This is a genomic window from Streptomyces deserti (assembly GCF_054782695.1).
In genome coordinates this window covers 1-57671 of sequence record NZ_BAAGRZ010000025.1, presented here as the reverse complement: position 1 = coordinate 57671, position 57671 = coordinate 1, and the positions used below count along the sequence as shown (strand labels likewise).

Here is a 57671-nt window from a genome sequence, read left to right as displayed (position 1 = left end):
CAGGCGGGCGCTGCCGTCGTCGCCGAGGACGAACTCGAGATGCAGGGCGTCGTGACCCCAGCGGAAGTTCCGCTGTCCGTTCTCCATGGTGTCCTTTCCAGATCAGTGGCCGCGGGACCGCGGAGCACTCAGGTGGCAGTTCGTGGGCTGTGGGCCGGTGTCTCGGTACAGCCGTGCTCGCCGCCGAACTCGACGGCGAGCACGGTGGTGTGCGGCGCGGTGATGCACAAGGGCAGTGCGGCGTCAGAAGCCCACGGCGCCCCAGGAGTGAGCGTGGGACGGCGGGTGCGGAGCGGGGCGGCCGGGAGCCGAACCTCACTTCGGGTCGCCGTAGATGACTCCGCGTCCGTTCGTCCCGAAGTAGACGCGACCGTAGATCCGGGGGTCTCCGGTCATGGTGTTGCCGGTCCAGGCGTACTGGTGCCGGTCGTCGTTGATGCGGATCCAGGTCCGGCCCGCGTCGTCGGACCGGAAGATGCCGCGCACGCCGTGGATCTTGGAGCTGGTGTAGACGGCGGGGTACGGGGCGCCGGGCGCGGCCCTGCCGAATCCGACGACGTCGCCCTCGTCCACCGCCGTGAACCTGGTGAAGGACGTTCCGGAGTCGGTCGACCGCCACAGCCCGTACGGTGTGGGGGTGGTGGGCTTGTTGGTGCCGCCGGCCAGCCAGATGTCGCCCTCGTGGCCCGGTACCGGCTTGAACCGGACGTTCCCCGCGGTGGGCAGGCCGGTCGCCGCCGTGGCCTCGAAGCTCTTGCCGCCGTCCGTGCTGAGGTAGAAGACGCCGGCGTCGTAGGCGTAGAACTTCGCCGGGTTCACCCGGTCGGAGCGTACGGGGACCCCGGCCGGCAGCCCCTTCGACGCCGTCCAGGTCGCTCCGTGGTCGTCGGACCAGCTGACCGGCGCACCGGCCGGGGACCAGACGATCCGTCTGCCGTCGGCGCTGATGGCGACGGCCTGGTCCTCGACTCCGGGCCCGGTGACGCCGGCCGGCTCACTGCGCGACGGCGTCCAGGTGTCGCCGCTGTCGGTGGAGATGGCGAAGTGCTGCGTCCAGCCGCTGGTGGGGTGGCCGACCCGCACGATCGTGTGGGGCGCCAGCTCCGCGTAGTCCAGGGCCGGGGTGCCGCCGAAGGTCGGGCTGTCGTACATCTTTGGCGCCTTGCGGAAATCCGTGTGCCGGAAGCCGCCGACGTCGCCGACGCCGGAGAAGAGGTGCGCCGCGCCGATGGGCGGGCTGATCACACACATGACGGCGGTTTCCTCCAGGCCCTGGGCCCGCACGGACAGGTGCACCGTGCCGCCGCCGTCCCAGTCGGTCAGGTTGTCCGCGCCGTAGATCGTCGCGCCAGTGCCGTACATGAAGTGGTCGGAGTCGAAGGGGTCGATCTGAACGGACTCCATCATCCAGCCCAGCTTGGGGGCCATCTCGGGCAGCGACGGCGAGGCGTTCCAGGTCAGCCACGGGGCGGCGGAGATGTCGATGTCGTAACGCAGGGTGCGCTCGGAGTTCGGGCCCAGGTCCCACGCGCGGGTCCAGCTCGCGCCGCCGTCGGTGGAGCGGAAGAGGATGCAGTCGGGCCACCACTTGACCTGGGTGGACACCATCAGGGTGTCCGGGTTCTGCCGGTCGATGGTCAGGCCGCTGTAACCGTACTGGTTGTCGTCGCTGGTGGACGGGACCGGGCTGATGCGGGTCCAGGTGCCGGTGGCGGTGTCCAGCTTCCACACGTCGCCCTTGGACCCGTCGTAGGGGCCGGCGGTGTCGCTGGTCGCCAGGTACAGGTAGCCGCCGACGTGGTCGAAGACAGCGTGGTGCGGGATGAAGCCGGTGGGCTGCCCGGGAACGCGTTCCCAGGTCCTTCCCGCGTCGGTCGACCGGTACAGGATGTTGTCCTTGTCGGCGACGGTGACGTAGAGGGTCCGGGTGGCCTTCCCCGCCCTGCCGGTGCGCTTGTCGAAGACGACTTGCAGCACGCCCAGGTTGTCGCCGTTGTAGCCGTCGGGGTCGGTGGGGTCGGGCACGAAGTTGCCGACGTTGGGGAAGCTGGTCACCTTCGCGAAGGTCTTGCCGTGGTCGGTACTGCGCCACAGCCCGTGGCCCCCGCGCACTCCCAGGTAGAGGATCCTGTTGCGGTTGGGGTCGATCACCAGCCGCTCGCCGATGCCCCGGCCGGGCATGTTGCCGCCCAGCCGGAACGGCAGGGGCGTGGTCTTCCAGGTGCGGCCGCGGTCGGTCGAGCGCAGGATCGCCGCCATGCCCGGGTCCCAGTCGGGGAGGGTGTAGGTGCCCGCCGCCAGGTAGACGCGGTCGGGGTCGACCTCGTCGGTGGCGATGCTGATGATGCCGGTGTGTCCGTACTCGTCCCAGCCGATCCAGTCGGTGAGGGGGATCCACCGCCGGGACGCCGTGTCGAGGCGGTAGGCGCCGCCGATGTCGGTGCGCGCGTACACCAGTCCGGGCTCGCGCTGGTTGAAGACGATGCCGGTGACGAAGCCGCCGCCGACTATCTCGGCGTTGCGGAAGGTGTAGGGCGTGTGCCGGACCTTCTCGGCCACGCGGGCGGATGTGGCGGATGCGACGGGCGCGGCGGAGGCACCGGAGGGGGCGAGCAGGGGGAGTGCGGCCGTGGCCGCGCCTGCGGCCAGCAGGCCTCGGCGGGAGAGGTGCGGGGCATGGGTCATGACGGGTCCTTGCCTTTCGGGTGCGGGTCCGTACGGCGCCTGCGCACAAGCCGCGGTCCGGCCGGCCGGCTCCAGAGGGCGATTCCGCAGGCCTCGTCCGGGGCGCCGAGGGTGCCGGACGTGCCGTAGGTGTTCCCGCTGGCGGGCCGCATGCTGATCGTGGTGCCCGGCGCCCGGGACACGGCCTGGTAGTCCTCGTTGCCGGCGGGCGGCAGCGGTGAGAGGGAGGCGGCGCCCGCCAGGCCGGCGGCTGTTCGCAGGACGACTCGGCGGTTCATCTCACTGCTCATGTCGTTGCGGCCCTTCGTTTGCGTCGATCCGACCGGCGGGCGGGCAGACGCTGCGTCGTCCGGTGGTCTCATGTCCGGAGGGCGGCAGCCAACCGAGTCGACGCGCTTCGACGTTTCGGTGAGACTAAGGCCGTATTTCCGTGAGCGACAACGGGTCGACAAGGTCACTTTTCGATAACAGGCACGGTCGGGCGTGAGAGCACGCGCCGCCCTCCATGCGGCTTTGCACCATGTGATCTGGGCTTCTAGGTGGACTTTCCAAGAGGAACGCCGACGCCGGAAGAACGGCTTCCGACGGCTGGGCCACCTGTGATTGACACACGACTCAGCGTCATGGCAACGTCGAAGCGCTTCGACTCGACGACCTGCGATCGACAAAAGCCGTACGCCGCCCGGCTCCGCAGTCGCCCACGCTTCCCGCGCCTTCTCCGTCGACCTCCTGCAAGGGACTTCTCAGGTGAGTACCGCCGCCACATCCCCCGAGCCGCCCACCACCGACCTGCCGTTCCGTGACCCCGCGCTACCCCTCGCCCGGCGAGTCGACGACCTGATCTCCCGGCTGACGCTCGACGAGCGCATCGAGCTGCTCTACCAGTACTCACCAGGAGTCCCGCGCCTCGGACTGGCCCCCTTCAAGACCGGTACCGAAGGGCTGCACGGCGTGGCCTGGCTGGGGCCGGCCACCGTGTTCCCGCAGGCGGTAGGCCTGGGAGCCACCTGGGACGAGGAGCTGCTGCACGAGGTCGCCACGGCCGTCGGCACCGAGGCCCGCGCCTTCCACCAGCGCCCCGCCGCCGACGGCCGCCGGCACAGCCTCCAGGTCTGGGCCCCCGTGGTGAACCTGCTGCGCGACCCCCGCTGGGGCCGCAACGAGGAGGGGTACGCGGAGGATCCGCTGCTCACCGGCCGGCTCTCCGTCAGCTTCTGCCGCGGGCTGGCCGGGGACCACCCGGTCTATCTGCGCACTGCACCGCTCCTGAAGCACTTCCTCGCCTACAACAACGAGGACGAGCGCGACATCACCTCCTCCGTGGTACCGCCCAGGGTGCTGCACGAATACGACCTCGCCGCCTTCCGCCCGGCGATCGCGTCCGGCGCCGCCACCGGCGTCATGCCGGCTTACAACCTCATCAACGGCCGCCCCTGCCATGTCAGTCCACTGCTCGAGACCGAGGTACGGCGCTGGGCCGAGCCCACCGGCCACGAGCTGTTCGTCTGCAGCGACGCCGGAGCGGTGACCAACCTCGCCGAATCGGAGCACTACTTCGACGACCACCCCACCTCCCACGCGGCGGCGGTACGTGCCGGCGTCGACAGCATCACCGAACTGGACGAGGACGGCAGCATCACCCTCGACCGGCTCCGCACGGCGGTCGACCGCGGGCTGCTCACCGAGGACGACATCGACCGCGCCGCGCGACGCCACCTGTCGATACGCTTCCGCCTCGGCGAGTTCGATCCGGACCTCGACCCCTACGCCGGCATCCGCGACGACGTCGTGGACAGCCCCGCCCACCGGGCGCTCGCCTTGCGCGCCGCCACGGAGTCGGTGGTGCTGCTGAAGAACGACGGCGCACTGCCGCTGTCACCGGCCCCCGGCGGGCGCGTCGCGCTCGTCGGTCCGTTGGCGGACACCCTCTTCGAGGACTGGTACAGCGGCACCATGCCGTACCGGATCACCATTGCCGCCGGCCTGGAGGCGGCCCTTAAGGAGCGCGGCGTCGAAGCGGTCCGCGCGGAGGGGGTCGACCGGATCACGCTGCGCGCCGCCTCCACCGGAGGCCTCCTGCGCGTGCCGGCGCTCGACCCCGGCGGGCCCATGGTGGCCGGTGCTCACTCGGACGAGCAGGAAGCGGGCGACAGCGCCTGCCACGACCTGTTCGACTGGGGTGAAGGTGTGCTGACCCTCCGCAACGCCTGCACGGAACGCTACGTCACCCTCAAGGACGGCGACCTCACTCTCGCCGCCGACCAGACGCAGCCGAACGGCTGGTTCGTCCACGAGACCTTCCGGCTGGAACCCCAGCCGGACGGCACGGAACTGCTGCGCAACATCAGCAACGGCCGCTACGCCGCCGTGGACCCCGCCACCGGCCGCGTCACCCTCTCCGCCCAAGCCCCCGAGCAGGCGGAACGCTGGACCCGAACTGTCGTCAGGGACGGAATCGCCGAAGCCGTCGCGGCCGCCGCCTCGGCGGACGTCGCCGTGGTCGTCCTCGGAAACGACCCACACATCAACGGCCGCGAGACCGAGGACCGTGCGGGCATCTCACTGCCGCCCGCGCAGGAGGCCCTGCTGTGCGCCGTCGCCACCGAGCGTCCCGAGTCGGTACTGGTCGTGATGAGCAGCTACCCGTACGCCGTCGACTGGGCGGACGAGCACCTGCCCGCCGTGGTGTGGACCTCCCACGGCGGGCAGGAGACGGGCCGGGCACTCGCCGCGATCCTGCTCGGCGAGGCCGAACCCTCCGGACGGCTCCCGCAGACCTGGTACCGCGGCGACGACCCGCTGCCCGGCCGCCTCGACTACGACATCATCAGCGCCGGCTGGACCTACCAGTACCACGACGCCGCACCGCTGTACCCCTTCGGGCACGGCCTGTCCTACACCAGCTTCGCCTACTCCGGCCTGCGGCTGTCCGCCCGGGAAGCGGCGCAGGACGACACCCTGGTCGTGAGCGTCGAGCTCACCAACACCGGGCCGCGCACGGGCACCGAGACCGTGCAGCTCTACACCCGCGCGCTCGCCGCCCGCCACCGCGCGCCCAGGCGCAGACTGACGGACTTCCGCAAGGTCTCCCTCGCCCCCGGTGAACGGCGGCGGCTGGAGTTCGACCTGCCCGTCGCGGCCCTGGCCCACTGGTCCGTCTCGGCCGGCGCCCTCGCCGTGGACCCCGGGCCGTACGAGATCCTGATCGGGCACTCGGCCGAAGCCATCGCCCTGACAGCGCCCCTCACCGTGACGGGGCCGGCGCTCCCTGCCCGCACTCTCCTCGGCGGACGACTGGAGGCCGTCGACTTCGACGAGTGCGAGGGCGGCACGCTCGTCGACGCCACCCGGGAGAAGGGGGAGGCGGTCACCCCGGCGACCGGTGACATCCACTGCGCACTGCGCTACGGCTCAGTCGACCTGGGCAGCCCGGCAGACGGGCCGCGGGTCATCACGGCCGAGGTGTCGTGCGCGACGGAGGGGGACGCGACCGTCGAGATCTACGCCGACGGCCCTCCCGGTGCCGGAACCTTGCTCGCCACCCTCCGTGTCCCCACCGGCACCGACGGCCGGTACGACTGGCGCACGGTCAGCGCGCGGATGCCGGAGGAGGTGACCGGGGTGCACGATCTGCATCTCGTTCTGCGGGGCGGTGTCCACCTGGCAGCGATCGCCGGCGGGACGTGGTGATGAGCGGCGGGATGCGGTGAGGAGCGGCGGGATGCGGTAAGGAGCGGTGGGGCGCGGCAAGAAGACAGTCCGCCGCCTCGTTCCACACTCTCCGACCATTGACGCACGCGGCCCGCGCGGATCTATCCTCTGCCTGAACAGGGGGCGCCCGGGCTCCGGCCGCGTCGTCGTACCGCCGGACGGTGTGGGGGATCGGGGTCCGTACCGGAGGAGGGCCGGGGCGGGTATGCGACAGACCGCACGCCATGACGTCGTCTTCGTCGCCGGCACCGCCGGAGAGCATGAACTGACCTGGTCGCAGAAGGCCCATGAACGCGAAGGATGCCACCCCCATCTCCACGGGCCCCGCAACAGGAACGTACGGATGGGGCGGGCACTGGACGGCCGGCCCGACATGTCCGCGGTGCTGCATGCCTTCGCCGCGGTCATGGCTCACTTCGAGGCGCTGCGCACGTTCTATCCACGTGACGCGGACGGGCACCCGCACGCGGTCGTCGTGGCTTCCGGCGTGCTCCAGATCGACGAGTACGCCTCCGACGCCCCGCCGACCAACGACGAGCTGAGCGCCTTCACGCTCCGACTGGCCGAGCCCGGATTCGCCCCGGACGACCTGCCGTTGCGGGCCGCCGTCATCACCGTGGACGGCAGACCCATCCACATCGCGCTGTCCTTGCACCACTTCTCGGCGGACACGACGAGCGCTCGGATCGCGGCCGAACACATAGCCCGACTGGCCGCCGATCCGGGCGCCGACCTCGGCTCGGGGTGGCAGCCGCGGCAGATCGCGAGCTTCGAAGCCAGTCCCTCGGGGCTGCGGCACGCCCATCGTGTCGACACCCATGACCGGGCCATGCTCCGTCGGTCCGCCATGCCCGAACTCCAGGCGCCCCCGGGCCACAGGGCCGCCGTCTACAACTTCGTATGCCTCGACTCGGCGGCGGTCGCCCTCGCGGCAGCCGGTCTGGCGAAGCAGTACCGCACATCCGTGGCCGCAGTCCTGCAAGCCGCGTACGCGCGCACGCTCGCCGAGCACCTCGGCATCGGCACCTGCGTGTTCAACACCGTGATGCCCAACCGGCACACCACCTTCGCCCGCGAGGCGGTGGCCCATGTCGCCGGCAGGGCCCTCGTCCCGGTCGACACGTCCCTGGGCAGCGACCGGTTCCCGGCGCTGTGCCGAGCCGTCGACGCGGCACTCGTCAGATCCTCCTCCGTCAGCCTGCGCGAGCCCGACCGCTACGCCAGATCCCTGGACGAGGTCTCCGCCGAACAGGGCCGCTCCGCACACAACCCGTACGTGGTCAACATCCGCCCCATAGCGCCCCGCACGCTGATCCGGGCTCGCGCGGACAGGGCACTGCAGGACCTCGACCGAGCCATGGCATCCAGCCGTTACCGACGATTCCCCAAACCCGTCGACGCGTACTCCGGAAACCTCTCCTTCGATGTGTGGGGCATGTTCGAGACGGCCGGAATCAGTCTCGGGACGGATGCGACGTCCTTCGACGCGACGGATCTCGAACAGATACTGCGGTCCTTCGAGAGCCGGCTGGTCGGAGCCGCGATCAGCGGTCACGCCGCAAGGAGCGGCTCCTTCGCCGGCGCATAGAGCGCGGCGGAGCGCGGACGGTCGGCGTCGAGATCACTCACGACACCGAGTGTGCTGCCTGATGCGAGCGGCCTGCCTCTCTGACTGAGCATGTGGTGCGGTTTTCCGGGCAACGGTGCCGCCGTCGGTGCAACGCGTCCCGCTTTCGGATGGTCGGAGTCCGGCCTGGCGGCGGGGGTGGTCCCGCTGGTCGGGGGAGTGAGCGGCTTCGGGCGCCGCGATGGGATGGAGGGTGCAGGTCAAGGCCGAGAGGAGCGGGTGAATGACTACAGTCGGGCCCAAGACGGCGCCTGCGTTGGCGAGAGCCCTGGCAGTAGTCTCCGGCACGGTGCCGGCCGCCGACACCCGGGGCGTACGGGCGGACATTCGCGCCGATGTGAACCAGGACGGGGCGGTCGACGTCACCGGGGATTCCGATGTCGCGGGCAAGGCGGCGTGGAACAGCGGGCGAGGTGCGATCTTCCTACCCAACCTCGGTGACACGCACCGGCGTTGCAGGAGCACGCCTTGCACGCCGGCATGAACCAGTCGGCGATGCTCGCCCGCTTCCTGCGCGAGACGGCCGCCGACGTGGTGATGCTGGCCGGGCGCTACACACTCCTGGACCAGTCGGCGCTGGACGACGTCCTGCCCGCCGCATGAGAACTGGGCAAGAGCGTGGTGGCGGTGGGGGTCTTCAACTCGGAACTGCTCTCCTGGGACCGGCCCGCCGAGGGCATGAAGTACGACTACCGCGACGCACCGCCGGCCCTGGTCGACCGCGCTCGGGCGATCGCCGAGGTCTGCGAGGCGCACGGGACCACCCTGCCCGCCGCCGCGATCGCCTTCCCGTACACGCACCCCAGTATCATCAACGTCACCCTCGGCACGCGGACTGCGGAACAGGTCGGACGAAACGTGCAACTCCATGGTCAGCCCGTCCCTCACGGCCTCTGGGACGATCTCCGCGCGCAGGGGCTGATCAGGTCGGATGTGCTCGCGGGGCACGGTGGGGGGAGGGATGCGCGGTGTCTCTGACGGACAAGGCCATCGAGCAGATCCGTGAGCTGATCCGGACCGGTGCGCTGCCGCCCGGCTCGAGGCTCCCGCCGGAGCCGGACCTGGCCGCCCAGCTGGGACTGTCCCGCAACCTCGCCCGGGAAGCGGTCAAGGCCCTGGCCGTCGCGCGGGTCCTGGAGGTCCGGCGCGGCGACGGCACCTATGTGACCAGCCTGCAGCCGAGCCTGCTCCTGGAGGGACTCGGGGGTGCGGTGGAGCTGCTGCAGGGTGACTCGGTCGCCCTGCAGGACCTCATGGAGGTACGGCGGCTCCTCGAACCGATGGCCACGGCCCTTGCCGCTACCCGGATCTCCGACGCCCAACTGGCCGAAGTGAAACGGCACCTGGACGCCATGCGCGAGGCCCGCGGCAACGTGGAACAGCTCAACGCCCACGACGCCGCCTTCCACTACGCCGTCGTCTCGGCCACGGGCAACGAGACCCTCCTCACCCTCCTGGAAGGCATCTCCGGCCGCACCCTGCGCGCCCGCATCTGGCGCGGTCTGGTCGACGACAAGGCCGCCGGCCGCACTCTGGCCGAGCACGAGGCGATCTTCAAGGCGCTGTCCACCCGGGATGCCGCCCTCAGCCAGGCCGCCGCACTGCTGCACGTGAGCAACACCGAGCAGTGGCTGAGGGAACACCTGCGCTCGGGCGAACCCCTCCCCTTCGGGACGACAGCGCCGAAGTGACGGGCGGGCGCTGCCTGCTCACTGGGTGTAGAAGGTGGCGTCGGCCCGGTCGGTCGTCGTGCTGAGAGCCTGGACGTACAGCAGGTAGTTGTAGTGGCGGATGTAGCGGCCCGGGAGGTTGTACGACTCGTACGAGACTCCGGCGGAGTCCGCGAGGCCGGCCCGGGCGGTGTAGGAGGCGTCGGACGCGAACTGCGCCGTCCCGTCGTTCTTGTCCACCCACACCTCGGAGTTCTTGTGGCGCAGGAAGTAGCCGGGGAAGTTCGCCGACTCCAGGGAGACGGTGCCCGTTCCGGCGAGACCGGTGACTACACGGAACTGCGAGTCGGCCAGCGGGGAGACGTTCGGCTCGATCTTGGCGCGGTACTCCCAGTGCCGGATGAACCGGTCGGGGAAGTTGTAGGAGGAGAGCCGGATCGGGGTGAGTCCGTCGGCGACCGGGATGCCGAAGTCGGGCGTGCCGTCGGCCTTCCAGTAGATCTTCTGCACGCGGGTGCGGCGGTTGGGGTCGTTGAGCGGGGAACCGCTGATGTCCTTGTAACTACGGTCGTGGTAGACGAGGATGTCCGACTTGCCGTCCTCGGAGACCGTGAATTGGTTGTGCCCGGGGCCGTACTGGCTGGTGGCAGCGAAGCTGGCGAAGACCGGGCCGGCGCTCTTGGACCACGACGAGGCGCTGAGCAGGTCGGCCGAGGCGGACGCGGTCAGCATGCCCATGCAGTAGTTGGCGTCGGTGGCACTGGCCGAGAAGGTCATGAAGACCTTGCCGCCCCGCTGGATCACGGCCGGGCCCTCATTGACCGTCTCCCCTCCGGCGGTCTCCCACGAGGCGGTCGGCCGGCTGATCATGACCGGTGTGCCGGTGATGGTCCACGGGCTGGACATCCGCGCCACGTAGATGTTGGTGCCGCGGCCGACGGCCGGGTCGTTCTGCGCCCAGGCGAGGTAGCGGGTGCCGTTGACGACGAAGGTCGTCGCGTCCAGGGAGAAAGTGTCCAGCGGCAGGGCGATACGGCCCTTCTCCGTCCAGGTGCCGGTGATCGGGTTCGCGGCCGTGCACTCCAGGACGTAGGGCCGGATCCGCCAGATGTCGTTGGCGGCGCCGGCGGCGAAGTAGATGTACCACTTGCCGTCGATGAAGTGGATCTCCGGAGCCCAGATGTGGGCGCCCATCTCACCGGTGGAGTGCTTCGTCCAGATGGTCGTCTCGGCGGCCGACGTGAGCCCCTGGATCGTGGTGGCCCGGCGCAGCACGATCCGGTCGTACGCCGGAACCGTGGCGGTGAAGTAGTAGAACCCGTCGGTGTGCTTGAAGATGTGCGGGTCGGCCCGCTGCTCGGCGATGGTGTTCGTGTACGTCACACCGGGGGAGGTGGGCACGGCGGCGTGGGCGGTACCGGTCGAGACGCCGGTGACGGTGGCGGCGGCCGAGCCGGCGATCATGCCGAGGACCGTTCGACGGGTGAGCGCAGGTCTCACGGAGTACTCCCTCTGGTGCTGGGCTGGTGCTCGTGCTGGTGGGTGCTGGTGGGTGCTGGTGGTGCGGCGGACGCCTCTTCCCACCGGGTCGATATATCGAACATCGTTCGTAAGCTCGGCCAGAAGATAAGTTCTGCATCTCTCTCCGTCAACACTTGTCACACAAGTATCCGGAGCGTCTTCCCGCCGTCGAGAAGAGAGGCTCGCGCTGCTCCTTGTCGGATGTATTGACGCGCCCTGTTTGCCTCCCTAGTGTCTGCCCACTCATCGGGGAGGGGGCGACCAACCAGCAGATGTACCTGTCCCACAGCACAGACGGTCTGCACTGGAACGACCTCAATGGCGGCGGCATGGTCCTGCGCTCCACGGTCGGTACGAAGGGGGTGCGCGACCCCGCATTCGTGAGATCCCCCGACGGCAGCAGCTCAAGGGAGCCCCGTGTCTCTACCTCACCGCGGGCAGCGGATGCCGGCGCTCTCGCCGAGGCGCCGGCGTCCCTGTCGGTGCGGGTCAGTTCGTCACGCGGAAGGTGGCGTCGCCGCGTCCTGTCGCGGTGGTGATCGGGTCGAGGCGGAGTTGGTAGGCGTAGTGGCGGATATAACGGTCGGGGTGGTTGTACGACTGGAAGGACGACCAGCTCGCGTCGGCGAGTCCGGCGACCTGCCGGAAGGTGGCGTCTGCGGCGAACTGGGCGGTGCCGTCGTTGCGGACCAGCTGGAAGTCGTATCCGGAGTGCCGCAGGAAGTACCCGCGGTAGTTCACCGATTCGAAGGAGACGGTGCCGGTGCCCGCCAGGCCGGGCCGCAGCCGGAACTGGGCGTCCGGGCCGGTGATGTTCTGGTCGATGCGCACGTCGAAGTTGGCGTGCCGCACGTACCGGTCCTGGAAGTTGTACGACTGGAGCCGGTTGGCCGGGATGTCGCTCCAGCGTGCGAGCACGCGGGACTCCTCGGCGGCCGTGAGGTTCAGGATCGAGCCGTGGCGCTTCTTCGTGACGCCCATGGAGTAGGTTCCCGACGCCGGAATCCGGTAGGTGCCGGGGGTGTAGGGGTGGGTCGTCGTGACCGGCATGTACCCGCGTCCGGAGGAGTACTGGTCGAGGTAGAGCGCCCACTCGTTGCGGTCGCGGAACTTCATCCACATCGGGCCCTCGACCTGGGCACCGGTCAGACCGATGCCGGAGAGGTTGCCGAGATTGGTCCAGGTTCCGAGGATCGAGTTGCTGCCTTCGAGGGTGATCTGCCCGTCGCCGGAGGCCCGCACATAGCGGTAGTTGCCGGCGCCGGCCGGCATCTCGACGATCTGGGTGTCGATGATTTCCTGCATGCCGGGGCGCTCGATGTAGATCTGCGGGGTGGTGATGGAACGGAAGTCGCTGGTGTGGGCGTAGTAGATGCGGTGCTTCTTTACGCCGTCGACCGGCTTGTTCGTCGCCCAGTACAGGACGTAGTCGTTGGAGGCCGGGTCCCAGATCGCTTCCGGCGCCCAGGCGTTGCGTCCGTCGGGGATCGCGCCGGCGACGTTGAGCAGCCACGGCTCCGACCAGGTGATCAGATCCGTCGACTCCCACACCACGAGGTTGCGGCTGCCGTTGTACACGGCGGCCTCCCAGTTCTGCCCGCAGCTGATGCACAGGTCGGTCGCGATGATCCAGTACTTGTCACCGTTCGGGGATCTCACCAGTGCGGGGTCGCGCACCCCCTTCGTGCCGACCGTGGAGCGAAGGGCAATTCCGCCGCCGTTGAGCTCAGTCCAGTTCAGGCCGTCCGTGCTGTACGAGAAGTAGATCTGCTGACCGTTCGACCCCTCCCCGATGAAGTGCGTCATCAGGTAGCCCGGGTCGGCGGCGGCCGCCCGGTCCGGTGTGATCAAGGCTTGACCTGTGAAGAGCAGGCACGCGGCGAGCAGTATCGCCGACAGCCGGGCGCGAAGCGCGGACATGTATGTCTCCTGTCGTTCTGCAAAGGCCACCACCGGGCACGCGGAAGGGGCCGACTGATTCCGGTGATTCCGGGTGACGCATGTCTCCCGTGTGCGGTGTGCTTCGCCGTGGTGACGGCACGCCTGTCACCCGAGTGGGGCGGTCGGGGTGCGGGGGCCGACCGAGCGGTTGTCGATGCGAGCGGGGTCTCGGTCCCCACTGCCGGGGAGGTTGAGCCTCCGCCGTAGCGTGGGGTTCGTACGGATCCGGGCCGACGCGGCCACCGGCGGGTACGCCAACATGGGCGGCGTCAGGATCGGAGGCCGGACGGCCAAGCCGACCCTGGGCTCCACCACGCTGCCCGGCGACGGCACCGTCTACCGACCTTCACCGACACCGGCGGCGATGGCTACTACAAGATCAAGGGTGTGGGCAGCGGCAAGCTGCTGGAGGTCGCGGTGCAGACCGTGGAGATGCCCGCTTCCTCCACGGTCTGCCGTTCGCGCTCGAAGTCCCGGTCCCGGTGCAGGAGGAGCAGTCCCCGCAGTCTGATCCGCTGTCGTGGGACTGCCCTCTTCCGGCCGGACGTCTGCCTGTTACGGGAGCGCGGTCCACTTCTGGTTGTTCTGGCCGTTGCAGGTCCACAGGATGACCGGGGTCCCGTTGGCGGTCCCGGCCCCGTTGACGTCGAGGCACAGCCCGGCACGGACGTTGCGGATCGAGCCGTCGGAACCGACGGTCCACTTCTGGTTGTTCTGGCCGTTGCAGGGCCAGATGATGACCGGCGTGCCGTTGGTGGTGCCCTGGTTGGAGGCGTCCAGGCACTTGTCGCCGTAGACGCGGATCTCGCCGCCGGCCCAGGTGGTCCACAGCTGGTTGGCGGCCGTGTGGCAGTCCCAGATCAGCGTCTTGGTCCCGGCCGCCGTGGTGGCACCGTCCACGTCCAGGCAGCGGCCGGACCCGGTACCGCGCAGGCGTGCGGTGGTGGAGGCCAGGGGGCTGCCGCCGGTCACCTTGAACACGGCGACACCGTGCGCGGGGATGCTGGCCGAAATCTGCCCGGAGGTAGTCGACGTGCCGCCGGTCCACAGGTCGGTGAGGGTGAACGGGCCGCCTGACAGGCCGACTTGTGCGGCCGTGGTGGTGACGGTCGCGGTGTTGCTGCCTCGGTTGAACAGGCCGACCGCGACGGAGCCGTCGGACAGGGGCTTGGCGAACACCTCGGTGTCGCCGTCGTCGCGGACCCGGCGTCCGCCCGCGCCCAGCGAGTCCTGGTTGACCGCGAGCAGGCGCGGGTTGCGCAGGATGGCGCTCACGTCGGCGGACATGGTGCGGATGTCGTTGCCGGCCATGAGCGGGGCACTCATGAGTGCCCACAGGGCGAAGTGGGAGCGTGACTCGGTCAGGGACAGGCCGGGGCGGCCGACGACCAGCATGTCGGGGTCGTTCCAGTGTCCGGGACCCGACTGCGCGGCGAGCGGGGCGCTGACGTCGAGGACGTTGCCGACGCCCATCGGGTAGCTGTTGGTGTTGTTGTTCTGCCAGATGTCGAGCAGGTCCTCGGTCGTGCGCCACAGGTCGGCGACCTCGCCCCAGTTGTACGTGGCGCCGGTGGGGGCGTGGAAGCTGTTGGGGTTGATGCTGTAGACGATCGGACGGCCGGTGGCGCGCAGGGCGTCACGCATGAGGGTGAACTGTGCGATCTGCTCGCTGAGGGTGCCGCTGCCGGAGCACCAGTCGTACTTGAGGTAGTCCACGCCCCAGGAGGCGAACGTGGCGGCGTCCTGCCTCTCGTGGCCCTTGCTGCCCGTGGAGCCGGGGTAGGTGCCCACGCCCTGGGCGCACGTCTTCTCATTGGGGGCCTGGTAGATACCGAACTTCAGGCCCTTGCTGTGGATGTAGTCACCGAGCGCCTTCATGCCGCTGGGGAACTTGGTGGGGTTGGCCCGCAGGTTGCCGGCCGCGTCACGCTGCGGGTCGAACCAGCAGTCGTCGACCACCACGTACCGGTATCCGGCGTCCCGCATACCCGAGGACACCATCGCGTCGGCGGCCTCGCGGACCTGCGCCTCGGTGATCCCGCACCCGAAGCTGTTCCAGCTGTTCCAACCCAGCGGAGGGGTGAGCGCGGGGCTGCCCGGCGCGGCCTCGGCGGTCGTGCCGACGGAGGCGGTGACGGTGGCGGTGAGCGTCAGTGCGGTGGCTGTGAGGAGACGCAGCAGTCGTCTGTGCAGGGGAACCATGGGAGGTCCTTCCTGGGAGGCAAAGCGGAAGCTGCTTCGCCTCCCGCAAGGGGCAAGGTCACGATCTGGTGATCATGTGCGCGCAGGTCAGCGCTGCAGGGTGAGCAGGCCCGGTCGGTACGGCAGCTTCAGGTAGTCGGTGCCGTTCGACTTGGGGTCCCTGCCCTGGTAGAGGAACTGCAGGTTGCAGGGGTCGATGGTCATGGTCTGGTCGGGGTTGGTGCGGACCAGGTCACCGTGGCTGATGTCGTCGGTCCAGGTGGCACCGCTGTTGGCCTTGCCCGCGAAGGGGTTGCTCTCGGTGGCGGCCTGCGGGGTCCACGGACCGTTCAGGCTGGAGGCCGTGAACGAGCGGAAGAAGCGCTGCTCAGTCGCCCCTCGAGCCTCAACGATCATGAGGTACTGGTTCTGGCCTTGGACCTTGTAGACCTCCGGCGCCTCGAACAGGTTCTTCTCCGTGTCGCTCATGACCGTCTCGTACGACGAGCCGAAGCTGCTCGGGAAGTTCCCGATCGGCATGGTCGACTTGAAGATGCCGCCCTTGTCGTTGGCGAAGAACAGGTACATGTTCTGGTCGTCGGCGATCACGGTGGGGTCGATCGGGCCGCCTGTGGGGAGGCTGCCGGTGAACAGCTCCTGCGGCGCGGACCAGCCGTTGGGGTTGGTGGGGTCGCTGGACGTGCGGTAGGTGAAGGGCCAGGCGGTGCCCCACCCGTTCGAGACCAGCACCCATATCTTCTTGGGCGCGAAGTAGAAGAGCTTGGGCGCCACCGCGGACCCGCTGATCCTGGTCTGGCCGGCCGAGGCCATGTCCGACCAGTTCGTGAAGGGCCGGAACGTCATCGCGCCCCACGATGATCCGTCAGAGGTGGTCGCGTAGACCAGGTGCTGGCCGTTGTAGGTAACGGTGGTGAAGTCCTTGAGCGCCACCGAGCCGTTCGCCGGCTGCGCCAGCGGACCGGTCGACGTCCACCGGTATGTCGACGGAAGAGGACACGAGTTGGGCGTCCCGGACAGGCCGGCCCACTTCTGGTTGCTGCCGCCGTTGCAGTTCCAGAGCTGCACCGCCGTGCCGTTGGCCGTGGCGCCGCCGCTGACGTCCAGGCACAGCCCGGACTCCACGGCGACGATCGTGCCGTCGGAGTTCACCCGCCACTGCTGGTTCGTACCACCGTTGCAGGACCAGATCACCGGCCGGGTACCGGCCGCGGTGGTGTGGCCCGGAACATCCAGGCACTTGCTGCCGTACACGGTCAGCTGGTTGTTGTCCGTCAGCGTCCACTGCTGGTTGGTCCCGCCGTGGCAGTCCCAGATCTGCAGGTTCGTGCCGTCGGTCTGGGCGGCGCCCGGTACATCGAGACACCGGTTGGAACCGACACCGCGCACGGCGCCGGTGGTGGCCGCCTGAGCCGGACCGGCGACGAGCGTCGCGGCCGACGCGACCAGGGCCGCGAGCACGACGGACAGATGTCTGCGGCTGAAACGTAGTCTGCGCAATGCGGGCCTCATTCGTTGAGTGAGCGTTTCCGGTTCGGCCCCGTCAGAGGCTGTTCGGAGTGTCGATGTGCTGCGCCTCGACCTCTGTTGTTCTCGATATCGAACGAAGGTCGGAAGGCCGAGCGCGGTGGAGGATGGAGACCGACCAGGATGTGCTTCCTCGGCGGCTTAGTTCCTCACGATGCGCCACCGGTTGTCGGCGGTGCCGTCGTCCGAGTCCTGGACCGCGAACGCGCCGACGGCGGTGGAGTTGTCCGCGATGGCGAGCAACTTGCCGCTGTTCTCGTTGCGGATCTTGTAGGTCCCGTCCCCCTGGTCGAGCAGCGTCCATCTGTGGTCGGCGGTGCCGTTGTCCGCCCACTGCAGGACGGTCGCGTCGTCCGCCGTGGACATGCCCTGAACGCCGAGCACCTTGCCGCTGTGGGCGTTGCGGAAGCGGAACGCGGTTCCATCGGCGATCATGTACCAGTCGTGGTCGGCGGTGCCGTTGTCCGACCACTGCAGGGCGCGGCCGCCGTCGGCCGTGGACATGTTCTGGATGCCCAGCAGGAGACCGCTGGCCACGTTGACGAGACGGACGCTGCCGCTGGCGTTCCAGTAGACGGTGTAGTTGTGGCCGTGCGCGTCGTGGAACGGGCCCAGGTTGACGGTGGAGCCGTTGGCGGTGGCGGTGAAGGCGAGCGAACTGCTGCTGGTCCGTGTGATCGAGGACGTGTTCAGCGTCGGGAGGGAGCTGAGCGAGGAGTCACCGTAGTTGCCGGACAGGACCACCGGGCCGTAGGTGATCGCGGAGACGTTCCTGTTGTCGTTGGCCGCTCGCATGACGATCCGCATGGGCAGGCGGACGGTGACCGTGTCGCCGGAGGCCCACGAGCGGCTCAGGGTGGCGTAGCTGCCGGGGTTGGTGGCGATGTTCTGCGTGACGCCGTTGACGCTGATGGTGGCCCCGGTGGTCCAGCTCGGGATGCGGATGCGCATGGCCCAGGTTCCGCTGACGTTGCCGGTGACCTGCAAGGTCGTGGTGTCGCTGACGGGGTACGACGTGGTCTGGGTGACCGTGATCCCGCGCTCCGACCAGTTGAGCACCGAGGGCACGAACAGGTTCACGATCAGCGTGTTGTCACTGCGGAAGTAGATGGAGTCCATCAGCCTGGTGTGCATCTCCAGGCCCGTGCCCTGGCAGCACCAGAAGGTGCCGTAGTCGGTGCTCCAGGTGCCGCCGCCCCAGGCCGGGCCCACACCGCGTCGGCCTCCCGGGTTGAGCGGGGTGAAGTAGGTGACGTGGCCGTGGTTGTCGGCCGGGTTCTGCTGGCCGATCATCTGGTTGAGCCACGCCCGCTCATAGTAGTCGAACAGCGCGACCCGGTTCGGATCGAGCGCGAACAGCTCCCGGGTGAGGAGGAGCATGTTGAAGGTGTTGCAGCTTTCGCACGTGTCCTTGTTCAGGTAGCCGGCGATGGCGTTCGGGGCGCGGAAATGCTCCGCCTGGCTGTTGCCGCCGATGGCGTAGGTGTGCGCGTTGACGGTGAAGTTCCAGGCGTTGGTGGCGATGTCCCGGTACCGGGTCGTGCCGGTGGCCTTGTACTCCCGGGCGGCCCCGATCCACTTGGGCACCTGGGTGTTGGCGTGCAGTCCGTTGAGCTGGTCCTGGCCCGAGGCCAGGGGGCCGAACACGGCGGCGTGGTCGAACCGCTGGGCGACGGTGAGCCACCGCGCGTCGCCTGTCTGCTGGTAGAGGTCGGTCAGCACAGTGTTCATGCCGCCGAACTCGGTCTGCAGCATGGCCTGCATTTGCTGGCCGCTCAGCCTGCCGGTGCGCCAGTCGACCCATCCGGCCAGGGCGAGCAGCACGTCACGGGCCTGTGTGCTGCCGATGTGGCGCCATACGTCCAGCAGGCCGGCGAGGGTCTTGTGGATGGTGTAGTACGGCACGTTGCCGTTGCTCAGGGTCCGCTGCTCCAGCGCGGTGAAGTCGGACTCGGGGTAGCCGGAGAGGTACCCGGCGTTGAAACCGGCGGCGCCGTTGTTGGCCTGGCACTTGGCCAGCTCCGCGACCATGTAAGTGGCCTTGTCCCGGCAGACGGTGTCCCCGGTCACGGCGTACAGCTGTGCCCAGGCCGTGAGGAAGTGCCCTTGGACGTGGGTGCGGAAGGGGAAGTTCGGTGCGTCCCAGCCGCCGGTGGCGGCGGCGCCGTTGGTGGAGAGCCGGTGGTTGGCGCGGAAGTTGTACAGCAGCCGGTCGACATCGACGAAACGCAGATAGTTCTGCGTTCGGTTCTGGTTGTCCAGCCACCGGCTTGCGGTGAGCCGGACCTGGCCGAGTTCGAAGGGGTGCGCCAAGACCCCTATGTCGGCCCTTGCGGGAGGAACGGCCGCCTGCGCGGGAGATGCGCCCATGAAGGAGCCCGTGGCAGATGCGGCGACCGTGGCCCCGGCTGCTTGCAGCAGGCGCCGTCTGCTGACGAAGGAAGACATCTTGCACCTTTCGGTGACGAGAGAGCGATTGCTTGGTCGTTGACACCCGGCGAGACTTCCGCCTCCACCCCTCACGGTCCCTAGTGCTGTGACCGGAAAGGTTCACCGGCTCGCGACGCCCGGCACGGCACCTCGCCGCGTTGTCGCATCACCCGAGTACATCCAGTACGCGGGCGATGCTCCGCCTTGCGATGCACCGCACCGGACGCCGCGCGCTTCCGGCAAACCTTTCCGGTCACAGCACTAGCCGGTGACGCGATGGAAGATCCCGATCCGGGTGACATCGCCGACCGCGCCGCCGAGCGTGCGGCAGTTGACCAGGTCCTTCGAGTGCAGGACGGCCATGCCGGGCGAGTACCCGAACCTGCTGGGGATGCCGTAGCAGTCGGAGTCGGCCCGGATGCGGTCCCAGTCGCTGAAGCCCCCCGGGAGGATGGGATCGACGTAGGCGCCGTCGCCTTGGTCGCCCCACGTGCCGGCCGGAGGTACGGCTGCCGCCGTCCTGCTCGGGGGCAGCAGGCCCGGCAGCACGAGCGCTCCGGCGCCGACCGCGGCGAGCCGGCCGAGCTGTCGTCCGGTGATGTCCAAGACCCGTCCTTTTTCAGAAGTCATTGCGTGGACGGGCGGTTTTCCCAGCGAAACACCGCCTGGATCTCAAGGGCGTCGAAGTCCGGTGTCCAGGCGGTGGGGTAGGGGAAGGGCTAGCGCCTGGAAAGCGCGCGGTTGGGGGCATGGGGGGTGGGTTCCTTCCGGAGACGGGACCGCTCTCGCACCGCGAATGGCCGATATTCCGAACGTGGGTCGAATTGCCGGACGGGGTTGGCGCCGAACGTAAAGGGTTTCCCGTACGGAAGTCAACGAGTGTGACAGTGCGGCTTCTTCGGTATCCGGGCGGCGCGAAATGCGCCGAACGGTACTCGTCGGAAACATTGACGGAACCACGGCCCAAACCTATCTTCTGCTCGAAGTTCCGCACGCTGTTCGTTATTTCGAACAGTCGCATCCCTCGTCACGGCGATCGGCCCAGCGGACTGGCCGAGCCCGGAGGAAGAGTTGAACAGAACCGTAAGAAAGCTGCTCGCTCTGCTGGGCCCGCTGCTGCTGGTCCTGCTGAGCGGCGCCGTCTTTGAGGGCACCGCCTCCGCCGCCGCCCCGCCGGCCGGGCAGGCCACGCGGTACACGATGACCGCGTTCACCAACAGCAGTGAGTCGAACCTATATGTGTACGACTCGCCGGACGCCACCGGATTCACCCTGCAGAAAGGCCCCGCCTACACCCCGCCGTCCGCGCTGATCCGGGACCCCAGCATCTTCAAGCACACCGACGGCTACTACTACCTCACTTACACCACCAACTGGACGGGGAACACGATCGGTTTCGCCCGGAGCACCGACCGGGTGAACTGGACGTTCCTGTACAACTACACGATCCCGATCAGCGGGCTGACCCGCACCTGGGCACCTGAGTGGTTCATCGACACCGACGGCAGCGTCAACGTCATCGTGTCCCTGACGGCGGCGAGCACCGCCACCCACTTCACCGCCTACAAGATCACGGCGACCAATACAGCGCTGACCACCTGGTCCGCGCCCACCCAGCTGTCCGGTATCGGCCCGAACTACATCGACACCTTCATCGTCAAGGTCGGCTCCACCTACCACGCGTTCACCAAGAACGAGACGACGAAGTACATCGAGTACGCCACCGCCTCCAGCCTCACCGGCCCCTACAGCCTGCGTAGGACGGGCGACTGGGCCGGCTTCGGCGACTGGGTCGAGGGTCCGGCCCTGGTCCAGCTCGACAACGGCGGCTGGCGCATCTACTACGACGGCTACCGTGCCGGGAAGTACTGGTACAGCGACAGCTACGACGACTTCGCCACCTGGTCCGCGCCCACCGAGGTGCCCGGGCTGTCCGGCTTCATCCGCCACGCCACCGTGCTGAAGGAGACAGTCCCCGGCGGTGTCACCCTGCCCACCAACGCCACCAGGTCGCTGCGGTCGGTCAACTACCCCGACCGGTACGCCGTGGAACGCCCCGACAGTCTCGGCTACATCGACCCGGTGAGCACCTCCAGCAGCACTGCCGTCAAGCAGAGCGCCACCTTCACCGTCGTACCCGGCCTCGCCGACGCCAACTGCTACTCCTTCCGCGACTCCTCCGGCCGCTATCTCCGCCACTGGGACTTCCGGGTCCGCTTCGACAGCAGCAATGGGACCGACACCTTCAAGAAGGACGCCACCTACTGCGCCCGCCCGGGCAGCGCCTCCGGCTCCGTCCGCCTGGAGTCGTACAACTACCCCGGCCGCTACATCCGCCACTACAACTACGCGCTGCGCGTGGACCCCTACCAGAACACCGACACGTTCCGCGCCGACAGCTCCTTCACGGTGGTCAGCCCCTGGGCCTGACCTGTCCGCGATGTTCTCCCGGGATGTGAGCCTGACAGGCCCAGATCCCGGGCTCGGGGTTCATCCGGCGCTCAGGGTGGTCCACTTCTGGTTGGAGCCGCCGTTGCAGTCCCACAGCACCAGCTGTGTGCCGTTGGCCGTGGAGGAGCCCGGAACATCGAGGCACCGGCCGGAGGCGGGGTTGCGGTAACCGCCGTTGTAAGGCTGCCAGACCTGGTTGGCACCGCCGTGGCAGGCCCAGAGCTGTACCTTGGTGCCGTTGGCGGTGGCCCCGCCGGCGGCGTCGAGGCACTTGCCCAGGGAGCGCAGGGTGCCGTCGGTGTAGGCGGACCAGTACTGGTTGGCACCCTCGCCGCAGCTCCACGTCTGGACGGCGGTCCCGTCGGCGGTGCCGGCACCGTTGACGTCCATGCACTTGCCGGCGATGCCGGACTGCACGCGGGCGGGCGCGGGGGCGGGGTTCTTCAGCCACCCGGCGCTGTCCGCGGACCGGACACCACGGTGGAAGGCGTCGGCCATCTTCTGGTAGCCCGCGTCGTTGGGATGCAGGGTGTCGATCAGGTCGGCCGGGGTCAGGCTGCTCATGTCGACGTAGGCGACGCGCTTGCCCGCGGACTGTGCGTCCCGCACGATCTGGGGGATCGCCTGGTTGTAGGCGGCTCGGTACTGCTCCTCGGAGCCGCTGGTGGACACGACCAGGGAGGCCACGAGGACGGTTGCGTCGGGAGCTGCAGCGGTGATCTGGTTGACCAGCGATTTCAGCCGGTCGGTGGCGGTGGAGACCTGGTAGCTCTCGTTGAGGTCGTTGGTGCCGATATGCAGCGTCACGACGTTGGGCCGGTAGCGCGTCAGCGAGGCGTCGGTGAGGGCGGCGATCTGGTGGATCTTGTACCCGGAGTGGCCTTCGTTGTCGGGGTCGGACATCGAACCGCCCCGCACCGTGCCCACGAAGTCCAGCGGATGTCCGTCCGCCGCAAGCTTGTCCCACAACGGCTTCCGGTAACCGTTGCCGTTGCTGCTTCCCACACCCCAGGTTATGGAGTCGCCCAACGGCATGACCCGCAACGGCGTGTTCGAGGCGGCGGCGGCCGGGGCGGCCCCCGCGGTCGTCACCCCGAACGTGGCGGCTACCAGGGTGATCAGGGGAAGGATCCAGGATCTTCTCATGCAGACGTCCTCTTCTGCGACTGGGCGCTGAATCAGCGGGGGTGATCGCCGTTCGTGTCAGCAGCTCGGCCGCAACGCCTTCCCTTCGGCGCCTGCGGCCGCCTGACCTACTGGCAGAACGGTCGGGTGGGGGAAACGCATACCGAGCGGGTCGGCCTGAACACGCCGCACAAGCGCACCCGTATAGATACCACGATCCCGGCTGGGACATCCCATGAATCGTCCCGCCTCTGGACCCTCGGCGTCGGCGAGGGGCCGTACCGCGGGGCGCAGGCGGCCCATGCAACTGCACCGCCGGCTCTCGCGTCCTGGTCCACCACAGCATCGCTGAGGAGATGCTGGACCGGTTAGCCGATCAACGTAGGGGCGTACGCCCCGGGGCGTGTGTCGATGGCATTCCGCTCCCTGCCCGACAGGCGGGCCATCATGCAACTCTCCCTGGTAAACGGCCAGTTCAACCAGGAGATGCATGATGGCCCTGTACCGGCATGACTTACGTCGGCGGACCCGCGGCCGTGGCGGCCTGCGAGGCCGTGAACCGGGCGGGTGAGCCCTCCCTCCGCGAAGGCGTGTGCTTCGAACCCTTCCGTCCGGGCTGGACGTCGCCGGAGTGGAGCCAGGATCATCCTGGCTCCACTCCGTGGTGCGGGCGGGTCACTGGAACTGTGCGAAGAACCTCCAGATCTCTGCCTTGGTCCAGGTGGTGACGCCGCTTTCGTTGGGGGACCCGTCGACCGGACCGGGTATGTGGCCTCCGTCGAACGCGGCCCACTGGACCGGGTACCCGGCACGGCAGCCCGAGTAGGTGGTGGTGATGTGCGTTCGGCTGCCCGGCGCCGGCTCGCGCGGGCTCTGGGGGGTGCAGCCGTTGTTGCTGACGAATTTGTCGCGCAGGGACCGTCCTTGCCCGATGTTGAGGACGTTGTCGCTGATGCCGTGGATTCCGAAGTAGGCGATGGGCTGGGTGCCGCCGCTGCACCCGCTGATCTGAGCACCGGAGATGACCGCGACGGCCCTGAAGACGTTCGCCCGGCTGCATGCGAGTGCGTAGCTCATACCGCCGCCCCAGCTGAATCCCGTGGCGAAACGCTGTGCCGGGTTGACACAGAGGCCGGCCTCGATGCGCCGGATCATGTCGTCGACGAAGGTGACGTCCTCACCGCCCGCATTGGCCCAGCCGTTGCCGAGGCCCTGGGGGGCGACGAGGATCGCGCTGTTGTTCGACTGTTCTTGTTGGCCGTAGTAGGACCAGGCGCTCCCGCTCGTGCCGCCCGAGGCGACGTCATTGGCGGTTCCGCCCCGCCAGTGGAACGCGAAGATCAACCGGTAGGGGCGGCTGTTGTCGTAGTTGGCGGGAACCCTGAGGATGAAGCTGCGGGTCTTGCCGCCGCTCTGAATCGTGTGCGTACCGCTCGTCAGAGTCGGAGCGCTGCCGCATCCGCCGCCGCCACCGGACGACAGCTTGATCATCTGCCATTGCTGGTTGGCGCCGCCCCAGTCGGTGTACTGGACGACGTTGCCGCCGTCGGCGGTGGAGGAGCCCTGCACCTCCACCGCCTTGCCGCTGGTGCGGTTGATCAGCCGGACGTGGCCCGCGTCGGAGTCGGCCAGGCGGAACTGCTGGTTGGCCCCGTTGTGGTCGGCCCACTGCTGGATCGCGGCACCGTCCGCGGTCGAAGCGCCGGACACGTCGAGAACCTTGCCCGAATGCCGGGCCTTGAGGCGGTAGAAGCCGTCGCCGGAGGCCACGAACTGCCACTGCTGGTTGGCGCCGTCGTTGCGCGTCCACTGGCTGATCCGCGTGCCGTCGGTGGTGGACGCGCCGGCCACGTCCAGCGCCTTGCCGCTGTTGCGATTGACCAGGACGTACCAGGCATTGGTGTCCACCGTCGCCGCCTCGGCGGGCGCCGGATTCACCGCGGCGAGCATGCCGATCGCGAGGGCCGCCGCCACCACGGCGGCGACCCGGGACCACCAGCGTCGTCTTGGTGGAGGGGCGGGAGAAACCGCACCGTAGGTCTTCATCGATTCACCCCTTCGTCTGTGGCAGGTCCCCTCAGGTGCGGGTCCAGCGTTGGTTGCTGCCGTTCGAGCAGGAGTAGAGCTGGATCAGGGTGCCGTTGGCGGTGCCGCCCGCGACGGCGTCGAGGCAGAGGCCGGACTGGACGCCGACGATGGATCCGTCGGAGTTGAGGCGCCACTTCTGGTTGTCGCCGCCCCAGCAGCTGTAGATCTGGACTCTGGCGCCGTTGCCGGTGCCGCCGGCGTCCAGGCACTTGTTGCCGTAGACCCTGAGCTCACCGGCGGCGGTGTACGTCCACTGCTGGTTGGTGCCGTTGTGGCAGTCCCACAGGTGGAGCTGGGTGCCGTCGGCGGTGCTGGCACTGGGTACGTCCAGGCAGCGGCCCGACCCGACGCCCTTGATCTGTCCGGAACCGGGCGGGGGCGTGGAGGTGCCGCCGTTGAGTGCGTTGAGGACGGCGTTGTAGGCGGGCTTCTTGCTGCCGTCGCCGTTGAACAGCAGCGGCGTGTGCTGCGGTCGCCACGAGTCGGTGTCGCGCACGCCCCAGACGGTGATGCCGAGGCAGCGCGGGACGGCCAGGCAGTCGTTGGTCACGGCGGCGTAGGTCGAGGCCGGGGCGCCCTGGATGTCGAGTTCGGTGATGGCCACGTCGACGCCGAGGGCGGCGAAGCTCTGCAGGGTGGTGCGGAAGTTGCTGTTGTAGGGGCTGTCGTTGTTGAAGTGCGCCTGGAAGCCGACGCAGTCGATCGGTACGCCGCGCTGCTTGAAGTCCCGGACCATGGCGTACATGGCCTGGGTCTTGGCCCAGGTCCAGTTCTCGACGTTGTAGTCGTTGTAGCAGAGCTTGGCGGCCGGGTCGGCGGCGCGCGCGGTGCGGAAGGCGACCTCGATCCAGTCGTTGCCGGTGCGCTGCAGGTTGGAGTCGCGGCGGGCTCCCGAACTGCCGTCGGCGAAGGCCTCGTTCACGACGTCCCACTGGACGATCTTGCCCTTGTAGTGGGCCATCACGCCCCTGATGTGGTCGATCATCGCCTGGCGCAGCGCGCTGCCGCTGAGGGCCTGCATCCAGCCGGGCTGCTGGGAGTGCCAGGCAAGGGTGTGACCGCGCACCTGCTTGCCGTTCTGCACCGCCCAGTTGTAGACGCGGTCAGCGGCGGTGAAGTTGAACTGGCCGCGCTGCGGTTCGGTGGCGTCGATCTTCATCTCGTTCTCGGCCGTCACCGAGTTGAACTCACGGCTCGCGATCGTCGTGTACGCCGGGTCGCCCAGCCTGCCCGAGGCGATGGCGGTGCCGAAGTAGCGGCCGCTCTGCGCCGCCGCGGCGCCGAGCGTGCTCTCGGCGGCGTGTGCGGTCGGCGGCGCGCCCAGTGCGGCGACCACACCGAGGACGCCGACGACCAGCGCCAACAGCAGGCTGCGGATCTTTTGGCGGATAGCCGGTCTGGGAAGGGCATATGAGCCCATGACTGTGCCTCCAAGGTAGACATCACGGAAGGACTGAAGCGCAGGGGAATGCGTCGCCCGGCTCCCATTCGGCAGACGGACGGGGCGGGCCGGAACCGGGCAGCACGGAATCACCGGACACCGCGGTCATGGGACCGGGACGATCTCAACCGGCACGGACGGCACCCGGTCGGCCGTCGGGTGACGTACGGCGGGCGGCGGCGGTGCTTCGACACAGGCATGGGGGCACTCCATCGCGGCTCAGCCGGGGGACCACCGCGCGGCGTTGCGTACCTCTCCAACTGCGCGAGAGCCAGGATGCGCTGGTGCGAACCTCACCGGAACGTGACGGGGTGGCGCAGGTGCTTTGGTGCGTTGCGCGATCTGTCGTGCAGCTGTGCGTGGGATCTGCCGTGCAGCACGCATGTGCTCAGGGCCAATATGGTTCGACATCTCGAACTGTGGCCGCTTCTCAAGCAGGGATGATTGAGGTATTGACGATGGGTCGTCAATACTCCCCGCAGAAAAAGTTTCCGTTCCTCGTCCGAAACATTCGGAATCCCGATGAGTCGGACGGCACGCGGGGCCTGCTCGCTGGTCTGAAGGGTCGTCAGATGCAGACAGGTGTGTGCGTGGGTGAGCCCAGTCGCGGTCGTCCGCCGAGATCTCCGGGCGCCCGGGGACTCCTTCCTCGAGGCCTGGAGTGAGGTCGGAATTCCTGACGCCGTTCCGGAGGGCGGTGTCACGGACGCTGGAGACCCGGGGGTCGGGTGCCCGCGCCGTCCGCGAGATCACTCCGCTCCGGCGCCAAGTGGTGGCGGGGTGCAGCCATTGATGGTGTGACGTGCGTCGCTTCGTGCCCAGCTCGACGAAACATTTCGGCATTAGTGGCGACTCTTGCGAGATCTATTGACGCCGTTCACCGGTTCCCTATCATTCAGGTTGCCCGACATTCCGACGCCTGTTCGGTGTCGCGAACGCTGGGGTTGCTCCATCGCACAGCAGGGCATCTCCGGGGTGCACCCCCGAACGCCGAGCGCAAGGAGCCGCGTCGCGTGCATGTGTCATGGTCTCGTCAATCCTTCCCGCGCCGCCACACGCCGGTGACCCCACCGGCTTCGCTGCCGAGAACACCGGGCAGTACATCCCGAAGTCGTCGGGCGGCCCCTTCGGTCCGTACACGAGGCGGCAGGTGCTCCTCGACCTGCGCGGGCCTGTCCCCGACGGAGGCGTCCCGCACCAGGGCGGCCTGGTCAAGACGCGCAACGGCGCCTGGTACTACCGCGTATTCGTCGACACCTGCCCCGGCGGCCGGGTGCCCGCGTGGCCCCGGTCGCATGGACCTGGGAGGGGTGGCACGTCGTCCAATCGGTGAACGGAGCATGGGGCACCTCCCGTCCCAGCCCGGCCATGCCGCCGCCCCGCCAGGTCACCCCCATGACCGGCGTCGACACGTTCGACGGCACGACCCTCGCACGTCTCCACCCCGGGCGCCCATGCCGTCCGAAGGCGCCGGACGTCACCGGTCTTTCGGGAGGTGGCGAAGAACCGGGATGTCACAAGCGGTCTGCCGTGGTGTTCGCAGGCCGCCGCACACCGCACTGCACCGACAGTCCGGACAACCTCTGACGAGGCCGACCGGAACCGCCTACTCAAGGGTGAGGAAGTCCCCATGCCCAGAGCAAGTTTCAGCCGCAGGCATCCGTCTGCGGTGCTCGCCGCCGCGGTTGCGGTCCTGGCCGCGTTGGCGGCGATGCTCGTCGCCACCCCGGCTCAGGCGGCTACCAGCGGCGCCTTGCGCGGTGTTGGTTCGAACCGGTGTCTCGATGTGCCGGGCGCCAGCCAGACCGACGGCACGTATCTGCAGATCTGGGACTGCTGGGGCGGGACCAACCAGCACTGGACGTTGACCGACAGCAATCAGCTGACCGTGTACGGCAATAAGTGCCTGGATGTTCCGGGTCACGCCACCGCGGCCGGTACCCGGGTGCAGATCTGGACGTGTTCCGGTGGTGCGAACCAGCAGTGGCGGGTCAACTCCGACGGCACGGTCGTCGGCGTGGAGTCCGGGCTGTGCCTGGAGGTTGCGGGCGCCGGTACGGCCAACGGCACAGCGGTGCAGATCGGGAGGTGCAACGGCGGCAGCAACCAGAAGTGGACCGGCCTGTCCGCGCCGCCGGGCGGCACGTGTTCTCTTCCGTCGACGTACCGGTGGACATCGACGGGTGCGCTGGCGCAGCCGGCGAACGGGTGGGCCTCCCTGAAGGACTTCACCACTGTGACGCACAACGGCAAGCACCTGGTCTACGCGTCGAACTTCTCGGGATCGGCGTACGGCTCGATGATGTTCAGTCCCTTCACGAACTGGTCGGACATGGCGTCGGCCGGTCAGACCGGCATGAACCAGGCCGCGGTGGCCCCCACACTGTTCTACTTCGCACCCAAGAACATCTGGGTGCTGGCCTACCAGTGGGGTGCCTGGCCCTTCATCTACCGCACGTCGAGCGACCCCACCAACCCCAACGGCTGGTCCGCGCCGCAGCCGCTGTTCACCGGGAGCATCTCCGGGTCCGACACCGGCCCGATCGACCAGACACTGATCGCCGACGGCCAGAACATGTACCTGTTCTTCGCCGGTGACAACGGCAAGATCTACCGCGCTAGCATGCCGATCGGGAGCTTCCCGGGCAACTTCGGCTCGTCGTACACGACGATCATGAGCGACACGAAGGCCAACCTCTTCGAGGGCGTACAGGTCTACAAGGTTCAGGGCCAGAACCAGTACCTCATGATCGTCGAGGCGATGGGCGCGAACGGGCGCTACTTCCGCTCCTTCACGGCCTCCAGCCTGAACGGCTCGTGGACCCCGCAGGCCGCCAGCGAGAGCAACCCCTTCGCGGGCAAGGCCAACAGCGGTGCCACCTGGACCAACGACATCAGCCACGGTGACCTGGTCCGCAACAACCCCGACCAGACCATGACCATCGACCCCTGCAACCTGCAGTTCCTCTACCAGGGCAAGTCCCCCACCGCGGGCGGCGACTACAACCGACTGCCGTGGCGGCCGGGTGTCCTCACCCTGCAACGCTGACCTTTCCGATTTCACGGTGATCGTGATGTGGTGCGGTCTGCGGGCGCGTGGGCGAGCGGTTCACGGCGTGGTCGACTGCACCCGCTGACCGGCACTCGCCGCCTCGAGGAACCCCAGCCGTGCGGCGGCCGGGGTTCCTGACCTGGCCTTGTCCGTGATTCGCACAGGCCGACATCTTTCCCATGACCTCGCACGTGGAGTGCGTGGCGATTCTGGAGCGTACGCGTAGGGCCCGGCCGTCACCGACGGCCGGGCCCTACGAAGGGGTTGCGCCTGCGGGGTCAGGTCACCATCGGTACCAGCGGCCGCGTCCACCGCCGGCAGTGGTGGAGCGCATGACGAAGCCGAGCAGCCACAGCACCAGAACGGCGAGGGCCACCCACCACAGAAGCTTGACGGCGAAGCCGGCGCCGAAAAGGATCACAGCCAGCAGCAGAACAAGAAGCAGGGGAACCATAGATGTTTACCTCCTGGCCTTCGTCTGCCCTTCCACTTCACCTTCACTCCCCACCGGTGCCTTGTTTGTGAAGGGAAAGCCGGGGCACGTGCGGGCTACCGCGACAGCGGTACCAAGCTTTGCGGAGGCGTGTTCCATGACTGCTGGCGAGAAGGCCGAGGGTAAGGCCGAGGAAGCCCTGTGAAGTGCCGTCGCAACGAGCCGCATGGCCGCTGAGGGGCGGGCGAAAAAGAGCACGGGCGACGCCCGGGCGGCCGGGGAAAAGGCCAAGGACGCCTTCCAGCACTGACGTCTTACGTGTACCAGCCCGGCTACGAGTTCCTCGGTCCCTCCATGGCGCCCCGCGCGGTGCCAAAGACACCACCGCGGGTGCGCATCGGCGGCCGTATGGGAAATACACCGGGTACTTCGGCCGCAGGACCGAGGACGGCGATTTCGACGCGGCTGAGTTCGCCGACAAGGCCGCGCACGATCATGTCAGGTGGGTCTCCCTGAAACTCTCGCAGAGAGCCATGCCCGGTATCGGCGGTGTGGACGGTCGTCTCTCCGCCGTACCACCGGGTGTTTTCCACCCCGCGTGCACTCGGCCTTGCCTGCTCCGGACTCGTCGCTCCGGGCGCCACGGTCGAGGCATGCATGCCGTCTCGCGGGGTAGGCGCCCGCATGCCGGTCGATGGGTCGGCATGGACGAGGCGATCGAGTGGGAGGGGCGCAGCATGTCGACGACGACCGTGCCGGCTGTTGAGCGGACCGTGGATGTTCCGGAGATAGCGGATCCGTCCAAGGTGGCGCCGAAGGACGCGCGGGAGCTGTCGAAGGTGTTCTTCGATCAGCTCTCGGTGCTGGAGGAGGGGACGCCCGAGTACCAGTACGCCCGCAACACGCTTATTGAGATGAACATGTCCCTGGTCCGCTACGCCGCCGGCCGCTTCCGCAGCCGCGGACCGGAGGAGATGGAGGACATCGTCCAGGTCGGCATGATCGGCCTGATCAAGGCCATCGACCGGTTCGAGCTGTCCCGCGAGGTCGAGTTCACCTCCTTCGCCGTGCCGTACATCGTGGGGGAGATCAAGCGTTTCTTCCGTGACACCTCCTGGGCCGTGCATGTGCCGCGACGGCTGCAGGAAGCCCGCGTCCAACTGGCCCGCGCCAACGAGGAACTGCGCACCCGGCTGGGCCGGACACCGACCACCAAGGAACTGTCCGAGCTGATGAGCCTGCCCGAGGAGGAGGTCGTGGAGGCCCAACTGGCCTCCAACGGCTACACCTCGGCCTCCCTGGACGCGGCGATCAGCGGCAGCGAGGACGGCGAGGCCGCGCTCGCGGACTTCATCGGCGACGAGGACGCCGCCCTCGGTCTGGTCGAGGACTACCACGCCCTCGCGCCCATGATCGCCGAACTCGACGATCGCGACCGCAAGATCATCCACTGGCGCTTCGTCGAGGAACTGACCCAAAAGGAGATCGGCGAACGTCTGGGTGTCTCCCAGATGCAGATCTCCCGCCTGATCACCCGCCTGCTGACCCGCCTGCGGGAAGGAATGCTCAGCACTCAGTGAGTGCATGTCCGGCTCAGCCGGCATCGGCCGGCAGGACATGCAGACCTGATCCGCATCATCCTTCTCCCCGGCCACCACACTGGCCAGCGTGCCTGTCAGCTGATCGGCAGCACCCTGTCCCTGACCGTCCCTCCGGGCCGCCGAAATCGACGCGGCTGGGAAGTGCGCGGAGGCGCGGTACATGGCGGGCCGGCTGCCCCGGACGCGGGGGGTGGTGCGGCCGGGGTGACGGTGAACTCGCCGACGTCGCCGCCGCGGGCGCAGGTGCGTCCGCGGGCGAGGCGTCCGTTCGCGGAGCGGGCACGGCAAGACGGGGGACGCTTGATGCGGCCTCAGGTCATCGTTCGTACTGCGGGGTCCACTGGGCCCGTGCGACCGCCGCCCGCAGTTCCTCCTCGGTCGCATGCGGTGCGACGCCGTCTTCGACGGCCGCCACCGCCGCGGCCACGGCGATTTCCCGGGCAGCGTCGCGCATGTCCCGCAGCGGTGGCAGCAGCGGCGCGGGGCCGGCGTCGTCCGTCGCGGATCGTGCGGCGCACCGGCCCACGGCTCGGGCGGCGGCGACCATCATCCGGTCGGTGACCCTGGTCGCCCGGGCGGCTTTCACCGCCAGGCCGATGGCCGGGAAGACGTACACGTTGTTCGCCTGCGCCACCGGCACCTCGCGGCCGTCGATCCTCAGGGGCGGGAACGGCGAGCCGGTGGCGACCAGAACCCTGCCGTCCGTCCAGCGGGCGAGGTCGGCGGGGTCGGCCTCGGCGTGCGAGGTGGGGTTGGACAGCGGGAAGATCACCGGCCGCTCGCACACGGACGCCATCTGCCGGACGATCTCCTCGGTGAAGGCGTCCTTCGCGGTCGACAGGCCGATCAGCACGGTCGGCTCCACCCGGCGGACCACCTCGGCAAGGCCGTACGACTCCTGCTCGTCACCGCGGGCGTAGACGCGCTGCTCCGCGCTGAGCCCGTCGCGCGAGGCCACCAGCAGCCCGTCGACGTCCACGAACCAGAAGCGTGAGCGGGCCTCGTCCTGCGACAGGCCCTCGTCCGTCATCGCCGTACGGATCATGTCGGCCACCCCGACCGCCGCGGAGCCCGCACCGAGGACCACGATCCGCTGGTCGGTCAGGCGGGTGCCCGCGACCGTGGTCGCCGTGGTCAGCGCCCCGAGAACGACGGCGGCCGTGCCCTGGATGTCGTCATTGAAGGTCAGCAGCCGATCCTGGTAACGGGTGAGGATCGGGCGGGCGTGGGCGGTCGCGAAGTCCTCCCACTGCAGGAGCGCGCCGGGCAGTTCAGCTTCAACCGCCGACACCAGCGACTCCACCAGCTCGTCGTACGCGGCGCCCGTGACGCGGTGCTCCCGGCGGCCCAGGTAGTGCGGGTCGGCCAACAGCTCCTCGTTGTCGGTCCCGGCGTCCAGCAGGATCGGCAGCGTACGGGCCGGGTGGATGCCGCCGATGGCGGTGTAGAGGCTGAGCTTGCCGATCGGGATGCCCATGCCGCCGACACCCTGGTCACCCAGTCCCAGGACGCGCTGACCGTCGGTGACGACGATGACGTCCACGTCCGGGTGCGGGCGGTTGCGCAGGATCTCCCGGAAGCGGTGCCGGTCCTCATAGGACAGGAACAATCCGCGCGGACGGCGGTAGATCTCACTGAAGCGCCGGCATGCCTCGCCGACGGTCGGCGTGTAGACGACGGGCAGCATCTCCTCCAGGTGCCCGGTGACCAAGCGGTGGAAGAGGATCTCGTTGGTGTCCTGCAGCTGGCGCAGATAGATGTGCCGGTTCAGCGGCTTGTCGTAGCCGAGGAACGCCTCGTACGCGCGGTCGGCCTGTTCGTCGAGCGTTTCCACGGCGGGCGGAAGCAGCCCGTCGAGACCGTACTCGGCCCGCTCCTCGGGGCTGAAGGCGGTGCCCTTGTTGCGCAGGGGATCTGCGAGCAGGGTCGTGCCGCGGGGGGATTCGTTCGCTGTCATGGTGGTTCGTCTTCCCGGGATACCTGCGTACGGACGTAAAACCGCCGGCAAGGAACGGTCATCACTTCGTCGAGCCGATTCAGGGAAGTGCCGCGGTCACCAACGCGCAAAACCCGACGCACCTCCACCGACCTCCAGCACTGCACCACCCAGCGGGCCACTTCATGGCCGAGGAGGCTCCGGAGGACATCGTCACCCTGATCCTCGACCTGGTGAAGCGATGATCGCCCCGGAAGGGCCGGTACCGGCCGAACTCACCGGAGGCCCTGACGCGCTCCCTGTGGTGGAGCCGTGGCGACCCCGTCCGACACCACGCACGAGGGTGGAAGGACTGACCGCCTCCGCGCTCCGCGTCCCACGGCACCGCGACCACCGGCGGTGCTCACCGAGGCCCCTGCCGGGCGGGTGCCGTGGGACGCCGGACGGCTCAGCCGAACAGCGCGCTGTGCACGTCGCTCTGCCAGTAGGTGACGTAAGCGGAACTGTTGAAGTACACGCCCCCGTTGGGCAGCTGCAGCGTCTCGCGGTTCCCGATCGAGCCGTTCAGCTTCTCGTTCGAGAACGACACGCCCAGGGTCTTGGCGGTGTGGCCCTCGTAGCCGTCGGGCGTGTACGTCCCGATGCCGGCGTAGGCGGACTCTCCGGGAGCCAGTGTCACCACGGCCTGGGGCTTGCTGGACTCATGCCACGGGACGACGGCCTGGGCGCCGGCGCCGGCGGCCAGGAAGGGCGCGCCGTGGGCGTTGCAGGGCTTGGTGCCGGTGTTGGTGGCCGTGAGCAAAAGGTGGTTGATGGGGCGGGGGACATCTTTGACCGTCAGCTTCGTGTTCTGCGTGGTGCAGTCGACGACCGAGGCGGCCCTCTTCGGGGTGGCGGCGGACGCGCCCGCGGCCTGGACAGCGACGAGCGAGAGGGCCGCGGCCACGACCATGGAGGAGGCGGTCGCACGAGCGCTGAAGCGGTTGGTGATACGCATGGAATGCCTGCTTTTCTCTGTTGTTTCGGAAGGTGATCTTCTGGTCCTGGCCGGCGGTGGGGTCCTGCCTCGGAGTGCCGTGTCGACCGGTCGTGCCGCTGCCCGGCCGGATGCCGGGACGCTGCCGTGCGACGGCCTGACTCGAGGCCAATCCGCGTCGGATCAAGACGAGTTCGAAGCACCGTCACCGCTTTGGGCGGGGTGGGGTGCTTGGATGCCCAAAGCCTGTGCCACGCTCCGTCCCATCCGCCATCCCAAGCGGGCTTTTCGGGACGCTGGAACGTTGGAACCGGCTGTGACCTGGGGGAATGGACCCTTCGTGGGACGCCGAACGGAATGGGGGACTTGGTGGGGGGCTGAGGACGCAGCTGATTTCGTGGCGCTGCTGTGCGAGTTGAAGCAGCGTTCCGGGCTGAGCCACGAAGCTCTGGCGAAGCGGGCGCACATGAGTACGTCGATCTCGCACCGCTACTGCACGGGGGAAGGGTGCCGACCGACCACGCGTCCCTCTTGCGCTTCGCGCGGGTGTGCAGGGCGACCCCGGAGGAACTGGTCGAGCTGCACCGGCGCTGCCCGGCCTCCCATGGTCGCGGACCTGGGCGGCCTTCGCGGCTGACCACAGCAGGTAAGGAGGACCAGTTATGCGCGGTGTCGTGATGCGCGCCCCCGGAGATGTCCGGGTGGAACAACGTGAGGACCCGAAGATCGTCGAGCCGACGGACGCGGTGATCCGCCTTTCGGCGAGCTGCGTCACAGCGAGCCGTTGGCGGAGTGCCAGAGCGAGCCGCAGCAGCAGGCCGGTGACGAGGGCGAGTCCGATGAGGGTCTCCGCGCTGCCCAGTTGTCCAGATCAGCCTCGGTGTCGTCGTGATCGCCGTCGTCCTGCCCTGTTCAACGCCTACGCCCTCGGTATCGGCCGCATCCGATGGCGTACCGCGTTCCTCGCGTTCTTCCTCGGGGTCAACGTCCTGCCGCAGGAAGGGCTGGTCCATCCCATCTACTACCTGTTCAAGGAACTGGGCCTCTACGACGGCAAACTCGGCTACACCATCCTGGTCGGCATCACCTACAGCGCCTTCGGCACCTACCTGCTCTCCTCCGTCTTCTCCGGCTTGCCCCGCGAACTCATCGAAGCCGCCTCCCTCGACGGCGCGGGCCGCTGGACCATCCTCTGGCGCGTCGTCCTGCCCATGAGCTGGCCCACCCTGTCGGTGATGTGCGTGTTCTTCTTCGTATGGAGCTGGAACGAATTCCTCTACCCGCTCGTCCTGCTCATCTCCAACGACAACCAGACCGTCCCCCTCGGCCTGTCCGTCATGCAGGGCCAGTACACCAGCGACCCCACCGCCCTGAGCGCGGCCGCCCTCCTCGGCGTCGTGCCGATGATCGTCTTCTTCCTCCTCTTCCAGCGCTCCCTCACCCGCGGCCTGACCGCAGGAGCCGTGAAGTAACCCCCGCGAAGGGCCCATGCCGCCCCGGATCCGGACCTACCGCCCCGCACCCGGATATGGGGTACAGCCATCCCCACCGACCGAACCGTGCCCCGGCGGCAACGCCCCACTATCAGCGGCCAGCACCTCTTCCAGCCTCGGCACTCGGCGACCGGCCACGACGGGCGGGGTGTCACAGACGCGCCTTGGGCGCCCCGGGACCCACGGGGCGCCCCAGGCGCGTTGTGCCGGTCCGGCTGACGGTCAGTGGTAGGCGTGGACGACGGCGTGGCCCTTGCCGCGGCCGATCATCCACTTGTTGACCGGGGTGGTGATCAGGAAGGCGACCGCGAAGCCGCCGAGCAGGGCGGACCAGAACAGTCCGTCGGAGAGGTGCGCGTCCATGGCGCCCGGGGTGAGGGCGATGATGGCGTTGTCGACGAACTCCATCACGGCGATGGAGACGGTGTCGGCGGCGAGCGCGACCTTGATCGCGGTCTTGAGGCTCAGGCCGGCCCGGATGACCGCGAACAGCGTGAAGGAGTAGCCGAAGAGGAACGCCAGCGTGATCGCCAGGACCATGGTGGGCACGTTGCCCCACAGCAGGGCGGTGCCGATGACCATGCCGAGGATCTCGCCGATGGCGCAGCCGGTCAGGCAGTGCAGCGTCGCCTTCACAGCCGTTCCCCAGGACGCCCCAGTGTGCCCGCCGTGCTCGGCATGACCGTGGTGGCCCTCGTGGGTGGCGTGGTCGTGTGCGGTGCCGGTGTGGTGAGCGCTGTGGTCCATGACCTCTTCCCCATGTTCGTCCGGAGTGGTGTGGCCGGGGCACCCGAGCCCCACAGCTCTGAACGATATACCCCCCGGGGGTATTCCGCCAGGTGTGTAACGCGTGGGCGGGCGGCCGGGTGGAGGGCGGTCCGGGCGGGGATGCGTCAGTGCACGTGCGGGCCTCCGGCCGGCCGCGGCTTGCCGCGCGGTACGAGTCCCAGGGCCACCGCGGCGCTCGCGGCCGCCGCGAGGAGGCAAACGGTGAAGGCGTCCGTGAAGCCGCCGGCGGAGGCGGACTCGATGCCCGAGGCGGCGACCGTGGAGACGACGGCCACGCCGATCGAACCGCCCACCTCGTGGAAGGTGTTGACGACCCCGGAGGCGAGGCCCGCCTCGTGGTGGTCGATCATGCCCAGCGCGGTGGTGGTGGCGGTGACGAAGACCGTGCCGAGGCCGAAAGAGGCCACGACGAAGCCGGGCAGCAGAGCTCCGTACACGCTGCCGTCGGCGGACAGCCGGGTCAGCGGTACGGATCCGGCCGCGGCGATGGCCATGCCGCCGACGGCGACGGCACGGCTGCCGATCCGGCCGACGACCCGGGAGGCGAGGTGGGCGCCGAGGCCGGTGGCCACGGCCACGGGCAGGAACACCAGGCCGGTCTCGAGCGGACTGAAGCCACGGACGTGCTGGAGGTAGACCGAGCCGAGGAAGAAGTACGCGATCAGCAGGGCGGTGGCGATCAGCATCAGGAACGCGCCCGCGAGGACCGGGCGCCGGGTGAACATCCGCAGGTCCATCAGCGGGGCCCGGCTCGCCCGTTCGACCGCGGCGAACCCTGCGTACAGCCCCACCGCGGCGGCCAGCGGCAGCAGCGTGGCCGGGTCGGACCAGCCGGCGTCACCCGCCTCCGTCAGGCCGTAGATGAGCAGGCCCGTGCCGGCGGTGACCAGGAGCGCGCCGGGAATGTCGAGCCGGGCCGGCCGCGGGGCGCGGGCGGGGACGAGCGCCGGCAGGGCCGCGAGGACGGCGAGGCCGATGGGCACGTTGATGTAGAAGACCCACTGCCAGCCGGGTCCGTCGGTCAGCGCGCCGCCGATCAGGACGCCGGCCGCCGCGCCCGAGCCGCCGATCGCGGCCCACACGCCCAGGGCCTTGGTGCGCTCGGTGCCGTGGAACGTGGTGGTGACGATCGACAGCGCCGCGGGGGAGAGCAGGGCGGCTCCGACGCCCTGGGCGATCCGCCCGCCCACCAGCACGGCCGCGCCCTGGGCGAGTCCGGTGACCAGGGAGGCGGCGGTGAAGACCGCGAGCCCCGCGAGGAGCGTGCGGCGGGCGCCGAGGGCGTCGGCGAGGCGGCCGCCGAGCAGCATCAGACCGCCGAAGCACAGGGTGTACGCGGTGACCGCCCAGGTCAGCGTCGCCCGGTCCAGGTGGAGGTCGGAGGCCATGTCGGGCAGCGCGACGTTCACCACCGTGACGTCGAGGATCAGCATGAACTGCGCGACGCAGATGAGGGCCAGAGCTGCCCAGCGGCGCGGGTCGGCCGGCGGCCGGTGATGTTCCGGCGCGTGGTGTGTGCCGGTCGCGGGATGAGTCATGAGGCGTCCTTGTCGCGAGAGACGGAAGCAGTACGGGAGGGTGCGAAGACGAGCGCCGTGACGATGCCGAGCGCGGTGACGCCGACCCCGGTGGCCATCGCCGGGCCCAGGCCGTCGACGAACGCCCGGCGAGCGGTGTCGGCGAAGGCCGTCCCGGCCTCGGCGGGCAGGTGGCGGGCGACGGTGAGCGCCGTACCCAGGGACTCCTGGGCGGAGGCGAGCAGGTCGGACGGCAGGGCGGTGCTGTGCGGATCCGCGGCGAGGCCGCTCCGGTAGCGGTCGGAGAGCAGGCTGCCGCTGACGGCGACGCCGGCCGCCGCACCGAGCTGGATCGATGCGGTGTTGGTGGCCGAGCCGACGCCGAGATCGGCGTCCGGCAGAGAGCCGACGATCGCGTCGCTGGTGGAGGTGATGACGAACCCGGCGCCTGCCCCGAGCAGCAGCAGCGCCACGAGGATCCGCCCATATCCGTCGCCGGCGCCGGTGGTGCCCAGGACCGCGGCGGAGGCGAGCAGCAGAGCGAGCCCGGCCGCCGACACCGCCCGCAGCCCGGCACGCGGCAGCAGTACGCCCGCCAGTGGCCCGGTGACCAGCAGGGCGAGCGCCGCCGGGCCCAGCCGCAGCCCGGTCTGGCCGGCGCTGTGACCGAGGACGAACTGCAGGTACTGCACGACCACGAACAGCGTGCCGATGAGCGTGAACGCCCCCGCCAGGATGAGCACGTCACCGACCGCCAGAGCCCGGTGCCGGAAGATGCGCGGCGGCAGCATCGGGGCAGCGCCGCGCCGCTGCCAGGCGAGAAACGCGCCGAGCAGCAGTGCGCCGGCCGCGAAGGCGCAGAGCACGGCGGGACTGCTCCAGCCCCGGTCCGGTCCCTCGATCACCGCCCACAGCACGCTCGCGACGGCCACCACGGACAGCACAGCGCCCGCCCAGTCCAGCCGCCGGGCCTCCGGCGCCCGCGAGTTCGGCACCAGGAAGGCGGCCGCGACCAGGCCGGCGAGCCCGATCGGCAGGTTGATCAGGAACACCGAGCCCCACCAGAAGCCGCTGAGCAGCCAGCCGCCGACCATCGGCCCGATCACGGTGCCCACGCCCACCGCCGCCGACCAGATCCCGATCGCCTTGGTGCGCTCGGCGCCGCGCGGGAAGACGTTCCCGATGATCGCGAGTGTGGCGGGCATGATCAGCGCCTCGCCGACCCCCATCGCCCCGCGTGCCACGATCAGCGCGGTCACGGAGCCCGCGTACGCGGCGGCGACGGAGGCGGCCGTGAACAGGGCCAGACCGGCCATGAAGACCCACTTGCGGCCCAGCCGGTCGGCGACCGCACCGCAGAACAGCACCAGGCTGCCGGACATCAGCAGATAGCTGTCGACAATCCACTGCAACTCACTGGTGGACGCGCCCAGTTCACCCACCAGGGTCGGCAGGGCGACATTCAGCACGGTGGTGTCCAGCCCCACCAGCAGCAGGCTCACGCCGAGCACGGCCAGGGTGAGCCACCGCCTCGAGGCGCCAGGCGGAGCCCCGGAGCTTGGCGGCGCGGTGAGCGGATGAGCGGTCGAGGACACGGGATCTCCTCCCGGCATGGGGGCGGACGCGGTCTGCCTCCGCCACAACTGAACTGTACGGAACAGTACATATGAACAGTTCAGTTCAGTCAATTGCTAGGATCGGTGCATGAGCGTGGACAGCGTCAAACAGCCCCCCAGCGGCCCCCGCGCCCAACTCAAGCGGCAGGCCATCGTCCGAGCGGCGCGCGAGCTCTTCCTGCGCGACGGCTTCGGCGTCGGCATGGACGCCATCGCCGCCGAGGCGGGCGTGTCCAAGGTGACCGTCTACAACCACTTCGGGAGCAAGGAGGCGCTGTTCACCGCGGTCATCACGAGCGCGCTGGACGAGCCCCTCGGTCATGCCTCATCGGCCGCGCTGGAAGGGCTGGCCGAGGCCGAGGACCTGCGTACGGCCCTCATCGACGCCGCCCGCGCCTGGGTGCACGCCGTCCGGACGAACAAGGATGTCATCGCCCTGCGCAACCTCGTCGCCGCCGAACAGCACCGCTTCCCCGAGCTCGGCCGCGCCTGGCACGGCCATGGTCCGGAGGGCCATCACCCGGCCGTCGCCGGCGCCCTGCGCACGCTCGCGGACCAGGGACGGCTGGTCGTCCCCGACCTGGAGGCGGCGATCATCCAGCTGTACGCGCTGCTGGTCTTCCCCCACATGGTCTTCAGCACGTACGGCACCCACATCGACGACGACCTCACCGACCGCCTCATCGTCAGCGGCGTCGACATGTTCCTGGGGTACTACGGTCCGCGACACCAGGCAGGCGGCCAGATGTGAGGGGGCGGTCCGGTCCGCGCAGGGCCTGACCGGCGACCTCGCTCCTCAACCCGCCGAGGGCTGTCCGGACCTCGCTCCTCAACCCGCCGAGGGCGGTCCGTGGGTGGAGTGGTGGCCGTGCTGGTGCGACGGGTGTGCGGAGTCGGCGGCGTCCTCGGCGTGCCGGGAGTCTTCCGAGGTGCCGGCGGGGCCGGGGCGTACGCCGGCGAGGGTGACCGTGACGAGCCGGTGGACCGCGGCCTTGGACGGCAGGCCGCCCGCCGCGGTGAGGGCGTGGAGGCAGTAGCTCGCGAGCTCGCCGGGCGCGATGTCGTCGCGGACGTCACCGGCCCGCGCGCCGTCGGCCAGCAACTCCTCGACCATGCCGTGGAGTCGCCGCTGTGCCTGGGTGACCTGCCGATCCTGGTGCAGGAACGCGGCGAGGTCGCTGTCGTGGTGCCCTCGGGAGGCGTGGGAGATGAGGGCGAACGCGCGCAGTACGGCCTCCAGCCGCCGACCGGCGCCCTCGGTCCGGTCCCGGACCTCGGCGAGCCGGTCGAGGTGGTGGTTGATCTGCCGCTCGTGCCAGGTGAGCAGGATCGACTCGACGTCCGGGAAGTACTTGTACAGCGTCGCGCGGCCGATCCCCGAGTCCTTGGCGATCCGCGACATCGTCACCGACGTCAGCCCGTGCTCGGCGACCAGCGCCGCGGTGGTGTCCAGGACCGCGGCGCGTACGGCGGCGCGGTGGGCGTCGATCGTCTCGTTCCACAGCTTGGGCACGGCCCCAGCATACGGTCCGGCGTCACCGTGACACTGTGCATTGACATAGACAGTGTGTCTCGATAAAGCTGGGCCTGTCACGGGCATCGGGACGATCAGGCCCGACGGGGGTGCGGCCATGGCCGGCGCGCTGCCCGCGCGGACCCAACCAGGTGCGCCCCAGGGCGCCCGTCCGTCCTGCGGGCGGATGTGACCTGCGGGCGGATGTGAAAGGAACGCCATGCCGACCGCCGAAGCCCGCGTCGAGACCGAGCGCCCCAGCCGGTACCTCGTCCAGCTCTGCAAACACTTCTCCACCAAGGGCCGCCACCTCGGTCACCGGCCACGCGCCCACATGGGCGGTGACGCGCAAGCGCTCCGTGACATGCGGGCCGTCGCGGAACAGGCGCAGGTCGAATGGACCGACACCGAGGGGCACGTCGGCCTCCCTTGGGGCCGGATCATCCTGCGGGCCGCCTCGGGCGCGCTGACGCTGCGGGTCGAAGCCGTCGACGAGGAGGACCTGAGGCGGCTGCAGGACCTTGCCGGCGGGCATGTCGAGAGGTTCGGCCGACGCGACGGGCTGCAGGTGCGCTGGCAACGACCGGAGTCTCCTGCGGTTCCCGCAGAGGCCGTCGACACCGCCGGGGTGCCGGGCCGGGGAGCCGTGCCGCGCCGCAGGCACCTCAGGGTGACGGGCATCGTGGCCCTCGTCGCGCTCGTTCTCGCCGTACACCTGGGATGGGGCGGGGTCGTCCTGGCGAACTGGCAGTGGATCGGCTGGGCCGTCGGCGGCGTCCTGGCAGTCGTCCTCGGGAAGGCCGCGCTCCTGGGCGGGTTCGCCCTGCGCCGCGGCCGAGCCACGAAGAGCCGCTGAACGGCTGCGAGGCCGCGCACTCGCAGTGGCCGCAGGTCATGCCGGACACCTTGTAGATCGTGTTCAGGTGAGCTTCGACAGGCCCCTCTCGAGGTCCTCGTTGTTCATGACCGGGAAGATCTCGACCTTGGCGCCGAGCTCTGTGAAGAACGGCTCAGCTGTGGGCGGAAGCTCGGAGCTGTCCTTCATGTCGACGACGAAGAAGCAGGTTCGCCGGCCTTCCTCGGGCCCGTAGTAGGCGGCCTCTGGCTTGAGCCGGTCCAGGGTCTGCTTCATCAGCTCCGGCATCCTGCCGCTGCGGATGGCTTCGGAGCCCTTCTCGGTGTCGAGCATCACCTTGACCATGACGCGCATCGCGGTCACCAACCTCTGGTTGCCGTGTGGAGTGGGCACGTACGGAGTTGCACGGCCTCAGGCTATGGGCGCTATGCGCCCTTTGCCCGTTCACTACTCCATCGGAAGCAGACACCGTTCAGGGAGCGGTCTGCCGCGCACGACGGACTGGTTCGAGGCTTAGCTGGGCGGCCATGGGGCGCCACGCCGAACCGGGGTACTGAACCCCGCACGGCACGGTGACGCGGCGTCAGCTCCAGCCGTCGAAAGGCCAGGATGATCCCCGGCGGCCTTCGAGCTGCCCCGCACACACCCGGCCCTTGCGGCCGGGCGTCGTTGCTGGTCGCCCCGGCGTGGGACATCTGATGACCAGCGCCGCAGTCCTCGCGCACGTGGAGGCCGAAGAGGCTCACCGCGCCACGGACACGGAGGTTCCGTCCCGGCCCGCCGCGATGAGCGAGTTGGAAGCCCCCGGTCCCGTCGGCCTCTCCGTCAGATGTCCGTTCGTGGTGCGCGCATGCGGTACTCGTTCGGGCTGACGCCGTGTTCCCTCTTGAACGCGGCGCTGAGCGCGAAGGCGTTGGCGAAGCCGGCGCGGGCGGCCACCGCGGAGAGAGTGGCGTCGCCTTCGTGCAGCAGGTCGGCGGCCAGGGCGAGGCGGCGCTGTCGTAGACAGGTCATCGGTGGCTGCCCGACCAGGGCGCTGAAACGCCGCGCCAGGTTCGCCCGGGACACGCCGGTCTTCGCCGCGAGCGCCGGCAGGGTCCACGGGTGGGCCGGGTGGGCGTGCAGCAGGCGCAGGGCGGGGCCGACGACGGGGTCGCTGTGGGCCCGGTACCAGGCGGGGACCGCCGCGCCGGGGCGGGTGAACCAGGCGCGCAGGGCGGTGATGAGCATCAGGTCCAGCGTCCGGTCGAGCAGGATCTGCTGCCCGGGTTCCTCGCGGGTGATCTCCTCGAAGGCCGTCCGGCTGCCCGGGCAGGTGCCCACGTCCGCCTCGATCACGGCGAGCGGCGGCAGGGCCGCGAGCAGCCGGGCCGGTACGCCGCCGTCCACGGTGTACAGACCGCTGAGCAGCAGGGTGCTGTCCGGATCCGCCGGGTCCCAGGGATCCGTGCCCGGAATCCGGGCGCCGACCTGGTCCTCGCCCTGCGCCGTCGTACAGCGGCCCCCGGCACGGATCACCACCTCCGGCTCGGTGGCCGGATCGTCCGCGATGACGTACGGCGCGCCCCCCCCGCCAGGACTGCGACGTCACCGGCACCGAGCCGTACCGGGTCACCGTCCTGCGGGACGACCCGGACCGAGCCGTGCAGGAGCACCGCGAGGGCCAACGGTGACCTTCCCTGACCGCCGGGGAACAGGCCCGCTCCTGATCCGGGCGGCGCATTCTCTGACCTCCTCCCGTGCCCTGGCCCGTTGGCGGCCCTGACCGTCACCGCCGGCCTGCACCTGTGGCGCCGCAACGCCCTGCTGAGCGTCCTCGGCGGCACGGCCGTCCACCGTGCACGTCGAGCGCGTCGACGGGCCTACGGGAAAGACAGGGGTCGTATCTCGCGGCGAGGCTGTGTAGGTTCGCCCGCGAGGCGACCCGCGCGCGGGATCCCTCGTTTGTAGTGGTGTTGTCGCTGGAGGTGTTGGGCTGTGTTGATGACTGGCAAGGTGCTGCGTTTCGACGAGGTCCGTGGGTACGGATTCATCGCACCGGCGGAGCCGGGCGAAGACGTCTTCATGCACGCGAACGACCTGCTCGACGAAAAGTACCTGTATCACGAGGGAAGCGAAGTCGAGTTCTTCATGGAGATGGGGGAGAAGGGCCCGAAGGCCTCGCAGATCCGGCTGATCTACCAGCCGTCCGCGAACCGGATCCCCCACCGTCCCGCCGTGGCGGGCGAATCGGCCGAGGACCGGACGGGCGAGAGCGGCGATGCCGCGGGCGACACCGCACAGTTCCGCGCCGATCTGACGGAAGCACTGGTCGAGTCCGTCGATTCGCTGACTGCCGCGCAGATCAAGCAGATTCGAGGCCGCGTGATCGAACTGGCCCGGTCCAGGGGCTGGCTGACCTCCTGATAAGGGCTCGGTAGGGGTATTCGCGCAATGCCCTCCCATGACTAACCTGGATTGCTGAACGGACGTCCGGCGCCTGGTATTTCACGTGTCGTTCGTCTTTCCCGGCAGTGGGTGTCCGGAACGGCGGACCGTTTGCACGGTGCGTCGTTCCGGACGGCCCGGAAGGGGTCGACCTCGCGCCGGGGCCGGGCACGTCGACCTGTGCCACGGAACCAGGGAATGAGGAATGCATCATGGGCGATCTCGAGTTCTGGGAGGAATTGCGTCCCGGAACGACCGGAGAGCTGGTTCTCGCGATCGACATCCCGTCCGGACAGAACGAGGCGGGCTTCCGGGAACTGGTCCCCCTGCTGGACACCGGGCACACCGTGTGGCGTGCCCGGGAGCAGACCGACGTCTCGGTGGTCGGTGACGGTCTCGCCGCCTACCTCGAGCCCTGGGCGGAGGCGGTGCGGTCCGCCGGGCTGCGGGTGCGCGCGGTGCTGGGCCACCGGGTGGGGTCCGTCCTCGCCGGGGCGCTGACCGAGATGCTCGGCGACGCCGCGGGACCGGTCCCGTGCGTGCTGTTCGATCCGGAACTGGTCGACACCGAGCGGGTGGTGGCCGAGTGCCGGCGCCTGCTGGCCGACGACCCGGGGCTGCTGACCGCGTCCGCGGCCGGTGGCCTCGAACGGGACCTGGACCGTGCGGCGCAGACCTGGCCCGACGATCCCGCGGCGGTGGCCGCGCGCTTCCGGTCGGTCTTCCTGCGGGCCGCCGCACAGCCGGAGGTGCGGGACCGGGCGACGTTGCACGGTCTTCACCGGGCCGCGCACCGGCTGTCCGTCCTGGCCCTGACCGAGACCTACGACGTGCTCCCCGTGTGGGCCCGCTGCACCGCGCTGAGTTCGTCGGACCCCGGCCACGGGCTCAGCCGGACCCGGGCCGCCCTGGTGCTGCCCGAGGCGCGGTTCGTCGCCCGGGAGATCACCCTCGGGCACGGCCCCGTCGAGATGCTCACCAGCCCCGCCGTCGCCCGGACGGCATCGGAACTGCTCAGCCGTCCGCGGTAGGCCACGGACCGCTGAGCAGCGCGTCGGCGGCCCGGCCGGGACGGGTTCCCGGCCGGGCCGCCGACGCGCTGCTCACAGGACGGTTTCCTCGCGGCGTGCCGCGGGTGCGTCCTGCTGCCCCGTCCGGCCGGGCCATGGGAGGTAGACCAGCACCTCCGTCGCGAGGAACCGCAGGACGAACGTCGTCAGCAGGGCGAGGGCCGTGGCGGGCAGCACCGCCATGTGCGCGCCGCCGACGAGCAGGGCGATCAGAGGGACCCGCAGGACGAGATCGGCGTTGGACAGCAGGGCGAAGCGGCCCAGGCGGTTCGCCCAGTGCCGGCCCGTCCGCCGGTCGCGGAACAGCAGCAGGTCGATGAGGGTGAAGTTCCACAGCACCCCGAACTGGTTGGCCACGATCTCGGCCGGTACGTAGTGCATGCCGAGGGCCGTCAGGACGGCGAGGCAGGCCAGGTTCGGCACGAACCCGCTCAGCCCGATCAGACCGAAGGCGACCAGGCGCGCCATGTGCGTCGCCGTACGCAGCGAGACGAGATGGGCGAGGTAGCGCAGGCCTTCGCGGACGGTGGACTTCGACTCGCCGGCGAACCGTTCCCGGAAGGAGAACGGCACTTCGGCGACGGTCCGCGGGCGGCACCGGACCGCGAGCTCCAGGAGGATCTTGTAGCCGAGCGGCCGGAGGATCTCGGCGCGGGAGTGCACCAGGCTGCGGCGGATCGTGAAGAAGCCGCTCATCGGGTCGCTGATGCCCCGCAACGCCGACGGGAACAGGGACTTGGCCAGGAGCGTCGAGCCGCGTGACACGACGACGCGGTAGCCGCCGGAGAGCCCGGAGTTGCTGCCGCCCTCGGCGTACCGGCTGGCGACGACGAGGTCGGCCCCGGTCCGGATGCCCGTGCGGACCAACTCCGGTACCAGGGACGGCGGGTGCTGAAGATCGGCGTCCATCACCACGATCCAGTCGGTCGTGGCGGCCTTCATGCCCTCGACGACGGCGCCGCCCAGCCCGCCGGTGGGGTGCTCCCGGTGGATGACCGAGACCGGGAACGGGAAGTCGGCGGCGGCCTGCTCGATGACCTGTGGGGTGTCATCGGTGCTGTCGTCGACGAACAGGACCTCGTAGGAGTGCTCCGCGGGCAGGCCGGCGGCGAGCTGGGTCAGCAGTTCGCGTATGTTGCCGGCCTCGTTGAAGGTCGGGATGACGACGGTCGTGTCGCCGCCCCCGGTCTCGGGGACGGGGGTGTGCGGTGACGGGACGCGGGCGTCCCCGGTGGGCCGTCTCGGCATGGTCTTCCTCTGCGGTCTGCGCGCGGGGATGCCCGCGGACGGAGGTGGTCAGGACGTGCCGGCCGCCCGGAGAGGAGGGGGAGGGGCCCCAGGGGAGCACGGCACGGTCCGCCGCCGCGTCAGGAATGCGTCACGGCTTCGGTGATGACTCGTCGGGGAATCCGGGGCCGACGGCTGCCGCGGCAGTCGTTCGTCTCCGGACGCTATCGGCGGCGCGGTTTCATCTCCACCCCTAGCCTTCCCCTAAAGGTTTTCGCGGGGCCTGTCGTGGCTCGCTCGGCCGACCGGAGGCGGGCGGACCTCGGGTATTCAATGGTTCGCCGTTCCCGAGGTCCGGGATCGTTCGTCGTAAATGCTCTTCTTGACGGCGGGGGCCGCTTCGGCTCATCCCCTGATACGCCCCCTTCCGGGCCGCCGCGGGGAAGCGTGACCCACGTCGCAGGGAGAATGATCACGGGGCTGTGATTTCGATCGCTCGGGGTTGCCGGGAGTGAATCCCGGCCGCTTGCCGGGGCACTTTCCCTGGGAGGACGGACCGGTTGCTCTGGGTAGCCGTGGTGCGAGAGCATCTGCGCACCGCACGGGCGGGGCGCCGGTGCGGGCCCGAGCGGCGACCGTGCGGCGTCCGGACCCTGTCCGGGGCCGCTGCCACGGGTTTCGCACCGGTGAACCGCCGGCCTCCCGCTTTTGTACGTGCCTGAAACCGTGGCAGCGGCAGCTCACCGTTACAAGCGGAATTGTTTACTCACTGTTTGCGGTGCCGGTGTGGCCTATATAGCACAGGTCGGTGCCCGGACGGTAGACCTGAATGGCGGGTAGGTCGATGCATTTGGTCGGTACCGGGGCTTCTTTCGGGTCTACCTTGTCCGCCGGATTCGGTCATAGTTGATGTTGGCCCTTGCGGCTTGAGGGATCTCTGTGGGGAAACTGTCCGGGCCGCCTTGGTCTGGTGAAAACGGGTTTGAGTCAGTTTTCGTTGAGCCGGTTTTCGCCATTCGGACACCATTAGATTTGCCGGGGCGTGCTCATACGGGGAGGTAATTGAGCGATGAGGTTGGTCGAGCGGACTGATGAATTCGCTCTGCTGGAGGAGATACTGTCGGGCATCGACGGCGCCCAGTCCCGGGTGGTCGCCGTCACGGGTCCGGTGGCGTCGGGGAAGAGTGAGCTGCTGAACTTCGTCGTCGACCGGGCGGAGTCGGCAGGTTGCACGGTCCTGAAGGCGACCGGGCTTCGGGCGGAGCAACGCACGCCGGCGGCCGTGCTCGGCCAGCTGCTGCTGGAGAGCGGACTGCCGCCGGAGCACCTGGAGCGGGTCGAGAAACTACTCGACGACGCCCGTTTCTCCGCGATGCTGCGCGACCCCGATTCCGAGCAGGACGAACACATCCGGCCTCACACCCTGCGGGCGCTGACCACGCCGCTGGTGAACCTGGCCCAGGAACGTCCTGTCGTCGTGGCGGTGGACGACGTCCAGTACGCGGACATCCCGTCCCTGCAATTCCTGCAGTACGCCCTGCACGAACTGCGGACGAAGCCGGTGGTCTTCGTCCTGGCCTGGCGGACCGGACCGCACCGGATGCGTCCCCTGTTCGGCGCCGAGCTGCTGCGCCACCCGGGACTGATCCGCGTACCGCTCGCCCTGCTCGGCCGGCGGGGCGTGGAGGAGCTGCTGGACGAGTGTCTGGACGAGGACGGCGCGCAGTGGCTGGGCGCGGAGATCCACCGCCTCAGCGGCGGCAACCCGCTGCTGGTGCGGGCCCTGGTCCACGACCTCCTCTTCGAAGGGGCGCACGGTGGCCGCAGACGGCGTCCCCCCGCCGCGCCGGTGACCGGCGACGCCTTCCAGCAGGCCGTGCTCAGCTGCCTGTACCGAGCGGAGTCCACCGTGCTCGCCGTCGCCCGGGGCCTGGCGCTGCTGGGCGAGGCCGTCCGCCCGGAGACCCTCGCCGGGCTGCTGGATCTGGACGCCGAGACGGTCGCGCCCTGCCTGCGGGAACTGGAGGGGATCGGACTGGTCGACGGCGGGGCCTTCCGCTGTCCGGCCGCGCGGGAAGCCGTCCTGGACGACCTGCCGGGTGAGGACCGGGCGCGTCTGCACCGCCGCGCCGCCGTCCTGCTGCGGCAGGAGGGTGCCGAGGCGGCCGTCGTGGCACGGCACCTGGTCGCCGCGGACGACATCGTCGACCCGGACTTCCTGGACGTGCTGTGGGAGACGGCCGTCAAGGCCCGCACCGCCGACGAGGTGTCCCTGGGCATCGCCGGCCTCCAGCTGGCCGACCACGCCTGCCCCGGCGGACCGCGCCGCAGCGAGATCCTCGCCGAACTGACCCGCCTGACCTGGCGGTTGCGCCCCTGCGCGGTCGGCGCCCCGGTACGTGCGATGCAGGCCGCCTTCGAGGCCGGATGGCTCGGCGAGCGGGAGGTGGGCCTGCTGGTCCTCGGCCTGCTGTGGCAGGGCCGGCTCGACCAGGCCGCGGACGTCGTGCGCAAGGCCGAGGGAGCGTACGGCGACTCACGCGCTCTCGCCCTCGGCGGCGTACACGCCACCCTGCGCTCGACCTACCCCGGTTTGCTGGAACGTATCGGTGTCGAGCTGCGGCCCGCCGCCCTCGAGGCTAACGATGTCATGGCCCCTACAGGCCGGGACGCGGCCGACCGCGCGGGGGCGGCCCTGGCCGCGCTGTTGAGCGGCGGCGGACAGGCCAGGCACTGCGCCGACCTCGCGGAACGGTTGCTGGAGAGCGGCCGGCTGAGAGACGCCTCACTCGACGCGTACACCGTGGCGCTGTCCGTACTTCTCTACGCGGACCGGCTGGACAAGGCACGGCACTGGTGCGAAACCCTGCTGCGCGAGGCCGGGAAGCTGGGTGCCCCCGGCTGGCAGGCGCTGCTGTCGGCGACGGCCGCGCAGGTGGCGCTCCGGCAGGGCATCCCGGCGGACGCGGTGCGGCACGCCGAGAACGCGCTGATGTGGATGCCGCCCCACACCTGGGGGGTGGGCATCGGCGCCCCGCTGGCCACCCTGATCTCCGCGCACACCGCGATGGGGCAGTACGAGCAGGCCGCCGAACACCTCGACCGGCACGTCCCCGACGACCTGCCGGACACCCGCTACGGCCTCCAGCTGCGCTACGCACGGGGCGAGTTCTACGCGGCCGTGGGCCGCAGCCAGCTCGCCCTGGGCGACTTCCTCGCCTGCGGCGACCTCATGACGCGCTGGGGCATCGACACCCCGGCCTTCCTGCCGTGGCGGTCGGCCGCGGCGGAGATGCACCTGCGCGCCGGCCGGGACGTCGAGGCCGAACGCCTGGCCAGGGAGCAGCTCGCCAAGTGCGGCCCGGGCCCGTCCCGTACCCGGGCGCTCACCCTGCGCGTGCTCGCCGAGGCGACGGGACTGCGGCGCAACCACGCGCTGCTGCGCGAGGCGGTGACGGAACTGGAGGCCTGTGAGGATCGGCTGGAGCTGGTCCGGGTGCTGGGGGCGCTGAGCCGCTCCTACCACGCCCTGGAAGAGCTCGGCCAGGCCCGCATGATGGCCCGGCGGGCCTGGCACCTCGCCCGGGGCATCGGAGCGGAGGCGCTGTGCTCCCAGCAGTTGCTGCCCTGCGGTGAGGACGAGACGGCGACGGAGCACGACAGCCCCGCCACCGGCAGCGCGGCCGACGAACTGACCGACGCGGAACGCCGTGTGGCCTCGCTGGCGTCCTTCGGGCACAGCAACCGCGAGATCGCCAGAAAGCTCTTCATCACCGTCAGCACGGTGGAACAGCACCTCACCCGGGTCTACCGCAAGCTCAACGTGTCACGGCGCAAGGACCTGCCCCACGAGCTGTTCGCCGACGTGGCCGGCTGACCCCCGGCCGGTCGCGGCACAGGCCGCCGCCCGGCGCCGGACGTACGTCACACGCGGTAGGAGGCGACCACCCGGTCGTCACGGATCCGCACGACGTGGTCGGCGATCCGGTCGGCGGCCTCCTGCGACCGCGTGGAGAACACCACGGTGCCCGTGGAGGCGGTGAAGCGCCCGACGACCCGGCGGATGACCACCTCCGACGCGTCGTCGACGTCCTCGAACGGGTCGCACAGCAGCAGCAGTCGGGGGATGTGCAGCAGCGCGCATCCCAATGCCGCCCGGGCACGTGGCCCGGGCGGCAGTGTGTGGGCGGGGACGTCCTCCATGTCCCGCAGCTCCAGCGCGTCCAGGAGCTGGGCCGTGCGCTCGTGCGCCGTCTCGCGGTCCAGTCCGTGCGCGACGCCGGCTTCCACCAGGGTGTCGTGGACCGAGCTCTCTCCCGACGGCATGTCCCCGGGCGCCAGGCCGACCAGGCGGGCGGTGGCCTTCGGGTCCTCCTGCGGGTTCACGCCGTACACCGTCACGCACTCCCGCGGACGGGACCGCTCGAGCAGACCGGACAGGAACGCGGCCGCCGAGCCGTCCTCGGACACGGCCGCGGCGCACACCCGGTGCGGAACCCGGAACACGTGCCGCTCGCTCGGCACCCCGTCCGCCGCGTCCGGCGCCCAGTCGTCGACCTCGAGGGCGGCCGTCGGCTCGCGGTCGTCGTCCTGCCCGGTCCCGCTGTCAGGGCGATGGTCGAGCACCGGAAAACATCGGCCTTCCGCCCCTGGATGCATGAAATCTCCTGGTCACGATTGTGGTTGACGTTGTGTCGAGCGGTGATCTAGTTTTCAAGCATGCAGCTGCATAGGGCTGCTGGGGACGTGGGGGCTTGCTGATCCAATCCTTTCACGTTTCACCCGGATTTCGTACAGTCTTCGGAACTGATACAGCGCTACTAAAGTAGCCGGTACACCCCGCAACGGGTATGGGTGTAGCTCCCAAAGGCCTCGTGGCCGATCTGCCGTCGAACAGGCATGCGGGCAGGTGCGCGAAATCGTACAGAGGTGCTGACCAGGTGTTACCGACGGTTTTCGGTCACGCCCGGGGTGGTCTCGCGGGCTCGCGGGGGCCCGTAAGGGTTCATAAGGGGTTTCCTCGCTCCCTGGGGGCGCGGACATAATCGAGGAACCTACTGCCGGACCGGCTCTCATCTCGGTCAGAGGAGTACCCCGTTGGTCGCCCTCAACAGTAGTTTGTGCCCCGTGGCGGAGGATTCCGTCACCATGCTGGGCCCGGACTTTCCCTTCCCCTATGACGAGTGGCTGTCCCATCCGGATGGCCTCGGAAGAATTCCGGAGGAATATGCGGGAACGCCGGTCGCGGTCATAGGCGGGGGGCTGTCGGGTCTTGTCGTCGCCTACGAGCTGATGCGCCTCGGAATGAGGCCCGTCCTCTACGAGGCGGGGCAGATCGGCGGCCGGATGCGCTCCCCGGCCTTCGACGACCGGCCGGACGTCACCGCCGAACTCGGCGCCATGCGCTTCCCCACGTCGGCCGCGGCCTTCAACCACTACCTGAACCTGGTCGGGCTCGAGACCCGCCCGTTCCCCAACCCGCTCACCCCCGCCAGCGGCAGCACCGTCATCCATCTGGGCGGCGAACGGTACTACGCCCGTCGGCCCGAGGAACTCCCCGACATCTACCAGGAGGTCGGGGCCGCGTGGGACAAGGCCCTGCAGGAGAAGGCCGAGTTCTTCGCCATGAACGACGCGATCCGCCGCCGCGACGCGGAGGCCATCAAGGCGATCTGGAACCCGCTGGTACGCGAGCTCGACGACGAGTCGTTCTACGGATTCCTCGCCCGCACGTCCGCGTTCCAGTCCTTCCGGCACCGCGAGATCTTCGGCCAGGTCGGATTCGGGGCGGGCGGCTGGGACACGGACTTCCCCAACTCCATCCTGGAGATCCTGCGGGTCGTCTACACCGGCGCGGAGGACGACCACCGGCTCATCGTCGGCGGCTCCCAGCAGCTTCCGCTCGGCCTGTGGACCCACCGGCCCGACGACCTCGCGCACTGGCCCGCCGGAACCTCCCTGGAGTCGCTGCACCGCGGCGCACCGCGCGGCGCCGTCCGGCGCATCGAGCGCACCGCCGGCGGCATCGGGATCCACGAGGCCGACGGCACCACGAGCGTCTTCCCGATGGCCGTCTACACCCCCCACAAGCGCACCCTCGTCACCAACGTGCGCTGCGCCGCGGAGCTGCTGCCGCGGCAGGTCTGGACGGCCGTGGAGCGCAGCCACTACATGGGCTCCTCCAAGCTCTTCGTCCTCGTCGACCGGCCCTTCTGGCGCGATCGCGACCCCAGGACCGGGCGTGAGGTGATGAGCACGACCCTCACCGACCGCATGCCGCGCGGCCTCTACCTCTTCGACGACGGCCCCGACCGACCCGGTGTCATGTGCCTGTCATACACGTGGAACGACGACTCGCTGAAGATGGCGCCGCTGACCGCCGAGGAGCGGCTCGACAGCGTCCTCGACGCACTGTCCGAGATCTACCCGGACATCGACATCCGCTCGCGCATCATCGCCCCGCCGCGCACGGTGACCTGGGAGACCGACCCCCACTTCATGGGTGCTTTCAAGGCCAACCTGCCCGGCCACTACCGCTACCAGCGGCGCCTGTTCACCCACTTCATGCAGGACGGGCTGCCCCGGCACCAGCGGGGGCTCTTCCTCGCCGGCGACGACGTCTCGTGGACCGCCGGGTTCGCCGAGGGCGCCGTCACCACCGGGCTGAACGCCGTGTGGGGCGTCATGCACCATCTCGGCGGCGGCTCCTGGCCGGCCAACCCGGGCCCCGGCGACCGCTTCCCCGACCTCGCGCCGATCGACCTGCCCGACGACTGACCCGCCACCGACCGCACACGCCACGGCCCCGGGAGACGCTCCCGGGGCCGTGGCCCGTCGTACGGCCGGCGCGGTCAGGCCTGGGCGCGCCGCAGGAAACCGCGCATGCCCAGCGCGCCGAACAGCGCGATCGCCGCCCCGAGCACCAGCAGGGACACCGGCAGCGGAACGTGCTCCCCGGACGCGCCGGTGACCGCCCGCATGCCCTCACTGGCGTACGACAGCGGATTGGCACCGCAGATCACCTGGAACCAGCGCACCTCGCCCAGAGCGAGCAGCGGGTACTGGGTCGAGCCGGTGAACAGCAGCGGCATCAGCACCAACGTGAACATCACGTCCACCTTGTCGCTGGAGACCGACGTGCCCAGCACCATCCCGATCGCGGCACCGGCGAGCGCCCCCAGACCGGCGATCACCAGCGCGGCGGCGATCTCGGCCACCGACCAGGACAGGCCGAGCAGCGCCAGCCCCACCGGCGTCATGATCACCGCGGCGACCAGGCCGTACAGTGCGCCGAAGAGCATCTTCTCCGCCGCCACCAGCCACAGCGAGATCGGCGACAGCAGCCGGTCCTCGATCTCCCGCGTGTACGAGAAGTCCACCACGAGCGGCAGAGCCGTGTTCTGCATTCCCCCGAGGAACCCGTTCAGGGCGAGCACACCCGGCAGCAGCACGGAACTGTAGTCGCCGTCCACATAACCGGCGTTGTTCAGCAGCACACCGAACACGAACAGGGTGGAGAACGGCTGGATGACGGCCTGGCCGATGAAAGTGGGGAACTGCCGCAGGGTGACGAAGACGTCCCGCCACATGATGGCGCCGAACGTCTGGAGCTGCGGTACGCCCGTTGAGTTCATCTCAGGTTCTTTCCGGTGAGATGGAGAAAGACGTCCTCCAGGGACGCCTTTCCGATGCCGATGTCGATCACGCGGTGGTCACGCCCGGTCAGCACCGCGAGCGCCGGCGGCAGGACCTGCACGGGATCGGATTCCGTGTGGATCCGGAACCGGTGCACACCGGGGGAGTCCACGGCCGCGTCCTCGACGTCGACCCGCTCCACGGCCGGCAGCTCCGACAGCAGCTTGACCACCTGCTCCGGACCCTGCGGCGCCTCGACGGCCAGCGACAGCGGCGCGTGCTCGGGCAGCAGCCGGCCCAGCCCCTGCGGGGTGTCCAGGGCCAGCATCCTGCCCCGGTCCACGATGCCGATACGGTCGCAGAGCTTGGCCGCCTCGTGCATGTCGTGCGTGGTGATGACCACCGTCACGCCCTGCTCGCTGAGTTCGGCCACCCGGTCGTGCATGAAGAGGCGGGCCTGCGGATCGAGGCCCGTGGCGGGCTCGTCCAGGAACAGCACGCTGGGCCGGTGGATCAGCGCCCGGGCGATCATCACCCGCTGCGCCTGCCCGCCCGACATGTCGTCGATCTTCGCCTTCCGGTAGGCGGACAGGCCCATGCGCTCCAGAAGTTCGTCGGCACGCCGCCGGCGCTCCGCCCTCGGCACACCGTGGTAACCGGCGTGGAACAGCAGGTTCTGACGCACCGTCAACGACCGGTCCAGGTTGTTGCGCTGCGGCACGACCGCCAGCACGCGCCTGGCCGCACGGGGCCGGGCCACCACGTCCACACCGTCGATCACCACACGGCCGGACGTGGGCCGCACCCGTGTGGTCATCATGCCCACGGTGGTGCTCTTTCCGGCGCCATTGGGCCCGAGCAGACCGAACACCTCACCCCGGCGCACGTCGAAACTCAGTCCGTCCACCACGCGCCGTGAATTCGGAGAATACTGTTTCACCAGCTCTTCGACCCGGATAGCCTTATCCACTCTCGTCACCCTAAAGGCCATCCCAGCAGCGCAGAACCCCTGTCTCCGGCCTCGCGTAGGGGTTTCTTAGGGGTGCGCCCGGCAATGCCCCGACTGCTAGCCTGCACAGGCATTTTAGGGAAACCCTGCCCGAAAACCGGGCGGGCATTGTCAAGACGTTACCCGGTTCCGCGCTACGGAGTGAAACAATGAGCGACTTCGAGGAATTCGCAGCCCGTTCTCACCCGGAGCAGCAGGAATCCGGACACGAACCCGACGCCGCACCACCCGCACCCGAGGCCGCCGCCGCGCTGCGCACCCGCCTCGACGGACGTTCCAAGGCTGAGCAGGAGCGCATCCTCCGTGCCCTCGTGACCGACCAGCTCACCGCCGTGCTCGGCGACCGCCCGGCCGGCGAACTGACCCGCCCCTTCCTCGACCTCGGCCTCGACTCCCTGACCGCCGTGGAACTGCACCGCCGGCTCCAGCGGGCCACCGGCCTCACCCTGCCCGTCACCGTCGTCTTCGACCATCCCAGCGCCGACTCCCTCGGCCGCCACCTGCGCACCGAACTCCTCGACGGCACCGACGACCTCCACCAGCCCGTCGCCGCCCGAGCGGCCGACGACGAACCCATCGCGATCGTCGCGATGAGCTGCCGACTGCCCGGTGGCGTCGAAAGCCCCGAAGACCTCTGGCAGTTGGTGGCCGAAGGCGTGGACGCCATATCCGACTTCCCCGACAACCGCGGCTGGGACACCGACTCCTTCTACGACGACGACCCCGACCGCCCCGGCACCAGTTACGTCCGGCAGGGCGGTTTCCTGCACGAGGCCGACGAGTTCGACGCCGACTTCTTCGGCCTCTCGCCACGCGAGGCCCTCGCCATGGAACCGCAGCAGCGCGTGCTGCTGGAGACGGCCTGGGAGGCCTTCGAACGGGCGGGCATCGACCCCCGTTCCCTGCGCGACTCGGACACCGGCGTCTTCGTCGGCGCCGAGACCCAGGAATACGGCCCCCGGCTGAGCGACGCCGCCGACGGCCTGGAGGGCTATCTCGTCACCGGCACCGCCGCCAGCGTCGCCTCCGGGCGCATCGCCTACACCCTCGGGCTGCAGGGACCCACCATGACCGTGGACACGGCGTGCTCGTCGTCCCTGGTGGCCCTGCACCTGGCCGTACGGGCCCTGCGGCAGGGCGAATGCGCCCTGGCCCTGGCCGGCGGCGTGGTCGTGATGGCCTCACCCGGCTCCTTCCTGGCCTTCAGCCGCCAGCGCGGCCTGGCCCCCGACGGCCGCTGCAAACCTTTCGCCGAGTCCGCGGACGGCACGGCCTGGGGCGAGGGCGCCGGCATGCTGGTCCTGGAACGCCTCTCGGATGCCCGGCGGAACGGGCACCGGGTGCTCGGGGTGGTGCGGGGCTCGGCCGTCAACCAGGACGGTGCGAGCAACGGGCTTACGGCCCCCAACGGCCCGTCCCAGCAGCGGGTGATCCGGGCCGCGCTCGCCGACGCCGGGCTGACGGCGGGTGATGTGGACGCTGTTGAGGCGCACGGTACGGGCACGCGGCTGGGGGATCCGATCGAGGCCCAGGCGCTGATCGCCACGTATGGGCAGGGGCGCCCTGCGGATCAGCCGCTGTGGCTGGGGTCGTTGAAGTCGAACATCGGTCATACGCAGGCCGCCGCGGGCGTGGCCGGTGTGATCAAGATGGTGATGGCGATGCGGCACGGTGTGCTGCCGCGGACGCTGCACGTGGATGCGCCGAGTTCGCAGGTGGACTGGTCGGCCGGTGCGGTGGAACTGCTGACCGAGGCGCGGGACTGGCCGGAGCGTGACGGTGCCCCGCGTCGGGCGGGTGTGTCGTCGTTCGGGATGAGCGGGACGAACGCGCATGTGGTGCTGGAACAAGCGCCGGTCGAGGAGCCCGCGCGGGAGGTAGAGGCCGGGGAGCCGGTGCTGCCCGGTGTGGTTCCGGTGGTGGTGTCGGGTCGGTCGCCGGAGGCGTTGCGGGGACAGGCGGCCCGGCTGCGGGAGTGTCTGGAGTCCGAGTCGGCCGCTGAACCGGCGGATGTGGGGTGGTCGTTGGCGGTTGGGCGGTCGCGGTTCGAGCATCGGGGTGTGGTGCTGGCCGGGGACCGGGAGGGGCTGCTGGCTGGTTTGGAG

39 protein-coding genes and 8 pseudogenes (1 of these 47 running past the window's edge) are annotated in these 57671 nt (G+C 69.6%); 21 read left to right on the top strand and 26 right to left on the bottom strand.

The window, feature by feature from the left end; translation table 11 throughout:
- The 3 genes from ACYVMZ_RS30230 to ACYVMZ_RS30220 all read right to left on the bottom strand — a co-directional run.
- On the bottom strand, positions 1 to 87 hold the 5' portion of the coding sequence (locus ACYVMZ_RS30230; RefSeq protein ID WP_461085243.1) for a glycoside hydrolase family 36 protein. 2049 nt of this gene lie to the left of the window's left edge; only the first 87 of its 2136 coding nucleotides appear in the window; its start codon is at positions 85 to 87; the stop codon falls past the left edge of the window.
- Between the two features lie 228 nt (positions 88 to 315).
- Positions 316 to 2685 carry a WD40/YVTN/BNR-like repeat-containing protein gene (locus ACYVMZ_RS30225; RefSeq protein ID WP_461085241.1) on the bottom strand — a complete coding sequence of 790 codons (2370 nt, stop codon included), beginning with the start codon at positions 2683 to 2685 and terminating at the stop codon, positions 316 to 318.
- Positions 2682 to 2975: a hypothetical protein gene (locus tag ACYVMZ_RS30220; RefSeq protein ID WP_461085239.1), complete on the bottom strand. Its 294-nt coding sequence runs from the start codon at positions 2973 to 2975 to the stop codon at positions 2682 to 2684. The genes ACYVMZ_RS30225 and ACYVMZ_RS30220 overlap by 4 nt, the downstream gene beginning before the upstream one ends.
- A 457-nt stretch (positions 2976 to 3432) precedes the next feature.
- Between ACYVMZ_RS30220 and ACYVMZ_RS30215 the strand changes: the two genes are divergently transcribed.
- From ACYVMZ_RS30215 to ACYVMZ_RS30200, 4 genes and pseudogenes are all read left to right on the top strand, one after another.
- On the top strand, positions 3433 to 6375 hold the full coding sequence (locus tag ACYVMZ_RS30215; protein ID WP_461085237.1) for a glycoside hydrolase family 3 C-terminal domain-containing protein: 2943 nt from the start codon (positions 3433 to 3435) through the stop codon (positions 6373 to 6375).
- 226 nt (positions 6376 to 6601) lie between these two features.
- Positions 6602 to 7984: a condensation domain-containing protein gene (locus ACYVMZ_RS30210; protein ID WP_461085235.1), complete on the top strand. Its 1383-nt coding sequence runs from the start codon at positions 6602 to 6604 to the stop codon at positions 7982 to 7984.
- Between the two features lie 504 nt (positions 7985 to 8488).
- Positions 8489 to 9001: pseudogene (locus ACYVMZ_RS30205) on the top strand (aldo/keto reductase); the annotation flags it as partial.
- Entirely contained in the window at positions 8992 to 9714 is a 723-nt protein-coding gene (locus ACYVMZ_RS30200; protein WP_461085233.1) for a FadR/GntR family transcriptional regulator, read from the top strand. The pseudogene ACYVMZ_RS30205 and the gene ACYVMZ_RS30200, both read left to right, overlap by 10 nt.
- A gap of 18 nt (positions 9715 to 9732) precedes the next feature.
- Here ACYVMZ_RS30200 and ACYVMZ_RS30195 read toward each other — a convergent pair whose 3' ends face one another.
- A complete protein-coding gene (locus ACYVMZ_RS30195; protein WP_461085328.1) occupies positions 9733 to 11157 on the bottom strand; it encodes a family 43 glycosylhydrolase in 1425 nt (474 codons plus the stop codon).
- A gap of 305 nt (positions 11158 to 11462) precedes the next feature.
- Between ACYVMZ_RS30195 and ACYVMZ_RS30190 the strand changes: the two are divergent.
- A pseudogene (locus ACYVMZ_RS30190) lies at positions 11463 to 11615 on the top strand (1,4-beta-xylanase); the annotation flags it as partial.
- An 88-nt stretch (positions 11616 to 11703) separates the two neighbouring features.
- Here the strand turns inward: ACYVMZ_RS30190 and ACYVMZ_RS30185 are convergent.
- Positions 11704 to 13134 (bottom strand): glycoside hydrolase family 43 protein, encoded by a 1431-nt coding sequence (locus tag ACYVMZ_RS30185; RefSeq protein ID WP_461085231.1) that lies wholly within the window; start codon positions 13132 to 13134, stop codon positions 11704 to 11706.
- A 223-nt stretch (positions 13135 to 13357) separates the two neighbouring features.
- Between ACYVMZ_RS30185 and ACYVMZ_RS30180 the strand changes: the two are divergent.
- A pseudogene (locus ACYVMZ_RS30180) lies at positions 13358 to 13572 on the top strand (alpha-L-fucosidase); the annotation flags it as partial.
- A 138-nt stretch (positions 13573 to 13710) separates the two neighbouring features.
- Here ACYVMZ_RS30180 and ACYVMZ_RS30175 read toward each other — a convergent pair.
- From ACYVMZ_RS30175 to ACYVMZ_RS30160, 4 genes are all read right to left on the bottom strand, one after another.
- Positions 13711 to 15357, bottom strand: a complete 1647-nt coding sequence (locus ACYVMZ_RS30175; protein WP_461085229.1) for a glycoside hydrolase family 27 protein — start codon at positions 15355 to 15357, stop codon at positions 13711 to 13713.
- Positions 15358 to 15444: 87 nt separating this feature from the next.
- Complete coding sequence (locus tag ACYVMZ_RS30170; protein ID WP_461085227.1) at positions 15445 to 16866, bottom strand: non-reducing end alpha-L-arabinofuranosidase family hydrolase; 1422 nt, start codon at positions 16864 to 16866, stop codon at positions 15445 to 15447.
- Positions 16867 to 17022: 156 nt separating this feature from the next.
- Entirely contained in the window at positions 17023 to 19329 is a 2307-nt protein-coding gene (locus ACYVMZ_RS30165; RefSeq protein WP_461085225.1) for a beta-L-arabinofuranosidase domain-containing protein, read from the bottom strand.
- A 243-nt stretch (positions 19330 to 19572) separates the two neighbouring features.
- A complete protein-coding gene (locus tag ACYVMZ_RS30160) occupies positions 19573 to 19917 on the bottom strand; it encodes a hypothetical protein (protein ID WP_461085222.1) in 345 nt (114 codons plus the stop codon).
- A gap of 465 nt (positions 19918 to 20382) precedes the next feature.
- Here ACYVMZ_RS30160 and ACYVMZ_RS30155 point away from each other — a divergent pair, with 465 nt between their 5' ends.
- Positions 20383 to 21741 (top strand): glycoside hydrolase family 43 protein, encoded by a 1359-nt coding sequence (locus ACYVMZ_RS30155; protein WP_461085220.1) that lies wholly within the window; start codon positions 20383 to 20385, stop codon positions 21739 to 21741.
- A 60-nt stretch (positions 21742 to 21801) separates the two neighbouring features.
- Here ACYVMZ_RS30155 and ACYVMZ_RS30150 read toward each other — a convergent pair whose 3' ends face one another.
- From ACYVMZ_RS30150 to ACYVMZ_RS30140, 3 genes are all read right to left on the bottom strand, one after another.
- Entirely contained in the window at positions 21802 to 22908 is a 1107-nt protein-coding gene (locus ACYVMZ_RS30150) for a ricin-type beta-trefoil lectin domain protein (RefSeq protein WP_461085218.1), read from the bottom strand.
- Positions 22909 to 23562: 654 nt separating this feature from the next.
- Entirely contained in the window at positions 23563 to 24864 is a 1302-nt protein-coding gene (locus tag ACYVMZ_RS30145; RefSeq protein WP_461085326.1) for an RICIN domain-containing protein, read from the bottom strand.
- Positions 24865 to 24964: 100 nt separating this feature from the next.
- On the bottom strand, positions 24965 to 26395 hold the full coding sequence (locus ACYVMZ_RS30140; protein ID WP_461085216.1) for an endo-1,4-beta-xylanase: 1431 nt from the start codon (positions 26393 to 26395) through the stop codon (positions 24965 to 24967).
- 1114 nt (positions 26396 to 27509) lie between these two features.
- Between ACYVMZ_RS30140 and ACYVMZ_RS30135 the strand changes: the two are divergent.
- Together ACYVMZ_RS30135 and ACYVMZ_RS30130 are read left to right on the top strand one after the other, a co-directional pair.
- Positions 27510 to 27847 (top strand): annotated as a pseudogene (locus ACYVMZ_RS30135) (xylosidase); the annotation flags it as partial.
- Positions 27848 to 28046: 199 nt separating this feature from the next.
- A complete protein-coding gene (locus ACYVMZ_RS30130) occupies positions 28047 to 29465 on the top strand; it encodes a non-reducing end alpha-L-arabinofuranosidase family hydrolase (RefSeq protein ID WP_461085214.1) in 1419 nt (472 codons plus the stop codon).
- A gap of 286 nt (positions 29466 to 29751) precedes the next feature.
- Here ACYVMZ_RS30130 and ACYVMZ_RS30125 read toward each other — a convergent pair whose 3' ends face one another.
- Positions 29752 to 29922, bottom strand: coding sequence for a hydrophobic protein (locus ACYVMZ_RS30125; RefSeq protein WP_461085212.1), 171 nt, complete (start codon positions 29920 to 29922; stop codon positions 29752 to 29754).
- A 297-nt stretch (positions 29923 to 30219) separates the two neighbouring features.
- Here ACYVMZ_RS30125 and ACYVMZ_RS30120 point away from each other — a divergent pair.
- Together ACYVMZ_RS30120 and ACYVMZ_RS30115 are read left to right on the top strand one after the other, a co-directional pair.
- A pseudogene (locus ACYVMZ_RS30120) lies at positions 30220 to 30507 on the top strand (hypothetical protein); the annotation flags it as partial.
- Between the two features lie 131 nt (positions 30508 to 30638).
- A complete protein-coding gene (locus tag ACYVMZ_RS30115; RefSeq protein WP_461085210.1) occupies positions 30639 to 31481 on the top strand; it encodes an RNA polymerase sigma factor SigF in 843 nt (280 codons plus the stop codon).
- A gap of 337 nt (positions 31482 to 31818) precedes the next feature.
- On the opposite strand, the gene ACYVMZ_RS30110 is transcribed toward ACYVMZ_RS30115, so the two are convergent.
- Together ACYVMZ_RS30110 and ACYVMZ_RS30105 are read right to left on the bottom strand one after the other, a co-directional pair.
- Complete coding sequence (locus ACYVMZ_RS30110; RefSeq protein ID WP_461085208.1) at positions 31819 to 33459, bottom strand: NAD-dependent malic enzyme; 1641 nt, start codon at positions 33457 to 33459, stop codon at positions 31819 to 31821.
- A gap of 427 nt (positions 33460 to 33886) precedes the next feature.
- Positions 33887 to 34435 (bottom strand): DUF4232 domain-containing protein, encoded by a 549-nt coding sequence (locus ACYVMZ_RS30105; RefSeq protein ID WP_461085206.1) that lies wholly within the window; start codon positions 34433 to 34435, stop codon positions 33887 to 33889.
- A 319-nt stretch (positions 34436 to 34754) separates the two neighbouring features.
- Between ACYVMZ_RS30105 and ACYVMZ_RS30100 the strand changes: the two are divergent.
- Both ACYVMZ_RS30100 and ACYVMZ_RS30095 read left to right on the top strand, forming a co-directional pair.
- A pseudogene (locus ACYVMZ_RS30100) lies at positions 34755 to 35005 on the top strand (helix-turn-helix domain-containing protein); the annotation flags it as partial.
- A 279-nt stretch (positions 35006 to 35284) separates the two neighbouring features.
- Positions 35285 to 35886: pseudogene (locus ACYVMZ_RS30095) on the top strand (carbohydrate ABC transporter permease); the annotation flags it as partial.
- A gap of 243 nt (positions 35887 to 36129) precedes the next feature.
- Here ACYVMZ_RS30095 and ACYVMZ_RS30090 read toward each other — a convergent pair.
- The 3 genes from ACYVMZ_RS30090 to ACYVMZ_RS30080 all read right to left on the bottom strand — a co-directional run bounded on the left by ACYVMZ_RS30090 (position 36130) and on the right by ACYVMZ_RS30080 (position 39808).
- Entirely contained in the window at positions 36130 to 36654 is a 525-nt protein-coding gene (locus ACYVMZ_RS30090) for a DUF4396 domain-containing protein (RefSeq protein WP_461085204.1), read from the bottom strand.
- Positions 36655 to 36800: 146 nt separating this feature from the next.
- The gene (locus ACYVMZ_RS30085) at positions 36801 to 38234 is read right to left on the bottom strand and encodes an MFS transporter (protein WP_461085202.1); all 1434 of its coding nucleotides are present in this window, start codon (positions 38232 to 38234) and stop codon (positions 36801 to 36803) included.
- Positions 38231 to 39808 (bottom strand): DHA2 family efflux MFS transporter permease subunit, encoded by a 1578-nt coding sequence (locus ACYVMZ_RS30080; protein ID WP_461085200.1) that lies wholly within the window; start codon positions 39806 to 39808, stop codon positions 38231 to 38233. The genes ACYVMZ_RS30085 and ACYVMZ_RS30080 overlap by 4 nt, the downstream gene beginning before the upstream one ends.
- Before the next feature lie 109 nt (positions 39809 to 39917).
- Here ACYVMZ_RS30080 and ACYVMZ_RS30075 point away from each other — a divergent pair, with 109 nt between their 5' ends.
- Entirely contained in the window at positions 39918 to 40580 is a 663-nt protein-coding gene (locus tag ACYVMZ_RS30075) for a TetR/AcrR family transcriptional regulator (protein WP_461085198.1), read from the top strand.
- 78 nt (positions 40581 to 40658) lie between these two features.
- Here the strand turns inward: ACYVMZ_RS30075 and ACYVMZ_RS30070 are convergent, their stop codons facing one another.
- Complete coding sequence (locus ACYVMZ_RS30070; protein ID WP_461085196.1) at positions 40659 to 41342, bottom strand: TetR/AcrR family transcriptional regulator; 684 nt, start codon at positions 41340 to 41342, stop codon at positions 40659 to 40661.
- 220 nt (positions 41343 to 41562) lie between these two features.
- Here ACYVMZ_RS30070 and ACYVMZ_RS30065 point away from each other — a divergent pair, with 220 nt between their 5' ends.
- Complete coding sequence (locus ACYVMZ_RS30065) at positions 41563 to 42198, top strand: DUF2218 domain-containing protein (protein ID WP_461085194.1); 636 nt, start codon at positions 41563 to 41565, stop codon at positions 42196 to 42198.
- 63 nt (positions 42199 to 42261) lie between these two features.
- On the opposite strand, the gene ACYVMZ_RS30060 is transcribed toward ACYVMZ_RS30065, so the two are convergent.
- The 3 genes from ACYVMZ_RS30060 to ACYVMZ_RS30050 all read right to left on the bottom strand — a co-directional run bounded on the left by ACYVMZ_RS30060 (position 42262) and on the right by ACYVMZ_RS30050 (position 43970).
- Positions 42262 to 42552, bottom strand: coding sequence for a DUF3303 family protein (locus ACYVMZ_RS30060; protein WP_461085324.1), 291 nt, complete (start codon positions 42550 to 42552; stop codon positions 42262 to 42264).
- Between the two features lie 471 nt (positions 42553 to 43023).
- Positions 43024 to 43719 carry an AraC family transcriptional regulator gene (locus tag ACYVMZ_RS30055; RefSeq protein WP_461085192.1) on the bottom strand — a complete coding sequence of 232 codons (696 nt, stop codon included), beginning with the start codon at positions 43717 to 43719 and terminating at the stop codon, positions 43024 to 43026.
- On the bottom strand, positions 43713 to 43970 hold the full coding sequence (locus ACYVMZ_RS30050) for a cupin domain-containing protein (RefSeq protein ID WP_461085190.1): 258 nt from the start codon (positions 43968 to 43970) through the stop codon (positions 43713 to 43715). Before ACYVMZ_RS30050 ends, ACYVMZ_RS30055 begins: the two co-directional genes overlap by 7 nt.
- Between ACYVMZ_RS30050 and ACYVMZ_RS30045 the strand changes: the two are divergent.
- The 3 genes and pseudogenes from ACYVMZ_RS30045 to ACYVMZ_RS30035 all read left to right on the top strand — a co-directional run.
- A pseudogene (locus tag ACYVMZ_RS30045) lies at positions 43948 to 44034 on the top strand (AzlD domain-containing protein); the annotation flags it as partial. The gene ACYVMZ_RS30050 and the pseudogene ACYVMZ_RS30045 sit on opposite strands and share 23 nt — an antisense overlap.
- A gap of 141 nt (positions 44035 to 44175) precedes the next feature.
- A complete protein-coding gene (locus tag ACYVMZ_RS30040; RefSeq protein ID WP_461085188.1) occupies positions 44176 to 44604 on the top strand; it encodes a cold shock domain-containing protein in 429 nt (142 codons plus the stop codon).
- Between the two features lie 233 nt (positions 44605 to 44837).
- Complete coding sequence (locus ACYVMZ_RS30035; protein ID WP_461085186.1) at positions 44838 to 45656, top strand: hypothetical protein; 819 nt, start codon at positions 44838 to 44840, stop codon at positions 45654 to 45656.
- Positions 45657 to 45728: 72 nt separating this feature from the next.
- Here ACYVMZ_RS30035 and ACYVMZ_RS30030 read toward each other — a convergent pair whose 3' ends face one another.
- Positions 45729 to 46943, bottom strand: coding sequence for a glycosyltransferase (locus ACYVMZ_RS30030; RefSeq protein WP_461085184.1), 1215 nt, complete (start codon positions 46941 to 46943; stop codon positions 45729 to 45731).
- A 1048-nt stretch (positions 46944 to 47991) separates the two neighbouring features.
- Here ACYVMZ_RS30030 and ACYVMZ_RS30025 point away from each other — a divergent pair.
- On the top strand, positions 47992 to 50799 hold the full coding sequence (locus ACYVMZ_RS30025; RefSeq protein WP_461085182.1) for a helix-turn-helix transcriptional regulator: 2808 nt from the start codon (positions 47992 to 47994) through the stop codon (positions 50797 to 50799).
- 47 nt (positions 50800 to 50846) lie between these two features.
- Here ACYVMZ_RS30025 and ACYVMZ_RS30020 read toward each other — a convergent pair whose 3' ends face one another.
- Positions 50847 to 51548, bottom strand: a complete 702-nt coding sequence (locus ACYVMZ_RS30020; RefSeq protein ID WP_461085180.1) for an ABC transporter ATP-binding protein — start codon at positions 51546 to 51548, stop codon at positions 50847 to 50849.
- A 522-nt stretch (positions 51549 to 52070) separates the two neighbouring features.
- Here ACYVMZ_RS30020 and ACYVMZ_RS30015 point away from each other — a divergent pair.
- The gene (locus tag ACYVMZ_RS30015; RefSeq protein WP_461085322.1) at positions 52071 to 53699 is read left to right on the top strand and encodes a flavin monoamine oxidase family protein; all 1629 of its coding nucleotides are present in this window, start codon (positions 52071 to 52073) and stop codon (positions 53697 to 53699) included.
- 74 nt (positions 53700 to 53773) lie between these two features.
- Here ACYVMZ_RS30015 and ACYVMZ_RS30010 read toward each other — a convergent pair whose 3' ends face one another.
- On the bottom strand, positions 53774 to 54556 hold the full coding sequence (locus ACYVMZ_RS30010; protein ID WP_461085178.1) for an ABC transporter permease: 783 nt from the start codon (positions 54554 to 54556) through the stop codon (positions 53774 to 53776).
- A complete protein-coding gene (locus ACYVMZ_RS30005; protein ID WP_461085176.1) occupies positions 54553 to 55527 on the bottom strand; it encodes an ABC transporter ATP-binding protein in 975 nt (324 codons plus the stop codon). Before ACYVMZ_RS30005 ends, ACYVMZ_RS30010 begins: the two co-directional genes overlap by 4 nt.
- A gap of 188 nt (positions 55528 to 55715) precedes the next feature.
- Here ACYVMZ_RS30005 and ACYVMZ_RS30000 point away from each other — a divergent pair.
- Positions 55716 to 57671, top strand: a 1956-nt coding sequence (locus tag ACYVMZ_RS30000; RefSeq protein ID WP_461085174.1) for a type I polyketide synthase, incomplete at its 3' end; no start/stop codon positions are given.

Bases quoted from the DNA above. Each gene is read 5' to 3' on its own strand.
- ACYVMZ_RS30225 (WP_461085241.1), bottom strand. From the start codon at position 2,685: ATGACCCATGCCCCGCACCTCTCCCGCCGAGGCCTGCTGGCCGCAGGC.
- ACYVMZ_RS30220 (WP_461085239.1), bottom strand. From the start codon at position 2,975: ATGAGCAGTGAGATGAACCGCCGAGTCGTCCTGCGAACAGCCGCCGGC.
- ACYVMZ_RS30210 (WP_461085235.1), top strand. From the start codon at position 6,602: ATGCGACAGACCGCACGCCATGACGTCGTCTTCGTCGCCGGCACCGCC.
- ACYVMZ_RS30195 (WP_461085328.1), bottom strand. From the start codon at position 11,157: ATGATCGCCGGCTCGGCCGCCGCCACCGTCACCGGCGTCTCGACCGGT.
- ACYVMZ_RS30185 (WP_461085231.1), bottom strand. From the start codon at position 13,134: ATGTCCGCGCTTCGCGCCCGGCTGTCGGCGATACTGCTCGCCGCGTGC.
- ACYVMZ_RS30175 (WP_461085229.1), bottom strand. From the start codon at position 15,357: ATGGTTCCCCTGCACAGACGACTGCTGCGTCTCCTCACAGCCACCGCA.
- ACYVMZ_RS30170 (WP_461085227.1), bottom strand. From the start codon at position 16,866: ATGAGGCCCGCATTGCGCAGACTACGTTTCAGCCGCAGACATCTGTCC.
- ACYVMZ_RS30165 (WP_461085225.1), bottom strand. From the start codon at position 19,329: ATGTCTTCCTTCGTCAGCAGACGGCGCCTGCTGCAAGCAGCCGGGGCC.
- ACYVMZ_RS30150 (WP_461085218.1), bottom strand. From the start codon at position 22,908: ATGAGAAGATCCTGGATCCTTCCCCTGATCACCCTGGTAGCCGCCACG.
- ACYVMZ_RS30140 (WP_461085216.1), bottom strand. From the start codon at position 26,395: ATGGGCTCATATGCCCTTCCCAGACCGGCTATCCGCCAAAAGATCCGC.
- ACYVMZ_RS30130 (WP_461085214.1), top strand. From the start codon at position 28,047: ATGCCCAGAGCAAGTTTCAGCCGCAGGCATCCGTCTGCGGTGCTCGCC.
- ACYVMZ_RS30125 (WP_461085212.1), bottom strand. From the start codon at position 29,922: ATGGTTCCCCTGCTTCTTGTTCTGCTGCTGGCTGTGATCCTTTTCGGC.
- ACYVMZ_RS30115 (WP_461085210.1), top strand. From the start codon at position 30,639: ATGTCGACGACGACCGTGCCGGCTGTTGAGCGGACCGTGGATGTTCCG.
- ACYVMZ_RS30110 (WP_461085208.1), bottom strand. From the start codon at position 33,459: ATGACAGCGAACGAATCCCCCCGCGGCACGACCCTGCTCGCAGATCCC.
- ACYVMZ_RS30105 (WP_461085206.1), bottom strand. From the start codon at position 34,435: ATGCGTATCACCAACCGCTTCAGCGCTCGTGCGACCGCCTCCTCCATG.
- ACYVMZ_RS30090 (WP_461085204.1), bottom strand. From the start codon at position 36,654: ATGGACCACAGCGCTCACCACACCGGCACCGCACACGACCACGCCACC.
- ACYVMZ_RS30085 (WP_461085202.1), bottom strand. From the start codon at position 38,234: ATGACTCATCCCGCGACCGGCACACACCACGCGCCGGAACATCACCGG.
- ACYVMZ_RS30075 (WP_461085198.1), top strand. From the start codon at position 39,918: ATGAGCGTGGACAGCGTCAAACAGCCCCCCAGCGGCCCCCGCGCCCAA.
- ACYVMZ_RS30065 (WP_461085194.1), top strand. From the start codon at position 41,563: ATGCCGACCGCCGAAGCCCGCGTCGAGACCGAGCGCCCCAGCCGGTAC.
- ACYVMZ_RS30060 (WP_461085324.1), bottom strand. From the start codon at position 42,552: ATGCGCGTCATGGTCAAGGTGATGCTCGACACCGAGAAGGGCTCCGAA.
- ACYVMZ_RS30035 (WP_461085186.1), top strand. From the start codon at position 44,838: ATGGGCGATCTCGAGTTCTGGGAGGAATTGCGTCCCGGAACGACCGGA.
- ACYVMZ_RS30030 (WP_461085184.1), bottom strand. From the start codon at position 46,943: ATGCCGAGACGGCCCACCGGGGACGCCCGCGTCCCGTCACCGCACACC.
- ACYVMZ_RS30025 (WP_461085182.1), top strand. From the start codon at position 47,992: ATGAGGTTGGTCGAGCGGACTGATGAATTCGCTCTGCTGGAGGAGATA.
- ACYVMZ_RS30015 (WP_461085322.1), top strand. From the start codon at position 52,071: ATGCTGGGCCCGGACTTTCCCTTCCCCTATGACGAGTGGCTGTCCCAT.
- ACYVMZ_RS30010 (WP_461085178.1), bottom strand. From the start codon at position 54,556: ATGAACTCAACGGGCGTACCGCAGCTCCAGACGTTCGGCGCCATCATG.